General features: G+C 73.3%; 39 protein-coding genes, 8 tRNA genes, 1 pseudogene and 1 riboswitch. Of the genes and pseudogenes, 25 read left to right on the top strand and 23 right to left on the bottom strand.

What is annotated here, in order from left to right; all coding sequences use genetic code 11:
- Positions 1 to 180: 180 nt before the first annotated feature.
- Positions 181 to 1,089: a LysR substrate-binding domain-containing protein gene (locus tag ACIQE0_RS36690; RefSeq protein ID WP_402340122.1), complete on the bottom strand. Its 909-nt coding sequence runs from the start codon at positions 1,087 to 1,089 to the stop codon at positions 181 to 183.
- 101 nt (positions 1,090 to 1,190) lie between these two features.
- Here ACIQE0_RS36690 and ACIQE0_RS36685 point away from each other — a divergent pair, with 101 nt between their 5' ends.
- Entirely contained in the window at positions 1,191 to 2,426 is a 1,236-nt protein-coding gene (locus ACIQE0_RS36685) for an MFS transporter (RefSeq protein ID WP_402340119.1), read from the top strand.
- A gap of 110 nt (positions 2,427 to 2,536) precedes the next feature.
- Positions 2,537 to 3,436: a phosphoribosylaminoimidazolesuccinocarboxamide synthase gene (locus ACIQE0_RS36680; RefSeq protein ID WP_402340116.1), complete on the top strand. Its 900-nt coding sequence runs from the start codon at positions 2,537 to 2,539 to the stop codon at positions 3,434 to 3,436.
- A 72-nt stretch (positions 3,437 to 3,508) separates the two neighbouring features.
- Here ACIQE0_RS36680 and ACIQE0_RS36675 read toward each other — a convergent pair.
- The 4 genes from ACIQE0_RS36675 to ACIQE0_RS36660 all read right to left on the bottom strand — a co-directional run bounded on the left by ACIQE0_RS36675 (position 3,509) and on the right by ACIQE0_RS36660 (position 4,714).
- A tRNA-Gly gene (locus tag ACIQE0_RS36675) sits at positions 3,509 to 3,581 on the bottom strand.
- A gap of 474 nt (positions 3,582 to 4,055) precedes the next feature.
- Positions 4,056 to 4,128, bottom strand: a tRNA-Gly gene (locus tag ACIQE0_RS36670).
- Positions 4,129 to 4,202: 74 nt separating this feature from the next.
- Positions 4,203 to 4,274 (bottom strand) — tRNA-Gly (locus ACIQE0_RS36665).
- A 119-nt stretch (positions 4,275 to 4,393) separates the two neighbouring features.
- Entirely contained in the window at positions 4,394 to 4,714 is a 321-nt protein-coding gene (locus ACIQE0_RS36660; protein WP_366334799.1) for an Lsr2 family protein, read from the bottom strand.
- Positions 4,715 to 5,014: 300 nt separating this feature from the next.
- Here ACIQE0_RS36660 and purS point away from each other — a divergent pair, with 300 nt between their 5' ends.
- The 8 genes and pseudogenes from purS to purM all read left to right on the top strand — a co-directional run bounded on the left by purS (position 5,015) and on the right by purM (position 13,161).
- Complete coding sequence (gene purS / locus ACIQE0_RS36655; protein WP_366334797.1) at positions 5,015 to 5,278, top strand: phosphoribosylformylglycinamidine synthase subunit PurS; 264 nt, start codon at positions 5,015 to 5,017, stop codon at positions 5,276 to 5,278.
- On the top strand, positions 5,275 to 5,979 hold the full coding sequence (gene purQ / locus ACIQE0_RS36650) for a phosphoribosylformylglycinamidine synthase subunit PurQ (RefSeq protein ID WP_402340112.1): 705 nt from the start codon (positions 5,275 to 5,277) through the stop codon (positions 5,977 to 5,979). The genes purS and purQ overlap by 4 nt, the downstream gene beginning before the upstream one ends.
- Positions 5,976 to 8,228, top strand: a complete 2,253-nt coding sequence (gene purL / locus ACIQE0_RS36645) for a phosphoribosylformylglycinamidine synthase subunit PurL (protein ID WP_402340109.1) — start codon at positions 5,976 to 5,978, stop codon at positions 8,226 to 8,228. Before purQ ends, purL begins: the two co-directional genes overlap by 4 nt.
- A 185-nt stretch (positions 8,229 to 8,413) precedes the next feature.
- Positions 8,414 to 8,926 (top strand): annotated as a pseudogene (locus ACIQE0_RS36640) (ArsR/SmtB family transcription factor).
- 27 nt (positions 8,927 to 8,953) lie between these two features.
- Positions 8,954 to 9,163: a hypothetical protein gene (locus ACIQE0_RS36635; RefSeq protein ID WP_402340106.1), complete on the top strand. Its 210-nt coding sequence runs from the start codon at positions 8,954 to 8,956 to the stop codon at positions 9,161 to 9,163.
- 94 nt (positions 9,164 to 9,257) lie between these two features.
- A complete protein-coding gene (locus ACIQE0_RS36630) occupies positions 9,258 to 10,055 on the top strand; it encodes a sterol carrier family protein (RefSeq protein WP_402340103.1) in 798 nt (265 codons plus the stop codon).
- Between the two features lie 442 nt (positions 10,056 to 10,497).
- Positions 10,498 to 12,057: an amidophosphoribosyltransferase gene (gene purF / locus ACIQE0_RS36625; protein ID WP_366334787.1), complete on the top strand. Its 1,560-nt coding sequence runs from the start codon at positions 10,498 to 10,500 to the stop codon at positions 12,055 to 12,057.
- Between the two features lie 33 nt (positions 12,058 to 12,090).
- The gene (purM, locus tag ACIQE0_RS36620; RefSeq protein WP_402340099.1) at positions 12,091 to 13,161 is read left to right on the top strand and encodes a phosphoribosylformylglycinamidine cyclo-ligase; all 1,071 of its coding nucleotides are present in this window, start codon (positions 12,091 to 12,093) and stop codon (positions 13,159 to 13,161) included.
- Positions 13,162 to 13,280: 119 nt separating this feature from the next.
- Here the strand turns inward: purM and ACIQE0_RS36615 are convergent, their stop codons facing one another.
- Both ACIQE0_RS36615 and ACIQE0_RS36610 read right to left on the bottom strand, forming a co-directional pair.
- Positions 13,281 to 13,523 (bottom strand): DUF3073 domain-containing protein, encoded by a 243-nt coding sequence (locus tag ACIQE0_RS36615; protein ID WP_366334783.1) that lies wholly within the window; start codon positions 13,521 to 13,523, stop codon positions 13,281 to 13,283.
- 311 nt (positions 13,524 to 13,834) lie between these two features.
- Complete coding sequence (locus ACIQE0_RS36610) at positions 13,835 to 14,992, bottom strand: Leu/Phe/Val dehydrogenase (RefSeq protein WP_402340096.1); 1,158 nt, start codon at positions 14,990 to 14,992, stop codon at positions 13,835 to 13,837.
- A 191-nt stretch (positions 14,993 to 15,183) separates the two neighbouring features.
- Between ACIQE0_RS36610 and ACIQE0_RS36605 the strand changes: the two genes are divergently transcribed.
- Together ACIQE0_RS36605 and bldC are read left to right on the top strand one after the other, a co-directional pair.
- Positions 15,184 to 16,020, top strand: a complete 837-nt coding sequence (locus tag ACIQE0_RS36605) for a hypothetical protein (protein WP_402340093.1) — start codon at positions 15,184 to 15,186, stop codon at positions 16,018 to 16,020.
- Positions 16,021 to 16,521: 501 nt separating this feature from the next.
- The gene (gene bldC / locus ACIQE0_RS36600) at positions 16,522 to 16,728 is read left to right on the top strand and encodes a developmental transcriptional regulator BldC (RefSeq protein ID WP_003980577.1); all 207 of its coding nucleotides are present in this window, start codon (positions 16,522 to 16,524) and stop codon (positions 16,726 to 16,728) included.
- 525 nt (positions 16,729 to 17,253) lie between these two features.
- Here the strand turns inward: bldC and ACIQE0_RS36595 are convergent.
- The 6 genes from ACIQE0_RS36595 to ACIQE0_RS36570 all read right to left on the bottom strand — a co-directional run bounded on the left by ACIQE0_RS36595 (position 17,254) and on the right by ACIQE0_RS36570 (position 22,487).
- Complete coding sequence (locus ACIQE0_RS36595) at positions 17,254 to 17,490, bottom strand: DUF6274 family protein (RefSeq protein WP_366334777.1); 237 nt, start codon at positions 17,488 to 17,490, stop codon at positions 17,254 to 17,256.
- 223 nt (positions 17,491 to 17,713) lie between these two features.
- A tRNA-Asp gene (locus ACIQE0_RS36590) sits at positions 17,714 to 17,788 on the bottom strand.
- Between the two features lie 105 nt (positions 17,789 to 17,893).
- The gene (gene hrpA / locus ACIQE0_RS36585) at positions 17,894 to 21,934 is read right to left on the bottom strand and encodes an ATP-dependent RNA helicase HrpA (protein ID WP_402340089.1); all 4,041 of its coding nucleotides are present in this window, start codon (positions 21,932 to 21,934) and stop codon (positions 17,894 to 17,896) included.
- 281 nt (positions 21,935 to 22,215) lie between these two features.
- Positions 22,216 to 22,289: transfer RNA gene (locus ACIQE0_RS36580), tRNA-Phe, on the bottom strand.
- Positions 22,290 to 22,293: 4 nt separating this feature from the next.
- Positions 22,294 to 22,368 (bottom strand) — tRNA-Asp (locus ACIQE0_RS36575).
- A 46-nt stretch (positions 22,369 to 22,414) separates the two neighbouring features.
- A tRNA-Glu gene (locus ACIQE0_RS36570) sits at positions 22,415 to 22,487 on the bottom strand.
- Between the two features lie 972 nt (positions 22,488 to 23,459).
- Between ACIQE0_RS36570 and ACIQE0_RS36565 the strand changes: the two genes are divergently transcribed.
- The 7 genes from ACIQE0_RS36565 (at position 23,460) to ACIQE0_RS36535 (ending at position 32,061) form a co-directional block, all read left to right on the top strand.
- Positions 23,460 to 23,810 carry a metallopeptidase family protein gene (locus ACIQE0_RS36565; protein ID WP_366334773.1) on the top strand — a complete coding sequence of 117 codons (351 nt, stop codon included), beginning with the start codon at positions 23,460 to 23,462 and terminating at the stop codon, positions 23,808 to 23,810.
- A 264-nt stretch (positions 23,811 to 24,074) separates the two neighbouring features.
- Positions 24,075 to 24,740 (top strand): hypothetical protein, encoded by a 666-nt coding sequence (locus ACIQE0_RS36560; RefSeq protein ID WP_402340085.1) that lies wholly within the window; start codon positions 24,075 to 24,077, stop codon positions 24,738 to 24,740.
- Positions 24,741 to 24,966: 226 nt separating this feature from the next.
- Positions 24,967 to 27,177 (top strand): DEAD/DEAH box helicase, encoded by a 2,211-nt coding sequence (locus ACIQE0_RS36555; protein ID WP_402340082.1) that lies wholly within the window; start codon positions 24,967 to 24,969, stop codon positions 27,175 to 27,177.
- A 317-nt stretch (positions 27,178 to 27,494) separates the two neighbouring features.
- Positions 27,495 to 27,570 (top strand) — tRNA-Lys (locus ACIQE0_RS36550).
- Positions 27,571 to 27,988: 418 nt separating this feature from the next.
- Complete coding sequence (locus ACIQE0_RS36545; protein WP_402340079.1) at positions 27,989 to 29,509, top strand: MFS transporter; 1,521 nt, start codon at positions 27,989 to 27,991, stop codon at positions 29,507 to 29,509.
- A 153-nt stretch (positions 29,510 to 29,662) separates the two neighbouring features.
- Positions 29,663 to 30,565 (top strand): LysR family transcriptional regulator, encoded by a 903-nt coding sequence (locus ACIQE0_RS36540; RefSeq protein ID WP_402340076.1) that lies wholly within the window; start codon positions 29,663 to 29,665, stop codon positions 30,563 to 30,565.
- A gap of 356 nt (positions 30,566 to 30,921) precedes the next feature.
- On the top strand, positions 30,922 to 32,061 hold the full coding sequence (locus ACIQE0_RS36535; protein WP_366334763.1) for a PP2C family protein-serine/threonine phosphatase: 1,140 nt from the start codon (positions 30,922 to 30,924) through the stop codon (positions 32,059 to 32,061).
- A 157-nt stretch (positions 32,062 to 32,218) separates the two neighbouring features.
- Here ACIQE0_RS36535 and ACIQE0_RS36530 read toward each other — a convergent pair whose 3' ends face one another.
- Positions 32,219 to 33,352, bottom strand: a complete 1,134-nt coding sequence (locus ACIQE0_RS36530; RefSeq protein WP_402340073.1) for a DUF2332 domain-containing protein — start codon at positions 33,350 to 33,352, stop codon at positions 32,219 to 32,221.
- 404 nt (positions 33,353 to 33,756) lie between these two features.
- A riboswitch (cyclic di-AMP (ydaO/yuaA leader) is annotated at positions 33,757 to 33,922 on the top strand.
- An 11-nt stretch (positions 33,923 to 33,933) separates the two neighbouring features.
- Here ACIQE0_RS36530 and ACIQE0_RS36525 point away from each other — a divergent pair.
- A complete protein-coding gene (locus ACIQE0_RS36525) occupies positions 33,934 to 35,247 on the top strand; it encodes a M23 family metallopeptidase (RefSeq protein WP_402340070.1) in 1,314 nt (437 codons plus the stop codon).
- Positions 35,248 to 35,361: 114 nt separating this feature from the next.
- The gene (locus ACIQE0_RS36520; RefSeq protein WP_366334757.1) at positions 35,362 to 36,321 is read left to right on the top strand and encodes an aldo/keto reductase; all 960 of its coding nucleotides are present in this window, start codon (positions 35,362 to 35,364) and stop codon (positions 36,319 to 36,321) included.
- 111 nt (positions 36,322 to 36,432) lie between these two features.
- On the opposite strand, the gene ACIQE0_RS36515 is transcribed toward ACIQE0_RS36520, so the two are convergent.
- From ACIQE0_RS36515 to ACIQE0_RS36495, 5 genes are all read right to left on the bottom strand, one after another.
- Positions 36,433 to 36,735 carry a hypothetical protein gene (locus ACIQE0_RS36515; protein ID WP_366334755.1) on the bottom strand — a complete coding sequence of 101 codons (303 nt, stop codon included), beginning with the start codon at positions 36,733 to 36,735 and terminating at the stop codon, positions 36,433 to 36,435.
- Between the two features lie 143 nt (positions 36,736 to 36,878).
- A complete protein-coding gene (locus ACIQE0_RS36510; protein ID WP_366334753.1) occupies positions 36,879 to 38,234 on the bottom strand; it encodes a PrsW family intramembrane metalloprotease in 1,356 nt (451 codons plus the stop codon).
- A gap of 82 nt (positions 38,235 to 38,316) precedes the next feature.
- A complete protein-coding gene (trmB, locus tag ACIQE0_RS36505; protein ID WP_402340067.1) occupies positions 38,317 to 39,204 on the bottom strand; it encodes a tRNA (guanosine(46)-N7)-methyltransferase TrmB in 888 nt (295 codons plus the stop codon).
- Positions 39,205 to 39,323: 119 nt separating this feature from the next.
- Positions 39,324 to 40,571, bottom strand: coding sequence for an L-2-hydroxyglutarate oxidase (lhgO, locus tag ACIQE0_RS36500; protein WP_366334749.1), 1,248 nt, complete (start codon positions 40,569 to 40,571; stop codon positions 39,324 to 39,326).
- 175 nt (positions 40,572 to 40,746) lie between these two features.
- The gene (locus ACIQE0_RS36495) at positions 40,747 to 42,195 is read right to left on the bottom strand and encodes an MFS transporter (protein WP_366334747.1); all 1,449 of its coding nucleotides are present in this window, start codon (positions 42,193 to 42,195) and stop codon (positions 40,747 to 40,749) included.
- Between the two features lie 691 nt (positions 42,196 to 42,886).
- Here ACIQE0_RS36495 and ACIQE0_RS36490 point away from each other — a divergent pair.
- A complete protein-coding gene (locus ACIQE0_RS36490; RefSeq protein ID WP_402340063.1) occupies positions 42,887 to 44,962 on the top strand; it encodes an asparagine synthase-related protein in 2,076 nt (691 codons plus the stop codon).
- 43 nt (positions 44,963 to 45,005) lie between these two features.
- On the opposite strand, the gene ACIQE0_RS36485 is transcribed toward ACIQE0_RS36490, so the two are convergent.
- From ACIQE0_RS36485 to ACIQE0_RS36475, 3 genes are all read right to left on the bottom strand, one after another.
- Entirely contained in the window at positions 45,006 to 45,137 is a 132-nt protein-coding gene (locus ACIQE0_RS36485) for a hypothetical protein (RefSeq protein WP_402340060.1), read from the bottom strand.
- Between the two features lie 148 nt (positions 45,138 to 45,285).
- Positions 45,286 to 47,304 carry a sigma-70 family RNA polymerase sigma factor gene (locus tag ACIQE0_RS36480; RefSeq protein WP_402340058.1) on the bottom strand — a complete coding sequence of 673 codons (2,019 nt, stop codon included), beginning with the start codon at positions 47,302 to 47,304 and terminating at the stop codon, positions 45,286 to 45,288.
- A gap of 339 nt (positions 47,305 to 47,643) precedes the next feature.
- Positions 47,644 to 48,369: a helix-turn-helix domain-containing protein gene (locus ACIQE0_RS36475; RefSeq protein ID WP_366334741.1), complete on the bottom strand. Its 726-nt coding sequence runs from the start codon at positions 48,367 to 48,369 to the stop codon at positions 47,644 to 47,646.
- Between the two features lie 476 nt (positions 48,370 to 48,845).
- On the opposite strand from ACIQE0_RS36475, the gene ACIQE0_RS36470 reads away from it, so the two are divergent.
- Together ACIQE0_RS36470 and ACIQE0_RS36465 are read left to right on the top strand one after the other, a co-directional pair.
- Positions 48,846 to 50,234, top strand: coding sequence for an NAD(P)/FAD-dependent oxidoreductase (locus ACIQE0_RS36470; protein ID WP_402340055.1), 1,389 nt, complete (start codon positions 48,846 to 48,848; stop codon positions 50,232 to 50,234).
- 295 nt (positions 50,235 to 50,529) lie between these two features.
- Positions 50,530 to 52,296, top strand: a complete 1,767-nt coding sequence (locus ACIQE0_RS36465; RefSeq protein ID WP_402340052.1) for a SpoIIE family protein phosphatase — start codon at positions 50,530 to 50,532, stop codon at positions 52,294 to 52,296.
- A gap of 58 nt (positions 52,297 to 52,354) precedes the next feature.
- Here the strand turns inward: ACIQE0_RS36465 and ACIQE0_RS36460 are convergent, their stop codons facing one another.
- On the bottom strand, positions 52,355 to 53,641 hold the full coding sequence (locus ACIQE0_RS36460; RefSeq protein WP_366334890.1) for an MFS transporter: 1,287 nt from the start codon (positions 53,639 to 53,641) through the stop codon (positions 52,355 to 52,357).
- A 191-nt stretch (positions 53,642 to 53,832) separates the two neighbouring features.
- Between ACIQE0_RS36460 and ACIQE0_RS36455 the strand changes: the two genes are divergently transcribed.
- Positions 53,833 to 54,393 carry a MarR family transcriptional regulator gene (locus ACIQE0_RS36455; protein ID WP_366334735.1) on the top strand — a complete coding sequence of 187 codons (561 nt, stop codon included), beginning with the start codon at positions 53,833 to 53,835 and terminating at the stop codon, positions 54,391 to 54,393.
- Positions 54,394 to 54,685: the final 292 nt, after the last annotated feature.

Below are 54,685 nucleotides of genomic sequence, written 5' to 3'. Positions count from 1 at the left end.
CAATCCACACCGAACCCGGAAGGCCCTCACCCGTTCAAGATCCCACGGCCGAGACCTGGCTCACTGTCCACAACCTCCCCGGACAGAACAACTAGGGCGCTTCTGACAGGACCGCGGGGCCCGCGGACTCCGGCACCGCGGACCGATCCACGCCGACGCACCGGACCGGCCCGCCCCGCGCTACCGCGCCGCGTACGCCCCCAACTCCCGTGCCAGCGCCACCGTCAGCGCCCGGAAGATCCGCACCTCCGGATTGCGGTCCCCGGCCCGGGTCGCCAGCACGCTCTGCGCGCTCGGCGCGTCCAGCACCGGTACGAACACCGTCCCCGGCCACGGGTAGTAACGGGCGAACGACTTCAGCCCGGAGCCGGCACCGCGCCCGGCCGCCACGCTCGTCAGCACGTCGTGCGGATTCAGCGCGCAGTCCGGCGCCCGCCGCTCACCGTCCTGGAAGTAGAGGTAGTCGACGAACGGCCGCGGGGTGCGCGCCGGCAGCCGCAGGAACGGCAGGTCCAGGACGTCCGCGATCCGCACGCCCTCCCGCGCCGCGTCCGCCAGCGGCGAGCGGGCGGAGACCGCCACGATCCGCTGCTCGGTCGTCAGCACGTCCACCTCGATGCCCTCGGCCTGCACCCACGGCCGGACGAACGCCACGTCCACCCGGTCCTCGCGCAGCGCGCTGCAGTGCTCGGTGAAGTTCAGCTGCACCAACGACACCGGCACCTCGGGTCGGGCCCGGCGGAAGGCGTTCACCGCGGCCGGCGTCACCTCCGCCGATCCGTGGCTCATCACCCCGACCCGCAGGCCCCGCCCCGGCGCCGGCCGGCCCCGGACGGCCTCGGTCACGTCCTCCACCGCGGCGTTCGCGGCGGCCAGCAGCGTCCGGGCGTGCGACACCAGCCGCTGCCCGGCGACCGTCGGGACCACCGGCCCCGGGCCGCGGTCCAGCAGCCGCGATCCGAACTCCCGCTCCAGTTGCTGCACGTGCTGGGTGACCGCGGCCGGCGACAGGAACAGCCGCGCCGCGGCCCGCCCGAAGTGCTGCTCCTCGACCACCGCCAGGAACGAAGACAGCCGGCGCAGATCCATGCCCGCCACGATAGGCCGGGGCCCAGGCGTTCGCCCCGGGCCGTTCACAATTCCTGAACGCGGGCGGCGCCCCCGCCCGCCGCCGCCGTACAACGTCCCCCATGCCTCTGACACCCACCCCGGCGGCCCCGGCCCACGCAGCCGCCACCGCGGCTCCCGTGCCCCGCCACTGGCTCCGTGCCGGCTGGCTGATGACGGCCTCCGGATGGAGCGCCAACCAGTACTCCTCCCTCCTCGGCGCCTACCGCGCCGGCCTCGGCCTGACCGCCGCCACCACCACCGCCCTCTTCGCCGTCTACGTCCTCGGCCTGATCCCGGCCCTCCTCCTGGGCGGCCCGCTCGCCGACCGCCACGGCCGCCGGCGGGTCACCTTCACCGCCCTGGGCGTCTCGGCCCTGGCGACCTGCCTGCTGATGTGCGGCCCGGCCGCCCCCGCCCTGCTGTGGCCCGGCCGCTTCCTCACCGGCATCGGCGCCGGCACCCTGCTCACCGCCGGCAGCGTCTGGATCAAGGAGCTCTCCACCCCGCCGTACGGCACCGCCCCCAGCCCCGGCGCCGCCGCCCGCCGCTCCGGCCTCTTCCTCTCCGCGGGCTTCGCCACCGGCGGCCTGGCCGCCTCCCTGATAGCCCAGTGGGCCCCGTACCCGATGGTCCTGGCCTACGCCCCGCACCTGGTCCTCACCGCGGCCGCCGCACTGAGCGCCGCCCGCGCCCCCGAGACGGTCCCGCCCCGGACCCCGGACCCCGCGGCCGCAAAGCCCGCCGCCCCGGCCTACCGCACCCCCTTCCGCCGCCTGGTCCTCCCGGTGGCCCCCTGGGTGTTCGCCGGCCCCTCGATCGCCTTCGCCGTGCTCCCCGGCCTCGTCGACGGCCGCCTGCACGGCTGGCAGACCGTGTACGCCGGGATCATCACCGCCGTCACCCCCGGCGCCGGCCTCGCCGTCGCCCCGCTCGCCCGCCGCCTGAGCGCCCGGCACCGGCTCGCCACCGCCGCCACCGGCCTGCTCATCACCGCCGTCGGGCTGCTGACCGGCGCCCTCGCGGTGGCGCACGCCCAGCCCGCGGAGGCCCTGCTCGCCGCCGCGCTGCTCGGCGCCGGCTACGGCCTGTGCGTGGCCCACGGCCTGACCGAGGTCGCCGCCCTGGCGCCCCCGCACCACCTGGCCCGGCTCACCGCGCGCTTCTGGACCGTCTGCTACCTGGGCTTCTGCACCCCGTACGTGATCACCCTGCTCGGCGGCGCGTTCGCCCCGGCGGCGATCCTGACCGGCGTCGCCGCGGCGGCCCTGCTCACCCTCGCCACCGTCGTCCGCCTCGGAGCCCGGTCCTCCGCCTGATCCGCCGGCCGCGGGGCCGCCGCCCCTTCGGCGGCGACCCTGCGGCAGAGCCCCCGCCCCGCGTACGGGAGAATCACCGGGACTCCTGGATCAACCTACGCGGAGGCAGCGTGTCCGGATTCGTAGAAAAGCCCGAGCCCGTGCAGGTCCCGGGTCTCACCCACCTGCACACCGGCAAGGTGCGCGACCTCTACCAGAACGCCGCCGGCGACCTGGTCATGGTCGCCAGTGACCGCATCTCCGCCTTCGACTGGGTGCTCCCCACCGAGATCCCCGACAAGGGCCGGGTCCTCACCCAGCTGTCCCTGTGGTGGTTCGACCAGCTCTCGGACCTGGTCCCGCACCACGTCCTGTCCACCGAGGTCCCCGAGGGCGCCCCCGCCGACTGGGCCGGCCGCACCCTCGTCTGCCACTCCCTGGCCATGGTCCCCGTGGAGTGCGTCGCCCGCGGCTACCTCACCGGCTCCGGCCTCGCCGAGTACCGGCAGTCCCGCACGGTCTGCGGCCTGGCGCTCCCCGAGGGCCTGACCGACGGCTCCGAGCTGCCCGCGCCGATCTTCACCCCGGCCACCAAGGCCGCCGTCGGCGACCACGACGAGAACGTCTCCTACGAGGAGGTCGCCCGCGAGGTCGGCGCCGAGACCGCCGCCCAGCTCCGCCAGCTGACCCTCGCGGTCTACGGCCGGGCCCGCGACATCGCCCGCGAGCGCGGTCTGATCCTCGCCGACACCAAGTTCGAGTTCGGCTTCCGCGAGGAGCGGCTCACCCTGGCCGACGAGGTCCTCACCCCCGACTCCTCGCGCTTCTGGCCCGCCGACCAGTGGCAGCCCGGCCGCGCCCAGCCGTCCTTCGACAAGCAGTTCGTCCGCGACTGGCTGACCTCGCCCGCCGCGGACTGGGACCGCACCGGCGAGCTGCCGCCGCCGGCCCTCCCGCAGGAGATCGTCGACCGCACCCGCGCCAAGTACGTGGAAGCGTACGAGCGCCTCACCGGCCACTCCTGGTCCTGACGGCACCACCGGCGCCGATCGCGCCGGACACGACGAAGGCCCCGGTCGTGATCGACCGGGGCCTTTTCTCTGAGCGGACGACGAGGCTCGAACTCGCGACCTCAACCTTGGCAAGGTTGCGCTCTACCAACTGAGCTACGTCCGCATGCTCCGTGCGTGGGCTCCCGTTCCGGTTGCCGCTGCGCGGTGCGAGCCCCACTATAGCCAATTTCCCGGGCCGCGACGCACGCCGTGGCGCACTCCTCCCACCGCCTTTCCCCGAGCCGCCTCGCCCGGACGTTGCACCCCGCACGCCGCTCCCCGGCATCCGCCTCTCCGCGGCCGGGTCAACTCCCCTCCGTCACCGCACCGTTCAGGCCCTCGCGTCAGGCCGCCGCCCCGCCCCGGCCGTCGCTCTCCGGCGGCAGCGCCCGGCCCCCGCGTTGTGTCCACCACCACACCCGCGTCGTGCCGGCCCGTCCCCTGCCCGCTCCGGGATTTCCGCGGATAAGGCCCGCGGTGCCGGTCCCGGATCACCCCGGGACGGTCCGGCCAAGATGCCGCCCCCTCCCGGCTTTTCGCTCGAGAATGCGGCATACGACAAAGGCCCCGGTCGCGATCGACCGGGGCCTTTTCTCTGAGCGGACGACGAGGCTCGAACTCGCGACCTCAACCTTGGCAAGGTTGCGCTCTACCAACTGAGCTACGTCCGCAGGCATCCACTCGGCTTTCACCCAGTGGCGCGACAGCTACTCTACCTGATCCTTTGGACCGGTTGAACTGTCAGAGCGGGTGACAGGGATTGCACACTGCGCCTCCCCCTTGGAAAGGGGGCGCTCTACTACTGAGCTACACCCGCGTGACTCCTCGGGGCCCGGCCTTTCGGCCTCGCCCCTCGGCGTGCTCCAGACTCTAGCTGATCAGTAGGGGTGCTGTGCAAGTCGGCGGTGTGCGTACCCGCGGACGCCGGCAAGTCGGTTAGTGGTTGGCCGCGTTGAAGGCCTCGTAGACCTTCTTGGGGATCCGGCCGCGGGGCGGGACGTCCATCTGGTGGGAGCGGGCCCAGGCGCGCACCGCCGCCGGATCGGGGGTCACCGCGGTCCGGTGGAAGGCCTTGCCGGACTTGGCCCGCTTGCGGCCGGCCTCCACGTAGGGGGCGAGAGCGCCGCGCAGTTTCTTCGCATTGGTGGGATTGAGGTCGATCTCGTACGACTTCCCGTCCAAACCGAAGATGACCGTCTCTGCGGCTTCTCCTCCGTCGATGTCATCGGAGAGCGTTACTACTACGCGCTGCGCCACGGATATCGGTCCTTTCGTGGAGCGACCCCTTGTTGACGTGGGGTGATGCTCCAGATCCGGCTGATTGGGATCAATGCTTTTTCATTTGTACAGCGATGGGCATTGCATTGTGAAGCCCATTTAATTTCGTCAGCGTGTCCCGCCGCAATCCGGCCCCCCGTTCTTTTCGGAGATTTTCCCTGGCGGGCACTCCTGGTGAAACCGGTCCGCGATCGGGCAGGCCGGATATCTATGCGCGTAGATTTTCGAACACGGTACTGTGAGGGCACCGCCTTACGCACCACACCACCGGGAGTGCCAGTGGCACGCGTCGTAGTCGACGTCATGCTCAAGCCGGAGATCCTCGACCCGCAGGGGCAGGCGGTGCAGCGCGCACTGCCACGCCTGGGTTTCGAGGGGATCGCCGACGTCCGTCAGGGCAAGCGTTTCGAAATCGAGGTGGAGGGGCCGGTCGACGACGCCGCCCTCGCCCGTATCCATGAGATGGCCGAGACCTTCCTCGCCAACACCGTCATCGAGGACTTCACCGTGCGGGTCGACGAGGCTGTGCGGGCCGAGTCATGACTGCTCGCATCGGAGTCGTGACCTTCCCCGGCACGCTCGACGACCGCGACACCCAGCGCGCGGTCCGGGCGGCCGGAGCCGAGGCGGTGCCGCTGTGGCACCGTGACAAGGACCTCCACCAGGTCGACGCCGTGGTCCTGCCCGGCGGCTTCTCGTACGGCGACTACCTGCGGGCGGGAGCGATCTCCCGGTTCTCGCCGGTGATGGAGACCGTGATCGGGCAAGCCCGGGCCGGGATGCCGGTGTTGGGCATCTGCAACGGCTTCCAGGTCCTCACCGAGACCCATCTGCTGCCCGGCGCCATGCTGCGCAACAACCACCTGCACTTCATCTGCCGCGACCAGAAGCTGCGGGTGGAGAACGCCGGTACCGCCTGGACCACCGACTACGCCGCGGGCCAGGAGATCAGCATTCCGCTGAAGAACATCGACGGCCGCTATGTCGCCGACGAGCGGACGCTGGACATGCTCGAGGCCGAGGGCCGGGTGGCGTTCCGCTACGTCACCGACGGCCCGGTCGCCGACGGGTACGGAAACCCCAACGGTTCGCTCCGCGACATCGCCGGCGTCACCAACGAGGCGGGCAACGTCGTCGGCCTGATGCCGCACCCCGAGCACGCCGTCGAGCCGCTGATCGGCACCGGCCGCACCGACGGCCTCGGGTTCTTCACCTCGATCCTGAAGAAGCTGGTCAACGTATGAGCCTCGACACCGTCACGCACGCAGCGACGACCCCGGAGGCCGACCAGCCCTGGGCCGAACTCGGCCTCAAGGAGGACGAGTACGCGCGGATCCGCGAGATCCTCGGCCGGCGCCCCACCGGCGCCGAGCTCGCGATGTACTCGGTGATGTGGTCCGAGCACTGCTCCTACAAGAGCAGCAAGGTCCACCTCAAGCAGTTCGGTGAGAAGGCCCCCGAGAACGACGCGATGCTGGTCGGCATCGGGGAGAACGCCGGCGTCGTGGACGTCGGCCAGGGCTATGCGGTCACCTTCAAGGTCGAGTCGCACAACCACCCCTCGTACATCGAGCCCTACCAGGGCGCGGCCACCGGCGTCGGCGGCATCGTCCGCGACATCCTCGCCATGGGTGCCCGCCCGGTCGCCGTCATGGACCCGCTGCGGTTCGGCGCCGCCGACCACCCCGACACCAAGCGGGTGGTCCCCGGTGTCGTCGCCGGCATCGGCGGCTACGGCAACTGCCTGGGCCTGCCCAACATCGGCGGCGAGGTCGTCTTCGACCCCTGCTACCAGGGCAACCCGCTGGTCAACGCGCTGTGCGTCGGCGTGATGAAGCACGAGGACATCCACCTGGCGAAGGCGTCCGGGGCCGGCAACAAGGTCATCCTGTACGGCGCCCGGACCGGCGGCGACGGCATCGGCGGCGTCTCGGTGCTGGCGTCGGAGACCTTCGACTCCGAGGGCAAGCCGGCCAAGCGCCCCTCGGTCCAGGTCGGCGACCCGTTCCAGGAGAAGCTGCTCATCGAGTGCACCCTGGAGATCTTCCGGGAGAAGCTGGTCGCCGGTATCCAGGACCTCGGCGGCGCCGGGCTCTCCTGCGCCACCAGCGAGCTGGCCAGCGCCGGTTCCGGCGGTATGCGGGTCGAGCTGGACACCGTTCCGCTGCGCGACTCCTCGCTCTCGCCCGAGGAGATCCTCATGAGCGAGTCGCAGGAGCGGATGTGCGCGATCGTCGAGCCGGCCAAGGTCGACCGCTTCCTGGAGATCTGCGAGAAGTGGGACGTCATCGCCACCGTCATCGGTGAGGTGACGGACGGCGAGCGGCTGGAGATCTTCTGGCACGGCGAGCAGATCGTGGACGTCCCGCCGCGCTCGGTCGCCCACGAGGGCCCGACCTACCACCGGCCGTACGCCCGCCCGGAGTGGCAGGACGCCCTCCAGGCCGACGACGCGGCCAAGCTGGCGCGGCCGGCCGACGCCGCCGAACTCCGCGCCCAGATCCTGGAGCTGGTCGGCTCGCCCAACCAGGCGTCCAAGGCGTGGATCACCGACCAGTACGACCGCTTCGTCCAGGGCAACACCGTGCTGGCGCAGCCCGAGGACGCCGGCATGGTCCGGATCGACGAGGACACCAACCTCGGCGTCGCCCTCGCCACCGACGGCAACGGCCGCTACGCCAAGCTCGACCCGTACGCGGGTGCGCAGCTGGCGCTGGCCGAGGCGTACCGCAACGTCGCCGCCACCGGCGCCAAGCCGCTCGCGGTCTCCGACTGCCTGAACTTCGGCTCGCCCGAGGACCCGGCGGTGATGTGGCAGTTCGCCGAGGCCACCCGCGGGCTCGCGGACGCCTGCCAGGTGCTGGGCACCCCGGTCACCGGCGGCAACGTCTCGCTCTACAACCAGACCGGCGAGACGGCGATCCACCCGACCCCGGTGGTCGCGGTGCTCGGCGTCATCGACGACGTCACCCGCCGCACCCCGGTCGCGTTCGCGGAGGAGGGCCAGCTGCTCTACCTCCTCGGCGACACCCGCGAGGAGCTGGGCGGTTCGGCCTGGTCGCAGGTGGTCCACGGGCACCTCGGCGGGCTGCCGCCCAAGGTCGACCTGGAGCGCGAGCGGCTGCTGGCGGAGATCCTGATCTCGGCCTCCCGCGACGGCATGATCGACGCCGCGCACGACCTCTCCGACGGCGGCCTGGTGCAGGCGCTGGTGGAGTCGTGCCTGCGCGGCGGCAAGGGCGCCCGGCTGGTCGTGCCGGACGGCCTCGACCCGTTCGTCTTCCTCCTCTCCGAGTCGGCGGGCCGGGCGGTCGTCGCGGTGCCGCGCAGCGAGGAGCTCCGCTTCACCGACATGTGCGGTGCGCGGGGGCTGCCGGCCACCCGGATCGGTGTGGTCGACGGCGAGGAGCTCGCGGTCCAGGGCCAGTTCGAGATCCCGCTGAGCGAGCTGCGGACGGCCCACGAGGCGGCCCTCCCGGGGTTGGTCGCGTAACGGCATGCTCCAACGGGGCGGCCTGCGCGCCCCGTTGACCCTCCGTACCGGAACGGCCCGTCAGGCATCAGTGCCTGATGGGCCGTTCCGCCTTTTTCGGGCGCGCCGCTGCCGGTCGCCGCGTCTTCACGCTTGCCCGTAATTACGTAACTACGTAATCTGTGGCCGTGGATCTGGAACAGCGAGTGGCCGAGTTGGAGCGCCGGCTCGCCGTGCTGGAAGAGGCGGCCGGGGAGCGGGCCGACCGGCCCGCCGCGCCGCCGGCGCCGCAGCGGGACCCCGGTGACGCACTGTGGGCCCTGAACGGCCTGAAGGAGCAACTCGCCGGCCTGGGTGCGGCCAACGGGGGCGTGATGTTCACCGGAGCCGTGCGCACCCCGGCCGGGCTGCGCTACGACTGGCAGTAGGGGCTGCCCACCGAGGCCGTCATGGAGGGCGACTGGGCGCCGGCCGCCGAGGTGTTCGCGGCGCTCGGCCAGCCCGTGCGCCTGCGGCTGTTGCGCGAGGTCCTCCACGGGCGCTGCACCGCTGCCGAACTCACCGAGCTCGACGGCACCGGCACGACCGGCCAGATCTACCACCACCTACGGCAGTTGACCGCTGCCGGCTGGCTGCACACGGCCGCCCGCGGCCGGTACGAGGTACCGGTCGAGCGGGTCGTCCCGCTGCTGGTGATGGTGCTCGCCGCCGGGCGCTGACGCCCGGCCGACCTAGGGGAGGTCCACATGTCCGAGAACGACAACCGCTTGTTCTGGTCCGCCGCCGCCGCGCTCGCCGTCCTGGGCGCCGCCGTGTTCGCCGGTGCGCTCCAGCTCTACGTGGCCGACGAGATGACGTACGTGGAAGGGCTCTCGCACTTCGCCGGAGCGGTGTGGGGCCTGTCGCTGGTCGTCGGCGCCGCCGCGTGGCAGAGCCGCCGCCTCAGCAGCAACTGACGGCTTTCGGCCGCACCGGCGCGGCCGGCGGCACCGCGGCGGCGGAGCGGGAGATCCCGGGCCCGCTGTCAGTGGTGCCGCCTAGGCTGGCCGCATGTCTCCCGCCGCTCGCACGCCGCGCCCCCGCCGGTACGACCCGGCCAGGACCCGCGCCGCCGTCATGTCCCAGTACGCCCATGTCCGCCGGGCCGTGGGCGCCCTCACGCCCGATCAGCTGGCGCGGCCGACCCGGCTCGGCGACTGGACGGTGCGGGAGTTGGCCGCGCACCTGTCCATGGTGGTCGGCAGCGTGGCGCGCGCTCTTCAGCTGCCCGCCCCGCCCGAGCCGGAGGCCGCCCTCCTCGACTGGCCGTCGGCGACCGCGCAGTACGCCACCGGCATCGACGAGCGGGTGCGTGAACTGGCGGCTGGGAACGACCCGGTGGAGCTGCTGGAGCGCACCGCCGAGGAGTTCGACCGGCTGGTCCCGGCCGAGCCGGGGGACCGGGTTCTCGCCTGCCGCCCCGGCGCGATGCCGCTCGGCGACTTCCTGGTCACCCGCTGCGTCGAGCTCGTCGTGCACACCGACGATCTGGCCGACGCCCTCGGCACGGAGATCCCCTTCGACCGGCAGGCGCTGGCCGCCACCACCCGGCTGCTGGCCGACGCGCTGGCGGCCACGGCCCCCGGCGGATCGGTCGAGGTCCGGGTGCCGCCGTTCGCCGTCGTGCAGTGCGTCGAGGGCCCCCGGCACACCCGCGGCACCCCGCCCAACGTCGTCGAGACCGACCCGCTGACCTGGATACGGCTGGCCACCGGCCGCCTGGGCTGGGCCGCGGCGCTGGACGCGGCGGCGGTCACCGCCAGTGGTGAGCGGGCCGATATCGGTGGCCTGCTGCCCGTCATGAGCTGAGCGATCGGGCCCCGCGGAGGCGCCGGGAGCCGGGCGGCGGCGGGACGTCGCGCATCTCACACCGCCGGGACGTGGGACAGTCCGGACATCTGTCGCAGACCACCGGGAACGGACCGCGCCAAGAAGCGGCGCAGAGCGCGAAAGCGCAGCTCAGAAGCGGTGCGCCGGCATCGGACGTGAGGCGCGGGCGCGGTCGTCACTCACCGTGTCCAAGGGTGGCGCCGACCACCCGGCCGAGGCCGCCGCACCGCCGCCGCCCGAGCCCGGGCACTTGGCAACTCCCCAGGCGCGCCAAGGGCTGCGGGGCCCTGCGCGGGCGGAAATCCCCGGCCGCGCGGCCCGGGCCGGGCCCGGTATCCGCACCGCCCCGTTCATGTACTCCTCCAGGTCGCCTGCCATCCCCGGTTCGGATGAATCAGCGACCTGCCCTAGACTCTGGGACGTGCCACGTGGTGACGGACGACTCAACCACGACCTGCTCCCCGGCGAGAAGGGCCCCCAGGACGCTTGCGGCGTCTTCGGTGTCTGGGCTCCGGGTGAAGAGGTCGCCAAACTCACCTACTTCGGGCTGTACGCGCTGCAGCACCGTGGACAGGAGTCCGCGGGCATCGCGGTGAGCAACGGCTCCCAAATCCTCGTCTTCAAGGACATGGGCCTGGTTTCCCAGGTCTTCGACGAGACTTCCCTCGGTTCCCTCCAAGGCCATATCGCCGTGGGCCACGCCCGTTACTCCACCACCGGTGCCTCGGTGTGGGAGAACGCGCAGCCGACGTTCCGCGCCACCGCGCACGGATCGATCGCGCTCGGCCACAACGGCAATCTGGTCAACACCGCCGAACTGGCCCAGATGGTCGCCGCGCTGCCGCGCGACGGCGGTCGGGCCACCCAGGTCGCGGCCACCAACGACACCGACCTGGTGACCGCCCTGCTGGCCGGCCAGGTCGACGAGGACGGCAAGCCGCTGACCGTCGAGGAGGCCGCCCCGCGCGTCCTCCCGCACGTCAAGGGCGCCTTCTCGCTCTGCTTCATGGACGAGCACACGCTCTACGCCGCCCGCGACCCGCAGGGCATCCGCCCGCTGGTCCTCGGCCGCCTGGAGCGCGGCTGGGTGGTGGCCTCCGAGACCGCCGCCCTGGACATCGTCGGCGCCAGCTTCATCCGGGAGATCGAGCCCGGCGAACTGGTCGCCATCGACGAGGACGGCCTGCGCAGCTCGCGCTTCGCCGAGGCCCGCCCCAAGGGCTGCGTCTTCGAGTACGTCTACCTCGCGCGCCCCGACACCGACATCGCCGGGCGCAACGTCTACCTCTCCCGGGTGGAGATGGGCCGTCGGCTCGCCGCCGAGGCGCCCGCCGACGCCGACCTGGTCATAGCGACCCCGGAGTCCGGTACCCCGGCCGCCGTCGGGTACGCCGAGGCCAGCGGCATCCCCTACGGCTCCGGACTGGTCAAGAACTCCTACGTCGGCCGGACCTTCATCCAGCCCTCGCAGACCATCCGCCAGCTCGGCATCCGCCTCAAGCTCAACCCGCTCAAGGAAGTCATCCGCGGCAAGCGCCTGGTGGTCGTCGACGACTCGATCGTCCGCGGCAACACCCAGCGGGCCCTGGTCCGGATGCTGCGCGAGGCCGGCGCCGCCGAGATCCACATCCGGATCTCGTCCCCGCCGATCAAGTGGCCGTGCTTCTTCGGCATCGACTTCGCCACCCGCGCGGAGCTGATCGCCAACGGGCTGAGCGTCGAGGAGATCGGCAAGTCGCTGGGCGCCGATTCGCTGGCGTACATCTCGATCGACGGCATGATCGAGGCGACCACGATCGACAAGCCGAAGCTGTGCCGCGCCTGCTTCGACGGCGAGTACCCGATGGAGCTGCCGGACCCGGAGCTGCTCGGCAAGCACCTCCTGGAGTCCGAGGCCAAGGTCCCGACCGCGTCCGACGTGGACGGTGTCCGGACGCTCACCGCCGGGGTCGGCGGCGCCGACGCGCTGCGTCGCCCGTAGAGCTCGTACCCACCCAAACGAAAGTTCTCAGCCATGTCCGCTGAATCAACCGGTGCCAGCTACGCGAGCGCGGGTGTCGACATCGAAGCCGGCGACCGCGCCGTGGACCTCATGAAGAAGTGGGTGGCCAAGGCCACCCGCCCCGAGGTCGTCGGCGGGCTCGGCGGCTTCGCCGGCCTCTTCGACGCCTCTGCCCTCAAGCGCTACGAGCGTCCGCTGCTGGCCTCGGCCACCGACGGCGTCGGTACCAAGGTCGATGTCGCCCGCCAGATGGGCGTCTACGACACCATCGGCCACGACCTGGTCGCCATGGTCGTCGACGACCTGGTCGTCTGCGGTGCCGAGCCGCTGTTCATGACGGACTACATCTGCGTCGGCAAGGTCTACCCGGAGCGGGTCGCCGCGATCGTCAAGGGCATCGCCGAGGGCTGTGTACTGGCCGGCTGCGCGCTGGTGGGCGGCGAGACCGCCGAGCACCCGGGGCTGCTGGGCCCGGACGAGTTCGACGTCGCGGGCGCCGGCACCGGTGTCGTCGAGGCCGACCGGGTCCTGGGCGCCGATCGCATTCGTACGGGTGACGTGGTGATCGCGATGGCGTCCTCCGGGCTTCACTCCAACGGATACTCCCTGGTCCGCCACGTCCTCTTCGACCGGGCCGGCCTGGCCCTGGACCAGGAGGTCCCCGAGCTCGGCCGCACCCTCGGCGAGGAGCTGCTGGAGCCCACCAAGATCTACTCGCTGGACTGCCTGGCCCTGACCCGCACCAGCGAGGTGCACGCCTTCTCGCACATCACCGGCGGCGGTCTGGCCAGCAACCTGGCCCGGGTGATCCCGGACGGCCTGCACGCCACGGTCGACCGCTCCACCTGGACCCCGGGCGCCGTCTTCGACCTGGTCGGCACCGCCGGCTCGGTCGAGCGCCTGGAACTGGAGAAGACCCTCAACATGGGCGTCGGCATGATGGCCGTCGTCCCGCAGGAGTCCGCGGACGTCGCCCTGACCACCCTCGCCGACCGCGGCGTGGACGCCTGGATCAGCGGCGAGATCGTCGAGCGTGGCGATCACGCAGAGGCAGTGACCCTCACCGGTGACTACGCGAGCTGACACCGCCGACGCGCGGGACCGCCGGTCCGGTGGTCCCGCGCGCAGCACAGAACCCGGTCCGGGGGATTCCCTGGACCGGGTCCGTGATGGTGTTATGAGTCCCGTGAGCGCACAGAACGTCAGGCGCGACGACGCTGGTTCGAGGAGTGCCCCTCTTCCTCGTCGTCCTCGGTGTTGTACCGATCTGCGTACTGTGCGTACGGGTCGTCGTCCTCGTCCTCGAACGGCTCTCGGTTCGGAGGCTGCTGGTTCGACTGCGATGCAAGCTCGTCGGCCAGTCGCGAGAGATCCGTCCCACCGCTGCTGTACTTCAGCTGGCGGGCGACCTTTGTCTGCTTGGCCTTGGCCCGGCCGCGCCCCATGGGTCGACCCCCTCAGTGACGGGGCTCGTCGGCCCCAGAGTCTTGACACGCGTTCATGATTCAGAGCGGACTCTCGACAGAGAGACCGGCCCGTAGGGCTTTAACGGTACCTGCTTCCGCGGCCATACGGTACGTCGCCCGCATCACCCACCGCTCGGCACGACCGGCACGGCGCCCCGTCCACGCTGGTCAACTGCGATTTTAACCTGTCCTGTACGGCGACCCGCCGACAGGTGGTGAGGGATGTCTCCCTGAGCACCTGCGACGGGCCGCACAAGAGTGTGTTTCTGGCCACTTGGGCCGGGGTCAGGTCAGGCGCGACGCCCCTCCGCCATCCGCGCCTCGGCCAGCCGGTCGGCCGCCGCGGCCGGCGGAATGCCATCTGCCTTCGCACGAGCGAATATCGACAGCGTGGTGTCGAAGATCTTCGCGGCCTTGGCCTTGCACCGGTCGAAGTCGAATCCGTGCAGCTCGTCGGCGACCTGGATGACCCCGCCGGCGTTCACGACGTAGTCCGGGGCGTAGAGGATGCCGCGGTCCGAGAGGTCCTTCTCCACGCCGGGGTGCGCGAGTTGGTTGTTGGCCGCGCCGCACACCACCTTCGCGGTCAGCACCGGCACCGTCTCGTCGTTCAGCGCGCCGCCGAGCGCGCACGGGGCGTAGATGTCCAGGCCCTCGGTGCGGATCAGTGCGGCGGTGTCGGCGACGGCGGTCACCTGGGGGTGGCTGGTGCGGACCCGGTCCACCGACTCGGCGCGCACGTCGGTGATCACGACCTCGGCGCCGTCCTGGAGCAGGTGCTCGACGAGGTGGTGGCCCACCTTGCCGACGCCCGCGATGCCGACCTTGCGGCCGCGCAGCGTGGGGTCGCCCCACAGGTGCTGTGCCGAGGCCCGCATGCCCTGGAAGACGCCGTAGGCGGTCAGGACCGAGGAGTCGCCGGCGCCGCCGTTCTCCGGCGAGCGGCCGGTGGTCCACTTGTTGGTCCGGGCGACCACGTCCATGTCGGCGACGTAGGTGCCGACGTCGCAGGCGGTCACGTAGCGGCCCCCGAGGGACGCCACGAACCGGCCGTAGGCGAGCAGCAGTTCCTCGGTCTTGATCAGCGCGGGGTCGCCGATGATCACCGCCTTGCCACCGCCGTGGTCCAGTCCGGCCAGCGCGTTCTTGTAGGACATCCCGCGAGAGAGGTTCAGGGCGTCCGTCAGCGCCTCCTCCTCGGAGGCGTATGCATGGAAGCGGGTGCCGCCGAGGGCGGGGCCCAGGGCGGTGCTGTGGAGGGCGATCACGGCCTTCAGGCCGGTGGCCCGGTCCTGGCAGAGGACGACCTGCTCATGGCCGCCCTGCTCCGTGCGGAAGAGGGTGTGCAGGACGCCACCGGGCGCGGAGGCGGATGCCCCCGGTGCGAACGGGGCGGAAGGTACGGGAGAGGCGGCAGGACGTACGTCGGTCACTGTGGTGACTCCCATAGTCGCGAAGGACGCCCTCCTATGGGTGGGGAGGGCCGGTTGGGATGAGCGTAAGACCTGGAGGGCGGGTTGATCGGCCAGGTCTGGAAGATCACCCTCTCCCGGGGGACGGGCGTGGGACGATCTGCCGTATCCAGACCGGGCGGAGGCAGGCAACTCCGGGCGGTGGGCTTTCCTTTGGAGGAGCGGGCGTGGCCTTGGCGTCATCGGTGCGGGTCCCGTATGTGGCGTATCTACGGGTCTACGAGCCGCTGGCAGCGTTCCCCGAGCCGGAACGCTCCTACTGGGCGCGCTACGCCAAACGCGACGACACCCCCACCGCCGTGGACGAGCAGCGCCGGGCGCTGGCCGATCTGCTGCCGACCCCGCCGGTGCCGGTGCCGGTGCACGAGAGCGGGGACGCGTTCGTCGCCGTCGTGGACGACGTGACCTGCGTCTGCCCCTGGCGGACCCGGTTGCGCGGCTGGCAGGCGCTGGCGTCCCTGGAGGAGCTGCTGCCGGCGTCGGTGCTGGATGCCGCGCTGCCCCCGGTGGTGCGGCGGCAGGCGGCCACCGACTACGAGCGGTGGCGCGAGCGCAATCCGGACGCCCGGCCCTGGATCCGCGCGTCCACCTGGTACGTCCCGGTGCGCTGGTTCGTCCTCTTCGACGACGCCGAGCGCACGTACACGGAAGGTGACCCGGCCCCCGCGCTGCGTTACCGGACGCCGATGGTGCAGGCGCGCCGACGGGTCGCGCGCGGACTGCGTACGCTTCGGGATGCCCTGGAAGAGGGGCCGCTGATCGACGGCCTGGTAGATGTGGGGCGCTGGCTCGAAGACTTCCACCCGCGCTCGCTCGTGGAGCTGGACTACGGAGGGCTGGTGCACGCGGTGCCCGAGGGGCAGCTCGCCGAGGACCGTTCCGCCGCGGAGGTGGCGGAGGGGCTGGCGGCGCTGCGCGAGGGGGACGGTGAGCGGGCCGGTGCCGCGTACGAGAAGCTCTCCCTGCGGTGGCGCGCGTTCCGCGAGCGCCAGTTCTCCAGCTGAACGCCGGCGGCCCGGCGCGCAGTTGGCGGGCGCGGGGTCCTGCTGACGGGGCGTACGGGACGTAGGTCCCGATCCGGGCTATTGCCCCAAGCGTGACCTAAAGCACTGACTTCGGGTCTTGCTCCCAAGGTGCACCCTCGTGCCAAAATAGGACAAGGAGTCTGACTTGGGCCCCTTCCGTCCAACTAAGGGCGGATAGATCGGTATTGCGGTCCTTGAGGGGTCTCATGGCGGCTGGTCACGTTGTGACTGATCGTCACGGGGGTGTGACTGTCCGCTATGGCATGGTCCATCGGCATCCGCCAAGGTTGAACACCTGAGAGGGCAATTCCATCGGTTTGGCCGACGTGGCTGGACAGATGGTGTAGTTGTAGTGCCGAGGACAAGCCGTTCGTCCTATAACCGACTCGGCCCGCGTCTGCCATTTCGGGCAACGTGGGTCAAGGTGCAGAATTTAGAGGAAAGAACCGTGATGGTTCGGTTCTCCCGAGGAGGCCGCTCATGACCGCTCGCACCCCTGACGCCGAGCCGCTGCTTACCCCCGCCGAGGTCGCCACGATGTTCCGCGTGGACCCGAAGACGGTGACCCGCTGGGCCAAGGCAGGCAAGCTCACGTCCATCCGCACGCTCGGAGGGCACCGGCGTTATCGCGAGGCTGAGGTCCGCGCACTGCTCGCGGGCATCCCGCAGCAGCGCAGCGAGTCCTGAATAACCGCATAACCAGGCTGTTTTCGGGTCCCCCAACCCGAAAGCGCCCGCTTCGCACCACCTGCTCCACCAAAGCTCCATACGACGCGGCGCCTGCCCCAACAGGCCCACACCCGCCTCATCCGGGTACGTCATCGATCGCGCTGGACTCCGCCGGGTCCGGCGCGATCTCTTTTTGTGTGCGGCCGTTCCCGGGCCGTTCCCGGGCCGCTCGCGGCGCTTGGGCCGCCCCGGCGTCGACCGGCGCCGAGAGGCGCGCCACACCCCCTTCAGGGGCCCCCAAAGGGCTCACCAGACCGGACCCGGCGGTCTTCTTTCGGGGCGTCAGAAGAGCAGTGCAATTGCACATATTAAATTGACCCGTTGTAGACGGGCGGTAAGTTCCCCATCTCGTGAAACTTCTTCGGTGACTCCCGTCACATACCGCAGTTCTTGAAGGGGGAACCGTGCTGCGGTATTAGGCCGTTCCGCCGTTGCCTCCTCAACAGCCTTCCATCGCACGGCCGGTGGCGCAGGCGCCCTTGGTCACCGGACGGAGGGACTTTCGTCCTCTGTCGGCGGCTCACAGGCGACCTGGGAGGGCTCCGGGGCGGTCGGGGGCGTCGCGGGCCCTGAACGGGCGTCGTGCGGCTCCATGGCGAGCCTGAGCAGCTGGTGGCACACGGGGCACTGCCGGGTGAGATGGCGGTAGCCGTAGCGCAGGGCCGCCGACAGATGGGCGCGCAGCAGCGCCCTGGTCTCGTGCCGTACCGCGGTCGTCATCACACGCCACCTCCCGGCCCCATGCCCTGCTCTGTTGAGTACCGGCGGCGGGTGTCGCCGTCAAGACGGCCGGAGGTCCCGACCCGCGCGGACCAAGGACCTTCGGGCCATCGCGCCGGCGGCCCGAAGGGGGAGAGCGTGCCGGCCCGCACCGGAGAAGCCCCGGTGCGGGCCGTGAAAAGCACAACGGCCCGCACCGGAGAACGGTGCGGGCCGTGAAAGGCGGTCCTGACGGGATTTGAACCCGCGGCCTCCACCTTGACAGGGTGGCGAGCACTCCAAACTGCTCCACAGGACCTTGGTTTGCTTTCCGCTTGCGGCGGGCTGCGAAACAAGACTGTACAGCAGGTCAGGGGGTGCGGTCGAACTCGGTCCCGGCCGCCGCCCCTCCGCCCGGTCCGGCCTACGGCACCGCGGCGTCCACCGCCTTCATGATCCGCTTGTCGGAGACCGGGTACGCCGTCCCCAGGGCGTGCGCGAAGTAGCTCACCCGGAGCTCCTCGATCATCCAGCGGATCTCCCGGGCCGCGGCCGGCACCGGCCGCCCCTGGGGGAACTGCTCCAGCAGCCAGGCGTATTCGTCCTGCATCTCCTTGACCTTCGCCATCCGGCTGCGGTCCCGCTCGGCGTTGGTGGGCAGCTGGGTCAGGCGGCGGTCGGCGGCGACCAGGTAGCGCATCAGGTCCGGCAGCCGCTTGGCGCCGTGCGCGGTGACGAAGCCCGGCTTGATCAGCGCCGCCAGCTGCTCCTTGACGTCCGTCAGCGACGGCAGCAGGGAGGGGAACGCGGTCGCCTTCAGCCGGCGTTCGCACGCCTGCCAGGCGGCCAGCACCTCCTGGACCTGCCGGACGGTCGCCAGCGTCGCCTCGACGAGATCGGCCCGCACCGCGTCGAACAGCTTGCGGAAGGACTCCTCGTCCCAGGCCGGGCCGCCCCGGGCGGCGATCAGCCGGTCCGCGGCGGCGGTCACGCAGTCGTCGAAGAGCGCCGCGATGGAGCCGTGCGGATTGCGGGAGAGCGCCAGCTTCTGCTGGTTGTTCAGCTTGTCCTGGGCGAACTTGGCGGGGTTGGTGGGGATGTTGAGCAGGATGAGGCGGCGGGTGCCGGCCCACATGGCCGCCAGCTGCTCGGCCTCGGTGTCGAAGAGCCGCACCGCGACGCTGCTGCCCTCGTCGACCAGCGCCGGGTACGCCTTCACCGGCTGGCCGGCGCGACGGGTCTCGAAGGTGCGCGGCAGCGTGCCGAGCGTCCAGGACGTCAGGCCGGTGCGCTGTTCCGGGCCGGCCGGCGGGGCCTCGCCGCCGCCCCTGCGGTCCTTACCGGGCCGCTTCTCGGCCTGCTCGAAGGCCCGGGAGATGGCGGCCCGGGTCTTCGGCTTCAGCTGGAGCCGCAGCGCCTCCAGGTCCTTGGCCTCGGCGAGCTTGCGGCGCCGCTCGTCGACCACCCGGAAGGTGATCTTCAGGTGGTCCGGGATCTTGGCGAGGTCGAAGTCCGCGGCGTCCACCGGCACCCCCACCATCCGCTGGAGGCCGGCGGCCAGCGAGGACGTCAGGGCGCCCTGCAGCGGGACGGTGGAGTCCAGGAAGCGGGCGGCGAAGTTCGGCGCCGGGACGTAGTTGCGGCGGATGGGCTTGGGCAGCGAGCGGATCAGCTCGGTCGCCAACTGCTCGCGCAGGCCCGGGATCTGCCAGTCGAAGCCCTCGGCGGAGACCTGGTTGAGGACCTGGAGCGGGATGTGGACGGTCACGCCGTCCGCGTCCGCGCCCGGCTCGAACTGGTAGGTGACCTTGAACTTCAGCTTCCCCTGCCGCCAGGAGTCCGGATAGTCGTCCTTGGTGACGGCCTCGGCGGACTCGTTGATGAGCATCGAGTGCTCGAAGTTCAGCAGGTCCGGCTCGTCCTGGCGCTTCTTCTTCCACCAGGAGTCGAAGTGCGCCCCGGAGACCACGTCGGCGGGGATCCGCTGGTCGTAGAAGTCGAAGAGCGTCTCGTCGTCGACGAGGATGTCGCGGCGCCGGGCGCGGTGCTCCAACTCCTCCACCTCGCCGAGGAGTTTGCGGTTGTCATGGAAGAACTGGTGGTGGGTGCGCCAGTCGCCCTCCACCAGGGCGTGCCGGATGAACAGCTCGCGCGAGACCTCGGGATCGATCCGTCCGTAGTTGACCTTGCGCTGAGCGACGATCGGGACGCCGTAGAGCGTCACCCGCTCGTACGCCATCACCGCGGCCATCTTCTGTTCCCAGTGCGGCTCGCTGTAGTTCCGCTTCACCAGGTGATCGGCGAGCGGCTCGATCCACTCCGGCTCGATCCGGGCGTTCACCCGCGCCCATAGCCGGGAGGTCTCGACCAGCTCGGCGGACATCACCCAGCGTGGTGGCTTCTTGAAGAGGGCGGAGCCGGGGAAGACCGCGAACTTGGCGCTGCGGGCGCCCAGGTACTCGTTCTTGGTGTCGGTGTCCTTGAGTCCGATATGCGAAAGCAAACCGGAGAGCAACGACGTGTGGATGTGCTCCGGCGCCGCGTCCGTCTCGTTGAGGTGGACGCCCATGCTCTTGGCGACCGTCCGCAGCTGCGAGTAGATGTCCTGCCACTCGCGTATCCGCAGGTAGTTCAGGAACTCCGCGCGGCACATCCGGCGGAACGCGGACGAGGACAGCGCCTTCTGCTGCTCGCGGACGTAACTCCAGAGGTTGAGGAACGCCAGGAAGTCCGACGTCTCGTCCTTGAAGCGGGCGTGCTGCTGGTCGGCCTGCTGCTGCTTGTCCGACGGCCGTTCCCGCGGGTCCTGGATGGACAGCGCCGCCGCGATCACCATGACCTCGCGGACACAGCCGTTGCGGTCCGCCTCCAGCACCATCCGGGCCAGCCGCGGGTCGACCGGCAGCTGGGAGAGCTTGCGGCCCAGCGGGGTCAGCCGCTTGCGGGTGTCCTTCTGCGCGGTGTCCAGCGCGCCCAGCTCGCGCAGCAGGTCGACGCCGTCCTTGATGTTGCGGCGGTCCGGCGCGTCGATGAACGGGAACTTCTCGATGTCGCCGAGGCCGGCCGCGGTCATCTGGAGGATGACGGAGGCGAGGTTGGTGCGCAGGATCTCCGCGTCGGTGAACTCCGGGCGGGAGAGGAAGTCGTCCTCGGAGTACAGCCGGACGCAGATGCCGTCGCTGGTCCGGCCGCAGCGGCCCTTGCGCTGGTTGGCGCTGGCCTGCGAGACCGGCTCGATGGGCAGCCGCTGCACCTTCGTACGGAAGCTGTAGCGGGAGATCCGGGCCATGCCCGGGTCGATCACGTACTTGATGCCGGGGACGGTCAGCGAGGTCTCGGCCACGTTGGTGGCCAGCACGATCCGCCGGCCCGTATGGCGCTGGAAGACCCGGTGCTGCTCGGCGTGCGACAGGCGCGCGTACAGGGGCAGCACCTCGGTGCTGCGGAGGTTCTTCTTGGTGAGCGCGTCCGCGGTGTCGCGGATCTCCCGCTCACCGGAGAGGAAGACCAGGATGTCGCCGGGGCCCTCGGCCTGGAGCTCGTCCACCGCCTCGCAGATCGCGGTGATCTGGTCGCGGTCGGGATCGCTCCCGCCCTCCTCCAGCAGCGGCCGGTAGCGCACCTCGACCGGATACGTGCGGCCGGAGACCTCGACGATCGGGGCGGTGGGCCGCGCGTCGTCCCCGTCCTCGGCGGCGGCCACGGTGGTGAAGCTGCCGAAGTGCCGGGCGAACCGCTCGGGGTCGATCGTCGCGGAGGTGATGACCACCTTCAGGTCCGGGCGCCTGGGCAGCAGCTGCGCCAGATAGCCCAGGATGAAGTCGATGTTGAGGCTGCGCTCGTGCGCCTCGTCGATGATGAGCGTGTCGTACTGGCGCAGCTCCCGGTCCGTCTGGATCTCGGCGAGCAGGATGCCGTCCGTCATCAGCTTGACGAGGGTGTCGTCGCCGACCTGGTCGGTGAACCGGACCTTCCAGCCGACCGCCTCGCCCAGCGGCGTCTTCAGCTCCTCGGCCACCCGCTCGGCGACCGTACGGGCCGCGATCCGCCGCGGCTGGGTGTGCCCGATCAGACCCCGGACGCCGCGCCCCAGCTCCAGACAGATCTTGGGGATCTGGGTGGTCTTCCCGGAGCCGGTCTCGCCCGCGACGACCACCACCTGGTGGTCGCGGATGGCCGCCAGGATGTCGTCCTTCTTCTGGCTGACGGGGAGTTCGGCCGGATAACTCACCTCCGGCATCGCGGCGCGGCGCTGCGCCACCCGCAACTCCGCCTCGTCGACGTCGGCGGCGATCTCGGCGAGCACCGCCGCCCGCGCCTCGGGCTTGCGGATCCGGCGTGCGCCGTCGAGTCGGCGCCCCAGCCGCTGCTGGTCGCGCAGCATCAGCTCGGGGAGGCGCTTCAGCAGGGAGGGCAGCGTGGTCGCGGCGCTCTCGGAGGGGGCGGAGGCAGGCTGACTGGACATACGTCCCCCAGGATCTCACCTCGCGGAAAAGACTGGCGAACCATTTCACGGCGGTGCGGGCCCCGGCCCGGCCGCCGAGGCCCGGCGGAACACACCAACAGGGCGGGACCCGCCGACAAGAAGGCCCCCGAAGAGGACCCCGGAACGAAACCCGGGACGAGGACCGCGGGAGGCGACCTCCGAAAGGAGATCGTCGAAGGGGATCCCCGAAAGGAGATCGCCGACACAAAGGAGAAGGTCCCGGTTCGATTTCTCGAACCGGGACCTTCTCCCAATGGGTGTGGCTGGGGCCGGGGTCGAACCGGCGACCTTCCGCTTTTCAGGCGGACGCTCGTACCAACTGAGCTACCCAGCCGCAGCGGTCCTGACGGGATTTGAACCCGCGGCCTCCACCTTGACAGGGTGGCGAGCACTCCAAACTGCTCCACAGGACCTTGCATTGTGCGAGTGGCTTGCACCAGTCTCGCACACGGTGGTGCGTGCCCCCAACGGGATTCGAACCCGTGCTACCGCCTTGAAAGGGCGGCGTCCTGGGCCACTAGACGATGAGGGCTGATGGCCCGCCTTGGCGCCGTTGCCGGCTCCGTCGGGGACGTGAGAAGCATATGGGATGGGAGGACCGTTCGCCAAAACGGTTTACCCGGGCCCGTCGGAAGCCGTCCTGGACGGGCGGGAGGAGGGGGCGGCGCCCGGCGGTGCGGGCCGGCTCTCGCGGGGCGGATGGCGGCTGGCCTCGGCGCGGGTGAGCCCGGTCCGCCCAGGGTGATCTCGTCCCACGTTTGGAGCCGCTTGGTGGTGCGGGCCGGGTGGGGCGCCGACGCCTGGACGGGGGCGGGCCGCCGGTTCTGGACGGCGCGCAGAGCGTCGCCGCCCGTGGAGCCCCCGACTCTCAGCCGGCTCCCCCGGGGGAGCGTGCGGATCTCGCGGCGGGGGAGGTGGCCCGCGAGCGCCGGCGGCGCGAGGCCGTCCGCCTCGGCCGGGTTGTGGTCCGTGGTGTCGCCCGTGTCGGCGATCACGTCGATCCGGTACTGCCGCACCAGTGAGGCGATGAGGTGCCGGCCGGCCGGCGCGAGGCGGATGCCGGAGACCTGCGCCAAGTGCGCCAACTCCTTCTGGTGGACGTCGAATTCGGTGGCGAGGCTGCGGGCGGCGCCGCGTCGTCGGGCGGGGCGGAGGGGAGCAGTCCGAAGAGTCGCGGATCCAGGGCGGACCGCGGGTTCCAGGCGGCGCCGGAGGCGGTGAGCGGGGCGTGGGCCGGGCCGCCGGTGGTCGGGGCGCGCCGCGGGCGGCCGTACACGGCCAGGCCCAGGGACACAGGCCGGCGCGGCGCAGGGGCCCGCCGGGCCGGCGGCGCCGCGCAGCGCGTCGTGGGTGACCTGCTGCTGGAGGCCGGCGAACCGCTCGGGGTGGTCCGGGAGCGCGCGGCGCGCGCCATCGGCCCCGTATGCCCGGCCGTGCCGTCCGTCGGGCGGGGCGGCTCCGTCCGGGGCCCGTCGCGGGTGGACCGTTGGCGGACAATGGGGGCGTGCTGGAAATGACGCGCGAGGAGTTCGAGGAACTAGTCGCCGAGGCGCTGGACCGGATCCCGCCGGAGCTGACCCGGCTCATGGACAACGTGGCGGTCTTCGTCGAGGACGAGCCGCCGGCCGACGACCCCGATCTGCTCGGGCTCTACGAGGGGACCCCGCTCACCGACCGCGGCGAGTGGTACGCGGGGGTCCTGCCGGACCGGATCACCGTCTTCCGGGGGCCGACCCTGCGGATGTGCGACACGAGGGAAGACGTGGTCGCGGAGACGGAGGTGACGGTCGTTCACGAGATCGCGCACCACTTCGGGATCGACGACGCGCGGCTGCACGCGCTCGGCTACGGCTGACCGCGCCGCGGGCGCCGCGGCGGGCGGAGGCGGCGGGTGTGCCGGCCGTCGCGTGTCCTCGGGCGGGGGGCGGGAGTTGGGCAGGGCGTCCCTACGGATCCGGAGGTCCTGCCCGTGTGTCCGATGCCCCCTCGTCCGTCGTCCGCCGCCGATCCGTCGACGGCCGGGGCCGCCGCCTCGGGCGCGTACGACGCCCGGCCGGCCGTTCCCGCTCCCGGGGCGCGAGGGTCCGCGCCGTCGACTTCCGTGGCGGGTCGGCGCTCGATGACGCGCGTGGCCGCCGCGGCGCTGACGGTCTCCGCGCTGGCCGTCTCGCTGGCCGGCTGCATGAACGTTAGTGATCCTGCCGCGGACCCGGCACCGTCGGGCAGTGCCGCCCGGCACGGCGACGGGAAGGCCAAGCGCCCGGCCCCCGGTGGGCTGACCGCCGACGGGCGGGGCGACGGGACGCGCCGGACGGGGCACGGTGGCCCGGGGAGGCCGGCGGGCGGGGACAGCGGTTCCGCCGGCGACGAGGAGGCCGCCGAGCCGTCGCCGAGCGCGGCGCCGTCCTCGTCGCCGGCGGTCCCGGGGCGGTCCCCGCGGCCGGCCGAGCCGTCCGGTCCGGAGCCCGGCGCGGTGCCGGGCCGCGGCGGGTCCGCCGGCCCCGGGCGCCCCTCGGCCCCGCCGCACCCCTCGTTGCCCGTTTCCGGCCGGCCGTCGTCCCCGCCCGGTGCGCCGGCCCCCGGCGCGCCGAGCGTGCCGCCGACCCGGTCGTCGGGCGGCGCCGCGTCGTCGGGCGGCGGTGCGCAGGCGTCCGGCCCGTCGCCCCTCGGCCCGAAGCCGCCGCCGCCCGCGTCCTCTTCGTCCGCCGGGCACGCGTCCGCGCCGGGGACGGGGTCCGCCGTGCTGTCCTCGTCGGTGTCGCCTCAGATGGAGTGGGACGCCTGAGGGGACGGGCGGGGCCGGAGGCGGGCGGATCGGGGGTCATTTGCCTTTCGGGGGTCGGGGTGCGTATGGTGGTAGATCGTTTGATCCCATTTGCCCGGCGCCTGAAAACAGCGCGCCGTGTGGCGCGTTCTCTCCTTTGCCGTGGCTGACCGCATAGAGGCGGTCTTTGTGAAATCACACGGAGTTGTGGGCGCGTGCCGAGACTCCGGAAGGTTTCGCATTTCGCATGTCCATTTCCACTGAGCAGTCCATCCTGCCCGCGCACGACGAGCAGCCCGAGCAGGTGGCTCCCGAGGCGGTCGAGTCCGACGAGGCGACCGCGGCGCAGGACGCCGGCGCCGAGGCCGTCGAGCCCACCGTCTCCACCGTCGACGAGGACGCCGTCGACGGCGTCGAGGAGGGCGACGACGCCCCGACCGTGACCTTCGCGGACCTCGGGCTGCCCGAGGGCGTCGTCCGCAAGCTCGCCCAGAACGGTGTCACCACCCCCTTCCCGATCCAGGCCGCGACCATCCCGGACGCGCTGGCGGGCAAGGACATCCTCGGCCGCGGCCGCACCGGCTCCGGCAAGACGCTCTCCTTCGGTCTGCCGACCCTGGCCCGACTGGCCGGCGGCCGCACCGACAAGAAGAAGCCGCGCGCGGTCATCCTCACCCCGACCCGTGAGCTCGCGATGCAGGTCGCGGACGCCCTCCAGCCGTACGGTGACGTGCTCGGCCTGAAGATGAAGGTCGTCTGCGGCGGTACGTCCATGGGCAACCAGATCTACGCCCTGGAGCGCGGCGTCGACATCCTCGTCGCCACCCCGGGCCGACTGCGCGACATCATCAACCGCGGTGCCTGCTCCCTGGAGGACGTCCAGGTCGCGGTCCTCGACGAGGCCGACCAGATGTCCGACCTGGGCTTCCTGCCCGAGGTCACCGAGCTGCTGGACCAGGTGCCCGACGGCGGCCAGCGGATGCTGTTCTCGGCCACGATGGAGAACGAGATCTCCACGCTGGTCAAGCGCTACCTGACCAACCCGGTCAGCCACGAGGTCGACAGCGCCCAGGGCAACGTCACGACCATGACCCACCACGTCCTCGTCGTGAAGCCGAAGGACAAGGCGCCGGTCACCGCGGCGATCGCCGCCCGCAAGGGCCGCACCATCATCTTCGTCCGCACCCAGCTGGGCGCCGAGCGGGTCGCCGAGCAGCTGATCGAGGCCGGCGTCACGGCCGACGCGCTGCACGGCGGCATGACGCAGGGCGCCCGTACCCGGGTCCTCGCGGACTTCAAGGACGGCTACCTCAACGCGCTGGTCGCCACCGACGTCGCCGCCCGCGGCATCCACGTCGACGGCATCGACCTGGTCCTGAACGTCGACCCGGCCGGTGACCACAAGGACTACCTGCACCGCTCGGGCCGTACCGCCCGCGCCGGCCAGTCCGGCACCGTCGTCTCGCTGTCGCTGCCGCACCAGCGCCGGCAGATCTTCCGCCTGATGGAGGACGCGGGCGTGGACGCCTCGCGCCACATCGTCGGCGGCGCCGGTGCCTTCGACGAGGAGCTGGCCCGGATCACCGGTGCGCGTTCGCTCACCGAGGTCCAGGCCGACTCGGCGAACAACACCGCCAAGCAGGCCGAGCGCGAGGTCGGCGCCCTCACCAAGGAGCTGGAGCGGCTCCAGCGCCGCGCCACCGAGCTGCGCGAGGAGGCCGACCGGCTGACCGCGCGGGCCGCCCGCGAGCGCGGCGAGGACCCGGCGGAGGCGCTGGCGGCGGCCGCCGAGGCGGCCGCCGAGGCGGTGGCCGAGGCCGCGACGGTGCCGGCGCAGGCCGGTTCCGGCGAGCGCCGTTCCTACGAGCGCCGGGACGAGCGCCGCGACGAGCGTCGTGACGAGCGGCGCGGTGACCGCCGGGACGACCGGGGCAACTTCGAGCGTCGCGACCGGGACCGTCGGGACGACCGTGGCGGTCGTTCCTTCGAGCGTCGTGACGAGCGTCGGGATGACCGGGGTGGTTTTGGTCGGGACCGTGACCGGGACCGTCGGGACGACCGTGGTGGCCGTTCCTTCGAGCGTCGTGACGAGCGTCGGGATGACCGGGGTGGTTTTGGTCGGGACCGTGACCGGGACCGTCGGGACGACCGTGGCGGTCGTTCCTTCGAGCGTCGTGACGAGCGTCGGGACGACCGCGGTGGCTTCCACCGGGGCGGCGACCGCCCGAGCCGTCCGTTCAACCGTGACGACCGCTCCGGCGGCCGCCCGTCCTCCGGTTTCCGCTCCGGCGGCGACCGTCCGTTCAACCGCGACGACCGCTCCGGCGGCCGGCCGTCCTCCGGTTTCCGTTCCGGCGGCGACCGCCCCTACGGCCGGCGTGACGACCACCGCGGCTCCGGTAGCGCGTCCGGCTTCGGCCGCCGCGACGACAAGCCGCGCTGGAAGCGCAACGGCTGATCCGGCCGCGGCCGGATCAGGCCGGTAGCCCGCATGGTTCACGCAGGGCCCGTACCGCACGCAAGTGCCGTACGGGCCCTGTGCGTTGGGGCGCCGCTCGGGAGTCGCGGGCGGGGGCGCCGGCGTGCGCGTTGGCGCGTTGTGGGGCGCGTGGCGCACGCGGTGCGCGGTGGTGGGGAGCGCCTCGTACGGGCGCGCTGCGCGCCGCCGGCCGGGGCGATCGGGCCCCGCGCGGGGCGGTCGCGGCACGCCGGGGATCGGTCAGATCCGCAATGCCTTCGGGCTGCGGCAGATCCTCGGGCTATGCTGCTGGGTGCGGGCCATTAGCTCAATTGGCAGAGCAGTGGACTTTTAATCCATTGGTTCAGGGTTCGAGCCCCTGATGGCCCACCAGGTGGAGCACGCGGTGCTCCTGTCCGTACGAAGCTGTACGCGAGCGGCGCCCCGTCCCGGTATCACCGGGCGGGGCGCCGCTCGTTGCGTTGGGGGCGGCGGCAGGGGCGCGCCCCCGGGTGCTCCGTGGGCGGCCGCCGCGTCGATTCATGCGCTCCGCGTATGGGTCGGGCGGGCCGGCTATTTGTCCGGGCGGGATGCCGTATTTAGCGTCGTCGGTGAAATGGCGGGGGACGGCAAGGCGTTGCCCGTCGGTCCGAGGGCGGGAATGGTGCGTGAGCCTGTGCGTGCGGCGGATCGTGGAGAAGACGGGGGCGGGATATCCGTGCGAGCTGCCGGGGAAACCGTAGAGGGGGGAGAGGCGTCGGCCCGGTCCGCCGAAAAGAGCGGGACAGGGAAAGCGCGTGACAGGGAATCCGTGCGCCGGTGGTGGGCGTTCGCCGGACTGAGCATCATCAGTTTCCTCGGCTGTATCGACCTCACCGTCGTCAATACCGCGGCCCCCGCCATTCAGCGGGATATGGGGGCCACGGTCACCGAACTCCAGTTGGTCGTCAACATCTTCATCGTCGCGCTGTCGATGTTCATGGTGGCGATGGGGCGGCTCGCCGACCAGCACGGCCGGCGGCGGGTGCTCTACACCGGGACCGCGGTGTTCGGCGTCGCCTCCCTGGCGGCCGGGTGCGCGGGGGACGTCCGGACGCTGATCGTCTGCCGCTTCGTCCAGGGGGCCGCCTGCGCCGTGCTCTACACCAGCACCGGCGCACTGGTCTCCGACATCTTTCCGCCGGAGCGGCGCGGCAGGGCCATCGGGGCGCTCTACGGGGTCAACGGGCTCGGGCTGGCGGTCGGGCCGATGCTGGGCGGATTCCTCGTCGGTGCACTGAACTGGCGGTGGGTGTTCTGGATGAACGTGCCGCTGACGGTCGTCGGCCTGGCGGTGTGCTTTTCCGCGGTACGGGTATCGCGGACGCGGCCGGCCGGAACCGGAAAGATGGACTGGTCGGGACTGGCACTGATCAGCCTCGCACTTCCCGCGCTGGTTCTCGCGCTGACGCTGGGAGATTCCTGGGGCTGGACATCCGGCAGGATTCTCGGGCTGTTGGTGCTGGGAATCGCCGGTGTGGCGGTCTTCTGCGTGGTGGAGCGTAAAGCGGCGGCGCCCCTCATCGATTTCCGGCTGTTCGGGAACCGCATCTTCCTGGGGGCGCTCACCGCCGATTTCTCGTTGGCGTTCTTCTACTGCCTGGCGCTTTTCCTGATGCCGCTGTACCTGGATTCCGTACGGCACGACGGGGGCACCGCGAGCGGGCTGATGCTGCTGCCGTGCACGGCGGTGATGGCGGTGCTGTCGCCCGTGGCGGGGCGGCTGGTGGACCGCTTCCCGCCGCGGCTGCTGCTGTGCGGCGGGTTCGCGGCCTTCGCGCTGTCGGCGGCGGTGCAGGCGCAGTTCGGCCGGGACAGCGGGGTCGTCCTGGTGGCCGGGGCGTTCGCGCTGATGGGGATCGGCTGGGCGCTCGTGCTCGGCCCGGCCACCGTGGCCGCGCTGTCGGCCGTACCGGAGCGGCTGGCGGGGACGGCAGTGGGCTCGTCGTGGACCTTCCACAACCTGGGCGGGGCGATCGGGTTGGCGGTGGGGATGGCGGTCTACCGCTGGTCGGCGCGGGACGCGTTGGACGAGGCGCTGGCCGCGCGCCGGCTGCCGGGCGGGGAGTGGGTGGCGCGGGCGGTGGCCGACCCCGGGGCGGGGCGCGGGCTGCTGCGTGCGCACACCGGGTTGGACGGGCGCGGCGTCGAGGCGCTCTTCGGGGAGCTGTTCCTCCGGGGCAACCAGGCGGCGATGTGGCTGCTGTGCGGGGTGGCCGCCGGCGCGTTCCTGGCGATCTGGACCGGGATGCGGGTGCGGAGCGGGACGCGGCGCGGGGGAGGGGGCGGATGAGGCGGCCGGGACGGGAGCCGACGGTGCGGCGGTCCGGTGGCCTGCCGGGCCCGGACGGTGGCCGAACGGGGGTTGCACGAGGGCCCGTTGGGGCTGCGCGGCGATCCGGCGGGCCCGTTCGGGCCCGGCAGGCGGCCGCCTAGGATGCCGATCATGGCGATACCGGGCGTCGAACTGCACCACCTCCGTTGCTACCTGGCCCTCGCCGAGGAGCGGCACTTCACCCGGGCCGCGGACCGCCTCGGCCTCTCGCAGCCCACGGTGAGCCGCACCATCCGCCGCCTGGAGGAGCTGCTCGGCTACCGCCTCCTGGAGCGCACCACCCGGCAGGTCGCGCTGACCGCGTCCGGCGAGCGGCTGTACGGGGAACTCAGCGCACTGCTGCCCCGTTTGGAGGCGGCCCTCCTCCCGGCGCCGGACGCGCCCCTCTTCCGCATCGGATTCGTCTGGGGGTTTCCGGCCACGTGGCCGCAGGCCGCCATCGAGCGGTTCGAGGCGGAGACCGGTGTCGCCGCGCGGGTCTACCGGCGGGACGCGGCGCTGGCGGGGGTGGACAGCGGCGAGGTCGACATCGCGATCCTGCGGGGGGACGTGGCCGTGCCGGGCCTGACGGCGGTGACGCTGCTGCACGAGCGGCGGATAGCCGCGGTGTCGGTGCGTTCCCCGCTCGCGGCCCGGGACGAGGTCGGCTGGCGGGAGCTGGCCGGTATGCCGCTGGTGCTGAACGAGGCGGGCGGGACGACGGAGGCGTCGGACTGGCCGCCGGAGGCGCGGCCGGTCGTCGCCGCCCGGTGCGGGAACTTCGACGAGTGGCTGGAGGCGGTGGCCGGGAACCGGGGCGTCGGGGTCGTACCGGAGTCCATCGGGCGCCAACGGGTGCACCCGTTCATCTCCTTCGTGCCGATCCCCGACGCGCCCTTGATGCCGCTGCACATCGTCTTCCCGCGGCACGGCGGGCATCCGCTGACCCGGCGCTTCCTCGCCCATGCGCGGGCCACGGTCAACCAGTGCGAGGGCGGCGGCGGGGCCGGGGGGAACGTGCCGGAGGGCCCGTAGGGGGAGTGGGGCTCAAGCCCTTAGGGGGCGGGTCGGCCCCAGCCTGTGCCTACCCCGTTCGGCGCAGGAGGACTCGCCGCCCGGCACGGCGGCGGCAAGCCTTGAGGCAGCAGGCAGCAGGCAGCAGGCAGCAGGCAGCAGGCAGCAGGCAGCAGGCAGCAGGCAGTTGGCGGCCGGGCGTCGTGGCCGGAAGTCGGTGGTCGGCAGCCGAGGCAGCCGAGGCGGGCTCGGCGGGCGGGGCCGAGGACGGGACGGCGGCGGCGCCGGTCCGGTGGCCGGGGTGGGAACGGGCCGCGGGGCGCCGGGAACCGGGCCGGGCACCATCGGGCAGGCGGAGCGGGAAGAGGCCGGTGCGGATGCGTCGACGCGGCAGGAACCGCACGGACAACGGGACCCAGCAGACGGGCGACGACCAGGTCTCCCCGCTCGGCAGCCTCCTGGCGCGCTGGCTCCCCCCGGCCCTCATCGCCACCGGTGTGCTCTTCGACGCCCTCACGCCGCCCCGGTACACCGCGGCGCCGTTCCTCGCCGCCGCCCCCTTGGTCGCGGCCCCCCTGTACTCCCTGCGGGGCACCGTCGTCACGGCCCTGGCCGCCATCGCCGCCGAAGTCCTGGTCGCCACGTACCACGGCATCGAGGACCCCTACGAGTCGGTGACCGAGTCGATCACGGTGGTGGTCGTCGCCCTGCTGGCGCTCGGCATCAACCGGGTGGTGCGGATCGGCTACGCCAAGCTGGCCTCGGTACGGGACGTCGCGGAGGCCGCCCAGCGGGCCGTGCTGCCGGCTCCGCCCCCTCGGCTGGCGGGACTTGCGGTCGCCGCCCGTTACGTCGGCGCCCGGGCCGGCGCCCGTATCGGCGGCGACCTGCACGCCATCCAGGACACCCCGCACGGCGTGCGGATGATCGTCGGCGACGTACGGGGCAAGGGGCTGGAGGCGGTGGAGGCCGCGGTGGTCGTCGTCGGCGCCTTCCGGGAGGCGGCGGAGCAGGAGGCCACCTTGGAGGCGGTGGCGAGCCGACTGGAGCGGGCGCTCAGACGGGAGGGCGGGCGCCGCACCGGCCTGGACGCGTACGAGGGCTTCACCACGGCGGTCCTGGCGGAGGTCCCCGCCGGGAACCCCTCGGGCCTGCGCATCCTCAACCGCGGCCACCCGCCCCCTCTGCTCCTCACCCCCGAGGGCGGCCTACGGGAGCTGCCCCCGTCCGCCGCCGCGCTGCCGCTGGGGCTGAGCGACGTGGCGGGCTGGCCGGACCGCCCGGACGAGGTCTTCTTCCCGGCCGGCGCGATGCTGTTCCTGTTCACCGACGGGGTGACCGAGGCCCGCGACCGGGCCGGCGACTTCTACGACCCGTCCGTCCGGCTGCGCGGCAGCCACTTCAACGGCCCCGACGACCTGCTGGACGTGGTCATCGAGGACGTCGCCCGGTACACCGGCGGGGCACCCGCCGACGACATGGCGCTGCTGGCGGTCGAGCGGCCCCTGGAGACGTAGGGCGGGGTCGGCGGGTGTTCGGCAGGGCCGGGGGCGGGCGGGCTCGGCGGCGGGTTCGGTGCGGCGCTCAACGACGGCCGAGGGCGGGGCCGGCCCGCGCCGCCCGCCCTCGGCCCCCTGTGCGGCCGTCACGGCCCGCACGGGGCCGCTGGAGCGCCTACGGCCACGCGGACCGGAGCCAGTGCACGCTCTGGCCGTGCGGGCCCGTCAGGGCGACCGGGCGCTCGTCCACGGCGAGGGTCAGCAGCAGGCCGTCCTCGGGCCCCAGGGACCGGTGTTCCGGCGCGGTGATCCACGGCAGCACGCTGTGGTGCTCCTGGGAGATCCAGTGGCCCCCGCCGTTCCGTTCGGCGAGCAGCGACCGCACGAGGCGGGCGAACTCCTCGCGCCGGGCGGGCGGAAGGTAGTTCAGCACCGAGCTGTGGAAGACCACGAGCGTCGCCTCGGGCGGCGCCTGGGCGGCCAGCGCCGGCAGCTCGTCGACCAGGTCGCCGCGGACGAGGACGGGGCGGGGTGCGGTCCGCACCGCCTCGACGGCCGCCGTGAGCCGCGCCGCACGGGCCTCGTCGCCCGGCCAGACCAGGGCCCGCAGCCAGCGGAGGTCGTCCGCGTTCCCGACCGGGTCCAGCGGGTCCAGGTCGATGCCGCCGCGCCAGACGATCTCGGGCAGGTCGCCGGGCAGCGCCGCCGCACCGCCGTCGTCGCCGGGCACCGACCCGCTGGTGCGGCAGGTGAACGTGAGGGGGGACTCCGGTGCGCCCCCTTCGACGGCGGCGCTCCCGTGAGGGCCGCCCGTCCCGCGGCCCGCCTCCTGGACGTACCGGTAGCGGTACCGGTCCGGGTGCAGGCACAGCCCCGCCGACGTCCCGACCTCCAGGAGGGCCAGCGGCTGCGGCAGACGGGCCAGCAGCGGCAGCAGCGCGGCGCAGCGGGCCGGTTCGTTGGTCTGGGTGGAGCGCCGCACGATCACCGAGCGGACCTCATCCCAGTGCCGGACCGTCCACTCGCGCCAGCGCCCGTAGGCCACCGCGCCGCGCGGCCCCAACTCCGCGTGCGGGCCGTCGAGATAGCGCACCGCGGCGAGCAGCAGGTTCGGCTGCTGCTTGTTGCCGGCCGGCAGCGACCCCGAGAGCAGCTCGCAGAACTCGTCGTCCTGGCCGATCCGGGCGGTCAGCTCCTCGTGCGCGTCGGACCGCCCCCGCGCCTGTTGCCGGGAGAACTCCCGGTACCGATCCGCCACTTCCTGTGGGGTGTTGACGACGTTCCCGGTGTTCGTGACGTTGACGACCATGAGGCGACGTTACCGTCCTCACCCTCAGTGATCACGAGGCGTCCCTCCGCATAACAACTGACACACAATCATCGCGAGATCGTTTGGCGCGATGACGCCAACTCGCCCTGTTTGCGGCCGTACTGGGGGCAAAAGTCCACGCCAGGGCTCTTTGGGAGGGCGTGCGGAACCCCCGGGGATTCGTGGGAACGCTTGGATTTCCGCCGTCGTCTCTATTACTGTCCGATAACGGAGCGCGGTCGTCCCAGCCGTCGCAAGTGGCGGCGCCGCGCGCCGACGCCGAATCCCGTACGCACTTTTCCGCACCGCCAGAACGACCCTTGAGCCACCCCTGCACACGCCGGCCTCCCGCCCTGCCCGACCCGTGTCCACGACCCGCGTCGAGCCGCCCGGATCGACCGGTTTCGGGGAGCCTGCCGGATCCGCCTGGGATTGCCGGGAATTGAGTGGAGGGAACCGGGGAACCACCCTCTTGGGGTGAATCGGGCGCCTCCCGCCAGGCGGTGCCCGTAGGAGACCTTCCTGCTCCGAACCCGTCAGCTAACCCGGTAGGCGAGAAGGAAGGAAAGGAGTGCGCCCCCGTGGCGTCCAATAGGCCCGCCCCTCACGCTCCATCCGGCTACGGAGTCGGCGGCCCCGCCGACTTCGGCGGCCCGATCGGCTTCGCCGGCCCCGCCGGCCACGCCGCCCCCATTGGTCCCGGCGGCCCCGCCGAGCCCGGTGATCCCGTCGCGGAACCGGCCAGCGGGGCGCCGTTCGGCGCGGCGCAGCGCGGTGGAGTACCGCTCGACGGGGGGCAGCATCGTGCCGACCCGTCCCATGTCCCCTTCCCCTATGGAGAGTTGCCCGACGGGCGGCCGTCGGGTGACGGCTCGCTGCCCCCTGAGGGGACGCCCCAGGGGGCGTTGCCCGGAGGCGAGCCGGTCCACCGTCCCGAAGGGGACGGCGCCGGGGCGGAGTGGGTCTCGGGTGACGCGGTGGGCGTCGACGAGGAGACCTTCCGTTCCCTGCGCGGCAAGCACCGGGTGGCCAGGCAGCGCGGCAGCGGCCTGGCGCGCGGCGGTACGGCGCTGGGCGTCGGCGTGATCGCGGCGGTCGGCGCGAGCGGAGTGGCCGCCGCCGAGGGCCGGCCGCCGGTGCCGATCTCGATGCCGGACCCCGGCGGTGCGGCCGACGACGCCGCAGCGCACACCCCGGCGGCCGCCCCCCCGGCCACCACCGCGGACGCCTCCGCCCCCGCCGCCGCCCACCCCCGGCCCGGCGACACCACCCAGGGCACGGGCCCGGCCGAGGCGCTGCGCCACCGCATCCTCCAGCAGGGCGGCGGCCCGCAGGAGTCCGGAGCGCCCGAGGAGGAGGTAGCCGGCGGGCAGGCCGTCCAGGACGCGCCGGTGGGCCATGGCGCCGAGGAGCCGACCGCGACGGCGGAGAAGGCGACCGGCGAGGCGCCCGCGACGGCGGCCGCGGCCCCTGCGGCCGGCCAATCCGCCCACCGCGCAACGGACTTCGTCGCCCCGGTCGCCTCCGCCGCCCTCGCCACCGGCTTCGGGCAGATCAGCAACCGCTGGGCCGCGGACCACACCGGACAGGACTTCACGGCCCCAACGGGCACGCTGGTCAGGGCGGTTCACGACGGGACGCTCACCCAGGCCGGCTGGACGGGCGCGTACGGCTACCGCAGCGTCCTCACCCTCGACGACGGCACGGAGCTCTGGTTCTGCCATCTGTCCTCCCTGGTCAGGGCGTCGGGCCGGGTCCATGCGGGCGAGGTCATCGGCCGCGTCGGCGCCACCGGGCACGCCGCCACGCCGCACCTCCACCTGGAGGTCCGCCCCCACGGGGGCGCCCCGACCGACCCGGTGTCCTGGCTGCGCGACCGCGGGGTCGGCATCTGAGGACCAGGCCGGCCGCCCACCCCCCCGTGGGCGGCCGACCGCACCGCGGCGCGGAACGGGGAACAACTCCCCCCGAACGGGAAACAACTCCCCTTGCCCCGGCGTTGATAGGACATGAACGCACCACACGCCCAGAGCTCCACCGGCCACCCGCTCGGTTCGCTGACCGTCTCCCGGCTCTGCCTCGGGGGCAACGTCTTCGGCTGGACGGCCGACGAGGCCCAGTCCTTCGCCGTCCTCGACGCCTACGTGGCCGGCGGGGGGAACTTCATCGACACCGCCGACGTGTACTCGGCCTGGGTGCCCGGCAACAAGGGCGGTGAGTCCGAGACCGTCCTCGGCAACTGGCTCGCGTCCCGCGGCAACCGCGACGACGTCGTGATCGCCACCAAGGTCGGCGCCCACCCCGACCACAAGGGCCTGTCCGCCGCCACGATCAAGGCCGCCGTCGACCAGTCCCTGGCCCGGCTCCGCACGGACCGCATCGATCTCTACTACACCCACTACGACGACGAGTCGGTCGAGGTGGGCGAGTTCCTCACCGCCCTGGACGACCTCGTCAAGGCCGGCAAGGTCCGCGAGATCGGCGCGTCCAACATCTCCGCGCGGCGCCTGGAGGAGTCGCTGGACTTCTCCGCGCGCGAGGGCGTGGCCCGTTACGTGGCCCTCCAGCCCCACTACAACCTGGTCTCCCGGGACACCTACGAGGGCGAACTCGCCGAGGTGGCCGCCCGCAACGGCGTCGCCGCCGTCCCGTACTACGCCCTCGCCTCCGGCTTCCTGACCGGCAAGTACCGCCCGGGCGGCAGTGTGGACAGCGCCCGTTCGGAGAAGGCCGCCGGATACCTGGCGACCGACCGCGGCCGCCGCGTCCTCGCCGCCCTCGACACCGTCGCCGCGGCCCACGGCGCCGAGCCGTCCACCGTCGCCCTCGCCTGGCTCGCCGCGCAGCCCACCGTCGCGGCCCCCATCGCCAGCGCCCGCACCGTCGCCCAGCTCCCGGCCCTCCTGGCCGTCGACGGGCTGACCCTCACCGATGCCGAGGTCGCCCTCCTCACGGAGGCGTCGGCCTGACAGAAGCACCGGCCTGACGGAGGCACCGGCCCGACGCGGCCGAGGGGCCGGCCCGCACGGCCCGGCAGCTCGGCCCTGCGCTCCGGGGCCGTCGGCCGCGCGGAGCCGGCCTCAGCCGCGCCGGTCCGCCACCGCCCACGAGGCCAGCGCGACGCCGCCGGCCACCGCGAACACCGAGGGCCACGCCCCGATCTTCTTGGCCAACGGGTGCGACCCCGCGAACGCAGCCACATAGGCACCGCTCAGCGCGACGGCCGCCTTCGTACCGGCCTTCTGCTGCCAGCCCCAGGCCGCCACCGTTCCGGCGGCCGCCAGCGCCACCCCGCCCAACGGCCGCTTCTTGGTCCACCGGGCCACGCCGTAACCGCCCACCAGGCCCGTGGCCGCCACCAGGCTCGTCGGTACCCCAGCCATCGCAGATCCTCCCTTTCACGGACAACTTCCACGAGCCTACGCGCGGCCCCCGATCCGCGGGGAGGCACGGTCGCGTGGGGGTGGCAGCCGTCCTGTGACGGGTCTCGACCGCAGCGGGAGGGGAGTGCGGGGCCCGGGGGCGATCAGCGCGGGGCGCGGGGCGGTGCCGCGGCCGGGCGCGGTGTCTCCGGGGCCGGGCAGGGGGCCGGCGCGGTCGGGTCGGGGGCGTCCCGGGGCGGGGCGGGCGTCGCCGTTCTGCCCGCCCATGCCTGGAGGAGTGCCGGGCCCGCCAACGGCCGGTAGTGCCACAGGCGTTCCAGGAGTTCCCGCTCCCGGGCGGCGAAGTCCGCGGCCGGGCCCGCCAGATGGGCGCGGCGCCGGTGGAAGGAGAGCGCGGTGGCCAGGGCGCCGTAGGCGGTGACGGCGCGGGCGGCGGCCGGGCCGTGGGTGCGGCGCGCGAGGTCGCGGGCCAGCGCGCGGGTCTTCAGGGAGGACAGCGCGGTGGGCTCCGGCGCGGCCAGCCAGCCGGCGGCGGCGTACGGCGCGAGGTAGCTGCGGATCGAGCACAGCTCCTGCTGGCGGGCCCAGAGCGCCAGCCAGGTCAGGGTCAGCAGGACCGGGACCATGAAGACGCCGTAGACGGTGAGGAAGCCGGCGTCGCCGAGCGCGGAGGCGGCGTTCCACACGCCGTGCAGCAGGACCGCGGTGGCCAGGCCGAGGAGGACGAGCGCGGCGCGGGCGCCGCGGCGGCGGGGATAGCGGGTCGCGGCGATGCCGAAGGCCAGGCCGGTGAGGATCGTGAAGAGCGGATGCGCGAACGGCGAGACCACGATCCGCACGAAGAAGGTGCCGGCCGTCTGGGAGTCCAGGCCGGAGTGCCCCATGGACTGGTCCTCGCCGAAGGCGCTGCCCAGATAGAGGATGTTCTCGGTGAACGCGAAACCGGTGGCGGTGATGCCGGCGATCACGATGCCGTCCGTGATCCCGTCGAAGTCCCGGCGGCGGAAGCGGTAGAGGAGGGCGATGGCGGCGGCCTTCACCACCTCCTCGACGATCGGGGCGATCACCGTCGAGCCCCAGGCCTCGGCCTCGGTCGGGGACGCCGAGGCGAGGTTGTTGGCCAGCCAGTCGGTGGCGAAGCCGTTGGCCAGCACCGCGACCAGGGTGGCGGCGCACGCCCCCCAGGCGAAGGCGAACGCCAGGTTCCGCCAGGGCTCGGGCTCGATGCGGTCCAGCCAGCAGAAGGCCGCGATCAGCAGCGGCACCGGGAAGACGGCCAGCCCGACGCCGACCAGGAAGCCCTCGGTGCCGGTCTGGCGCCGGACGATGCCGAGGATGAGCACGCCGGACAGCGCGAGCAGCGCGGCCAACGCGACCGCCCGGACGGTCCGGCTGCGCCAGGGTGCGCCCCGGCGCCGGGGCCCGGGGCGGGCCTCGGCGGATGTGTACGGCGGCGGGCCGGCTGAGCGCTCGGGGAGCGGCGGCGGGGACGGGTACACCCATCGACCCTAACGAGGGGGGACGGTGCGGGCAGGTGAGTTTGCCGGTCCCGGGGGAGCGGCCCCCGAGGGGCCGCGGCCCTCAGGCCCGGCGGCGGAAGAGCAGGTCGCGGACGACGTGGCCCTTGTCCAGGCCCTGGCCCTCGAACTTGGTCAGCGGCCGGAAGTCCGGCCGGGGCGCGAAGTCCGGGTGGAGGTTCTGAAGCGTCGGCTCGGCGGAGAGGACCTCCAGCATCTGCTCCGCGTACGGCTCCCAGTCGGTCGCGCAGTGCACCAGGGCGCCGGGCGCGAGCCGGGTGGAGGCCAGCGCCACGAACTCCGGCTGGATCAGCCGGCGCTTGTGGTGGCGCTTCTTGGGCCAGGGGTCCGGGAAGTAGACGCGCAGGCCGGCCAGGGACGCCGGGGCGAGCATCTCGCGCAGCAGGATGATCGCGTCACCGTTGGCCACCCGGATGTTGGACAGGCCGTTCCGCTCCGCGAGACCGAGCAGATGGCCCTGGCCCGGGGTGTGCACATCGCAGCCGAGGATGCCGGTCTCCGGCGCCGCGGCGGCCATCTGCGCGGTGGCCTCGCCCATGCCGAAACCGATCTCCAGGACGACCGGCAGCCCGTCGAAGAACGCGTCGAGGTCGAGGCGGGAGAGCCCGTCGATGTCCACGCCCCACTTCGGCCAGAGCCGGCGCAGCCATTCGCCCTGGGAGGCCGTGACGCGGCTGCGGCGGGGCTGGAAGGACCGGATCCGCCGCTCGTGGTGCGAACCGGCGGGGTCGGCCGCCGGCCCCGTCCCGTCGGGGAACATCGGCTTGCCGCGCCGGGGCACGGCGGCCGAGGCGGCGGTGGCGCCCAGGGGGCGCGTCCCGTCCGTCCCGGCGGCCCGGGAGGCGGTCGCGGTGGCGGTCATCGCGGCGTCCGCGCCCGTGGCGGCGGCATCGGCGGCGATGGTTTCGGGGGTGGCGGGGTTCTCGGACACAGTGCGTCGATTCTACGGACGACGCCGCGAGGGGCGGGAATGTCGCTCGTCACGCCCTCGGTCCGGCGGCCCGGTGGGCCCCTGCCCCTCGGCGGCCCCGCCCGTCCCCGACGGCTCCGTCACCTCCCGAGGCCCGCGGCCCCCGCCTCGCCCGCCGGTATGCCCAGCAGCCGGGTCACCCGCCGGGCCACTTCCCGGCCGATCGGGAGGGAGGCGGTGGCGGCCGGGGACGGGGCGTTGAGGACGTGGATCATGCCGGGGGACTCGGTGAAGAGGAAGTCGTCGACGAGGGTGCCGTCGGGGAGGACGGCCTGGGCCCGCACACCGGCGGGCGAGGGGAGGAGGTCCTCGTCCCGGGCGTCGGGCAGCAGCCGGCGGACCGCGTCCGCGAAGGCCCGGCGGGACAGCGAGCGGTGCAGCTCGCCCGCGCCGTGGCGCCAGTGGCGGCGGGCGATCCGCCAGGAGCCGCGGAAGGCGAGCGTCCCGGCGAGCTCAGCGGGGCGGACGGTGCGCCAGTCGTAGCCCTCGCGGGCCAGCGCGGGGACGGCGTTCGGCCCGATGTGGACGGAGCCGTCGATGCCGCGGGTCAGATGCACGCCCAGGAACGGGAAGGCCGGGTCGGGGACCGGGTAGACCAGGCCGCGGACCAGGGCGGCGCGCTCCGGGGCGAGGGTGAAGTACTCCCCGCGGAACGGCACGATCCGCATGCCCGGCGCGTCGCCGGCCAGCCGGGCGATCCGGTCGCAGTGCAGTCCGGCGCAGTTGACCAGGGCGCGGGCGCGGTAGACCGCGCCGCCGGCGGTGCGGACCGCGACCCGGCCGGGGCGGCGGCCGATCGCGGTGACCTCCTCGCCGAGGACGACCCGCGCGCCGTCCTCCTGGGCGAGCCGCGCCAGCTCCCGGGCCACCGCGCCGAAGTCGCAGATGCCGGTGGTGCCCACGTGGATCGCGGCCAGACCGCGCACCGCGGGCTCGTGCTCGGCGATCTGTGCGGGGCCCAGCTCCCGCACCGGCAGGCCGTGCTCGCGGCCGCGCTGGATGAGGCCGTGCAGCCGGGGCAGTTCGCCGCGGTCGGTGGCGACGATCAACTTGCCGGTGACCTCGTGCGGAATGTCGTGCTCCGCGCAGAACCCGACCATCTCCGCCGCCCCCTGGAGGGCGAAGCGGGCCTTGAGCGAGCCCGGCGGGTAGTAGATCCCGCTGTGGATCACGCCGCTGTTCCGCCCGGTCTGGTGGCGGGCCGCGCCGGGCTCCTTCTCCAGGACCACGACGCGTATGCCGGGCGCGGCGCGCGTGAGGGCATGGGCCGTGGAGAGCCCCACGATCCCGGCACCGATCACCAGCACATCGCAGTCGTACGCCGCCACTGCACCTCCCCAACCGCATGACCGCCGGCCCGCCCGTCGCCGCGGGCCCGCGCGTCATCGCCGACGCCGTAGTCCATCATGACGGGCGGCACCGACAATCCGCAGTGAGCCGTCCTGACCTGCGACGGCGGGCCCGCGGCGGCGGTGCTCGCGCCGGCGCTCCCGCCCGCCGCCGCTACGCCGGCGCCGCCAGCAACGGCCGGGCCCGCTCGCGGAGTTCGACCACGCGGGGCTCGTCCCCGTACGGCTCCAGGCGGTGCAGCAGATCGCGGACGTACTCCGTGGTGCGGGCGGACGAGATGCGGCCGGCGACCTCGACGGCACGGGTGCCGGCGGCGCATGCCGCGTCCAGATTGCCGGACTCCAGTTCGGCGACCGCGGACACCACGAGGCGCAGCCCGTGCGAGCGGACGAACTCCTCCGTCGGCCGGGAGAGCGCCTGCTCGGTGAAGCGCCGCACCTGACGGGGCAGCCGCAGGTCCCGGTAGCACTCGGCGGCGTCGGCGGCGAAGCGCTCGTAGGAGTAGAAGTCCAACCAGGACGGGTCCGGGTCGCCGCTGCGGGAGCGCTCCAGCCAGCCCTCGGACGCCTTCAGCGCCACCTCGCAGGCGCGCGCCTCGCCGGCCTTGGCCTGGGCCCGCGCCTCCACCAGGCGGAAGAAGCTCATGGTGCGGGCGGTGGCCAGACCGCGGTTGCGCTCCAGGGCGGCCTGGGCCAGGTCGACGCCCTCGTCGGCGAAGCCCCGGTAGGTCGCCTGGAGGGACATCGACGCGAGCACATACCCGCCCAGGGGGACGTCGGCGGCGGCGCGGGCCAGCCGCAGCGCCTGGATGTAGTACCGCTGGGCGGCCTCCTGTTGGCCGGTGTCGAAGGCCATCCACCCTGCCAGGCGGGTGAGTTCGGATGTCGCCCCGAAGAGCGCGCGGCCCACCTCGTCGCTGTACGAGGCGAGCAGCAGCGGCGCCGCGTCCACCCGGAGGCACTCCGGCACCATGGACGAACGCCAGTCCCCGCCCCCGTACTTGGAGTCCCAGCGCCGGGCATCCTCGGCCGCCTCGCGCAGCTTGGTGACATCGCTGTGGCCGACGTGCTGCGGGACCCCGGCGTCGCCGGCGGCCGCGGCGTCCTTGTCCCGCGCCTCGGCCGTCTCCCGCGCCACCGAACTGTCGGTCGGCGATATCAGCCAGCGGGAGGTGGGGGTCGCGTACGCGCTCACGGCGAACGATCCGGCCAGGCTCTGCCAGATGCCGCCGCCGCTGCCCCGCCGTCCGGCGAGATCGAGCCGGTACAACTCGGTCGCTGAGCGCACCGCGGCGCCCACGTCACGGGGGAAGGCCAGCCCCACTTCGGGCGCCGGATCGGCGTCGGCCAGCCCGATCTCGTGCAGCGGCACCGGACGCCCGAGCTTGCTGCCGATCGCCGACGCGATGAGGTGGGGCGCGGCGCCCTGGGGCACCATCCCCTTGGAGACCCACCGGGCCACCGACGTCTTGTCGTAGCGAAGCGTCAGACCGCGTTGCGCACCAAGGTCGTTGACCCGGCGCGCCAGTCCGGCATTGCTGATCCCCGCGAGGGCGAGAACGGTGCCGAGCTTTTCGTTCGGCCCGCGTGTATCCCTGGACATGCGCACCCCTCGACACAGCGACAGCCGCCCCGTACCCGGGGCATGCGTCCACCCAGAGTAGTTCGCCGGATCCCGACCGTTAAGGGTCGGTGTCTTGGATGGCGAGATTCGTGTTCAAACGGGGGTGCGGGAATTGGCATGTGCTCCGGGTACGTGTGCCCATGCGCCCGTCCGTGCGCGCTGGCTCCCCAACGCCCCTGGCGCTTCGATGAGTTCTGCGTGGGTCGGCCCGCTGCACTGGATCCAGTGGGCTGGGGGATACCGCCACCTCATTCCCCGCGGGTGGCGGTCCGGTCCGGGAGGCGCAGCCCGCTTCCCGGACCGTCGCGGGGACCGGGAGCCACCCGGCAACCGCACCGCACGAAGGCCGGTCCGGGACGCCGCCCGCTCCCCAACTCGCGGGAACAGTACGGACTTTGGCCGAAAAGCGACGGGTGAGTCATTCACGCCGTCGACCGCTCCGGGGGCCACACGGGGGGCCACCCGGGGCCGTCGCCGCGCCTCCCGCCCGCCACCGGGGGCACCGCACCGCCCCCTCGGGGCGGGCCGTCGCGCGCCCACCTCCGGGACTTCGCCGACGCCTCCCGCCGGGCGCCGCCATGGCAGCATGGAGCGCACGACAGCTGGGGAATCCGCTGTGCTGGGTGGCCGCCGGCCACCTGGGCGGACGGGGAATCGGGTGGAGGCGGCGATGCGCTGGCTGGTGGGGTGGAGCAGTGCCGCGACCGCCCACGGGGAGCGCCGCGCCCTGCTGCCCGTGGGGGCCCATCTCCTGTGGGGCGACCCCGATCCCCTCTGGGCGGTGGGCGACTGGCGGCCCCATGAGGTGCGCGTCGTCCAGGCCGACCCGGAGACCCGGCTCGCCGTCCTCGGGGTCTGCGGCGCCACCGACGACCAGCTGAAGGTGGGCCTGTACGCCGCCCGCGGGGGCGCCCTGCGCCACCTCACCGCCTGGCCGGGCAGCTACACCGCCGTCGCCCAGGTGGGACGCCGGATCACCGTCACCGGAGACCTGGCCGGCGCCCGGCCCGTCTTCCACACCCGCTGGGCCGGCGGGACGGCGTACGCCACCGCCGCCCTGCCGCTCGCCGACCTCGTCGGGGCCGGCCTCGACGTCGGCCACCTGGCCGCGCTGCTGGCCTGCCCGGACGCCCCCGAGGCGCTCGGCACCGGCACCCCGTACGAGGGCGTCCGCCGGATACCGCCCGGCCACGCCCTGGTGCTGCGCAACGGCACCACCGAGAGCGCCTCCTACGAACCGCCCGCTTCGCTGGCCGTCGCCGCCCCCCAACTCGCCCCGGACCGCGCCGTGGACGGCGTCCGCGAGGCCCTGGTGGAGGCGGTGCGCGCCCGGCTGGCCGCGCCGCGCTTCGCCCCGCACCCGGACGGGCCCGACCGGCTCGACCCCGGACCGGTGCCCGGGATGGGCCCCGCGGAGCGGCGCGCGGCGCGCGGCGGACCGGCCCCCGGTATCGGCGCCGACCTCTCCGGGGGCAGCGCCTCCGGCACGCTCGCCCTCCTGGCCGCCGGCCTCCCCGGGCAGCCCGGAAGGATCAACGGCCACGGCGAGCGCCTGCTGGCGGTGACCTTCAACGACCGCGCCACCCAGGGCGGTCAGGACCACCACGAGGCAGAACTGGAGCGCGCCCGCGGGATCGCCGACGACCCCCGGCTGCACCACGTCGTCGTCGCGGCCGGCGAGGAGGCCCTCCCGTACACCGGCCTGGACACCCTCCCGCTCACGGACGAGCCCGGCCCCTCGCTGACCCTCGCCGGCCGCCACCGCAGCCGGCTGCTGTCCGGCGGCGCCGACCACTTCGTCGGGAACGGCGCCCGCCAGGTCCTCGACGCCCACCCGGCCCGCCTCGCCGACCTCCTCATGGACCGCCGCCGGCGCCATCTGCTGCGCCCGGTCACCGCACTGGCCAGGGCCGACGGCCCGTCCGCGCACTCCGTGCTGGTCCCGTTCACCGTCTACCGGGCCGCCCGGAAGCTCGCCCGCACCCCCTACGCCACGGGGATCGCCGAGGCCGCGCGCCGCCTACGGGAGCGGGAGTTCGCCGACGAGCCGGTGGCGGGCGGCGCGGTGGACGCCTCACTGGCCGCGCTCGCCTGGTGCCGTCCGGGGCCCGCGGCCCGCTGGCTGACGGGGGAGGCGCTGGCCGATGTGGCGGTGCGCCTCGGGGACGCGGCGCACCGCTCGCCCGCCGCCGGCCGTCCCGGCGACCGGCGGGCCCGGGCCGCGCTGGCCCGCCAGGCCGCCGACCACCGGGTCTTCGAGCAGGCCGCCGAGGTCCGCAGCCAGCGGCTGCACGCGCCCTTCCTGGACAACCAGGTGGTGCTCGCCTGCCGCGCCCTGCCGGACACCCTCCGGGTGCAGCCGGGCGCCAGGGCGGCCGTCCTGCGCTCGGTGCTGGCCGGCGCCGGCGTCCGGGACCTGCCGCCCGGCTGGGGCGTCGCCTCGCACCACCCCCACACCGCCGCGGTCCGCGCCGGGTTGCGCGCCGCGGCCGGCCGACTGCGCCAGCTCTTCGAGGCGCCGCTGCTCGCGGACGCGGGGCTGATAGAGGCGCGGGTGGTCCGCACGGCGCTCAGCGCCGCCGCCGAGGGCGCCCCGCTGCCCCTGGACGGGCTGGCCGACCTGGTCTCCACCGAGCTGTGGCTGCGCCGGCTGCTGGCCCGCCGCGGCTCGTGCTGGACGGGCGCGGAGGCACCGCGGCAGCGGGCCCTCGCCCAGGGCGTGGTCCCCCGCGCCCGGCTCTCCTGAGGCGTCCAACTCCCCCAAGGGGCCGTGGTGTTGCTCGTCTCGCCTACTGGCCGTCGGGGTCGTTCTCCGTGGGGGCGGACGGCCGGAGCACGGCCACGCCCCGATGCGCCCCGCCGAACGGCGCGCCCACCCGGCGCACGGTCTCCACCGGGCGCCGCGACAGCACGGCACACATCGGCGTACTTCCCCGCGCGACCGCTGCGACCGTCGCTACCGCCCGCCGTGCCTGCCCGTACCCGACGACCGGCGCGCGCCCGGACCGCGTCGCCCCCTGCCGCTCACGGGACCCGCGTCCCCGTCCGCCACGCCCACCCCGCACCGCCTCACCGGCAGCTGATCTGCGACCGCGCCCAATCCCCCAGCGCCAGCAGATCGCCCGCGGTCTCCGGCTCGACCACCAGGCGCAGCGTCGTGCGCCCGGCCAACGGGACGTGCACCGGAACCGCCGGGTCCCCGCCGCGCACCACGTCCGACCGCCACAGCCGGACCCCGTCCGCGTACACCGAGAAGCGCAGCGCACCCAGCCCCAGGCTGAGGTCGTCGACACCGGCCACCGCGTCGTACGCGGTGCACTGCCGGTTGAGGTCGATGACCACCGAGGACGACGCGTGCACACTCACCCCGTGGGAATAGGCCGTGCCGCCGATGCTCGGGTGGTTCCGCTTCCACAGCCAGCTGCTGTCGACGGCGCGGACCTCCGGTGCGGTGCCGTCACCCGCGAAGTCGTACCGCAGCGCGTTGACTTGGTACAGCGTCGGCTCCGGGAGAGGCGGTGTGGGCGTCGGGGTCGGCGTGGGAGTGGGGGTCGGTGTCGGCGTAGGCGTCGTTTCCGGTGGTGTGGGGGTCGGCGCGGGGGCGGACTTCGTGGGCGTGGGCGTCGGAGTCGGAGTAGAGGTCGGTGTGGGCGTCGGGGTCGGCGTGGGCGTCGGCGGAGCGGGCGTCGGGCCGGGCTCCGCGCCCGGTGCGCTCGCCGGCGGCCGCGGGGTGTGCGACGGCCGCGGCGCGGGCATCGGCGGCGAGGCCGTCGCCGGCCGCTGCGGCTGCGCCTGCGCCTGCGGCTTCGGAGCCGGCTGCGGCGCTCCGGACAGCGCGAACGCCAGCGCCGCGCCCGCCACGACCACCAGCCCGACCCCGACGACGACCTTCACCGGCGCGGCCAGGCCCTCGCCCACGGCGGCCCCGCCGGCGCCGGCCGAGGCGCCCGAGCCCCCCGCCGCGGCCCCGCCGCCGGCGGCCGCCCCGGAACCGGAGCCCGCGGCGGCCGCGGCCACCCCGGCACCCGCCACCGCTCCGGCCCCCGCGACGCCGGCCACCGCCGCGGCGCCCTTGACGGCGTACCCGGCCGCGAACCAGCCGATGACCGCGAGCGGCAGCACCGCCCCGATCCGCTGGTTGAGGTCCACGACCTCCAGCGCCGCCCCGCGGCACCGGGCGCACTCCTCCAGGTGCTTGCGCAGCCCCCGCTCGGCCCGCATCCGCAGCCCGCCCCGGGCGTACGCGCCGAGCTGGTCGGCGTAGCGCGCGCAGTTGCCGCCCGAGGTCAGCGACTGGCTCACATGCGCCTGGAGATACGCCTGCTTGAGGCCCTCCCGGGCCCGGTGCGCGAGGACGGCGGTGGCGTTGGCGGTCAGCCCGAGCAGCGGCGCGACCTGGCTCGGCGACTCGTCCTCGACGGTGGTGTGCCACAGCACCGTCTGATAGCGCTCCGGCAGGCTGCGGAACGCCTGTACCGCCATCGTCTGCTCGGCCTCGTGCATCGCCCGGACGTCCGCGCCCGGGTCCAGGGTGCCGTCGTCCAGGGAGGAGCCGGCCGCGGACACCGCGAACACCGCGAAGTCCTCGACCAGATGCTCCCGCCGGGCCGTTCGCGCCCAGGCCGCGGCGACCCGCCGGACGGTCGTCAGCAGATAGGCGCGCACCGCGGAATCCGGTCCCGCCCCGCCGCGCACCGCCTGGAGGGTGCGCGCGAACACCTCGCCGGTCAGGTCCTCGGCGGTGTGGACGTCCCGGCAGCAGCCGCGCGCGTACCGGCGCACCGCCTCGGCGTGCCGGCGGTACAGCTCCTCATAGGCACTGTCGTCGCCGGCGCGCAAGGCGGAGACCAACTGGGCGTCGGACGGCGGGAGTTCGGCGTCCGCGCCCTCGGCGGACGGCTCCCCGGCGGGCTCCGCCGGCTTCTCCTGCCGCCGGGAACTCCTGCGCTGCGCCGGCACGCTGGGCCCGGCGCTCTCCGCACCGGCCGCCGGCGGCGTCGCCCCCAGCGGACCGGGCTGATCCGGCACCTGATCCGACGGCGGTCCCGCGCTCGCGCCGCGCCGTTCGTCCCGCCCGTCAACGTCCATCGTCGAGGCCCCCGAACCCGCCATCACACCGCAACACCGCGCAAGCGTGCCACACCAGGGGCCTGTGCTTCACCGCTCGGGTGGGCAACCACTCATCCGGGGCGGCCGCACGGGCGTTCACCCGAACCGGGCCTTCCGCCGCCGCCGGAGCCACCGCACCGCAAGGGGCGCCGCCACCCCGCCCGGAGGCCCCGCATCCGGGACCCCCGTGCCAGGGAGCGGCCCCGCCGGAGCGGCCGGCGGCGCCGGTGGGCCCGGCACCGCGCCGTCTCGCCGCGCGTTCGTCCGCCGCGCACCGCCGTGCCGTGCGCACCCCGCCGCCGAGCCGGCCGTCCCGCATCACGAGGCGGGTCGTGACCGCAGCCCTTCCAGCAGGATCTCCAGCAGCCGCGCGGAGGCGGCCTGTTGCTGTCCGGGATCGGGCAGCGCGGGCGCGCCCGTGGCAATGACTAACAGCACGTCGGAGACCGTGACATCGGCCCGCAGCGCACCGGCCGCCCGGGCCCGCTCCACCAGCCGCCCGACGACCTCCAGCAGCGCCTGCCCGCCCGGCGTCTCGTCGGCCTCCGCGGCGATACGCGGTCCGTCCTCGCCCGGCGCCACCCGCTGCAGCGGCACCCGCGCGGCAGTGCCGCCGTCCGGCACCCGCTCCTCGCCCGGGCCCACCCGCAGGATGCCCGGCGGCAGCAGCCGCCCCGCCCCCGAGGCGACCGACGTCCGCAGGAACCGCGCCAGCGCCGACCACGGATCGTCCTCCTGCCCCAGCGCGGTCCGCGCCTGCTCGGTCAGCCGGGAGGTCTCCTCCTCGGCTATCCGCCGGACCAGGACGTCCTTGCTCGGGAAGCGGCGGTAGACCGTCCCGACGCCGACCCGGGCGCGCCGCGCCACGTCCTCCATCGGCGCGCCGTACCCCAGCTCGCCGAAGACCTCGCGGGCCGCGCGCAGCACGTGCTCCAGATTGCGCTGGGCGTCCACCCGCAGCGGTGTGCTCCGGCCGTTGGTCCCGGCCGCCGTGCCCGCTGCCCTGCTCACGGCGCCGTTGGCACCGTCGGAAGCGGTGGTCATCGTGACCGCCGCCGGCCATTGAGAGCCCTGAATATGCATAACTGATCCCCCGGTAATGACGTCTCCCCCCGGAGACTCCCCGCCCTGACGGTCGGGGTGACCCGACAAGAGGAGGCACCCCAACGAGATACGAACATAGTTGAGCCCGCGTCAAGATTGAAGGGGGTCCTCCGCCTGCCGCATCCCCCGATCGGCCCAACTGACCGGATCCGCTCCGAGCACCCCTTCTCCCGCCCCAGGCCAACCTCGTCCTGACCAGCGTACTTCGCACCGGTGGTACGGAATGCCCCGTTCCGCACCCCGGTCCAGTACCGGACATACTTTTCGACCGGCCTGTGGACAAAGCCGTTGCGGCAGTGCGTCATGGAACAGTGCTGTGCTGTCCGGGGGCGCAGCGCCCGACGGTGGCCGCGCCGCCGGCCCGGCCGCCCGTTCGGTGGCGCCCCGGCCTGGTCGACACCGCGAGGAGAACCTCTGTGAAGACTGTGTCTTCGGACGACGTGGCGCGCATTCTGGTGGTCGGCGGCGGCTACGTGGGGATGTACACCGCCCTGCGGCTGCAACGGACGCTCAAACAGGAACTGCGGCAGGGCACGGTCGAGATCGTCGTCGTCGACCCCGAGCCGTATATGACCTACCAGCCGTTCCTCCCGGAGGCCGCCGCCGGCTCGATCTCCCCGCGCCATGTCGTCGTCCCGCTGCGCCAGGTCCTGCCGCACTGCACGGTCGTCATCGGCGAGGTCACCGCCGTCCGGCACGACGAACGGAAGGCGACCATCGCCACCCTGGCCGCGGAGGAGAGCGGCGAGGACCACCTGGCCATCGGCTACGACGAACTGGTCCTCGCGCCGGGATCGGTCTCGCGCACCCTCCCCATCCCCGGCCTCGCCGACGTCGGCATCGGCTTCAAGACCGTCGAGGAGGCCATCGGCCTGCGCAACCACGTCCTGGGGCAGCTCGACATCGCCTCCTCCACCCGCGACCCCGAAGTCCGCGACGCGGCGCTGACCTTCGTCTTCGTCGGCGGCGGCTACGCCGGTGTGGAGGCGCTGGCCGAACTGGAGGACATGGCCCGCTACGCCGTCCGCTACTACCACAACGTCCGGTCCGAGGACATGAGGTGGATCCTGGTCGAGGCCACCGACCGGATCCTGCCCGAGGTCGGCGCCGCCATGGGCCGCTACACCGTCCGCGAGCTGCGCGCCCGCAACATCGACGTCCGGCTGGAGACCCGCCTGGACTCCTGCGAGCAGCGCCTGGTCCGGCTCAGCGACGGCTCCCGCTTCCCCGCCCGGACGGTGGTGTGGACCGCCGGCGTCAAGCCCCATCCCCTCGTGGCCGCCACCGGACTGCCGCTGACCGACCACGGCCGCCTCAAGTGCACCGCCGCACTCCAGGTGGACGGCGCGGAGCACGCCTGGGCGGCCGGGGACGCGGCGGGCGTCCCGGACCTGACGGCGCCGCTGCCCCCCACCCCCGACACCCCGCGCACCCTCTGCGCCCCCAACGCCCAGCACGCCGTCCGCCAGACCAAGGTGCTCGCCGAGAACCTCACCGCCACCCTGCGCGGCGGCAGGATCCGCAACTACCGGCACCGGTACGTCGGTTCGGTGGCCTCGCTCGGTCTGCACAAGGGCGTCGCGCACGTCTACGGCCGCAAACTGAAGGGCTATCCGGCGTGGTTCATGCACCGCGCCTACCACCTCAGCCGGGTGCCCACCGTCAACCGCAAGGCCAAGATCCTCGCCGAGTGGACCCTCGCCGGCCTGTTCAAGCGCGAGATCGTCTCCCTCGGCTCGCTGGAGAACCCGCGCGCCGAATTCGAACTCGCCGCGGGTACCGGCCGGCACAACGAGACCAGTTGACCGGCCGCCCCACCAGGGATGTTGACCGCCCGCCCGGCCGGCACCGACCGGCCCACCCGGAACCGGGAACTCCGCCCGGGCGCCCGGCGTCTGACGGATGACCGTCCGGTCGGCCACACTGGACGTGTGACCATGGGTGGGCTCGTATCTGCGAAGAGTGACAATCACGAGGATTCAGGACGTTTGCTGCATTCCATCAGCGGGTGCCGACAGCGCCCCCGGCCACGCCACGGGGCGACCCCCCACGCCGACGGCCCGTCCCCGCGCGACGACGCGAAGTAAGAGGTACCCGTCCGTGATCTTCACGCGCTGGAGCGCCAGATTCCCCGGCACGCAGCGGCGCACCGCCGCCCGGTCCGACCGCGCTGCCCCGCCCTCGGGACCCACGGCGCACGCCGCCGCGCCCGCATCCGGCGGCGACCGGCCCGCCGGCCCGCCCGGCACCGTCCCCGCCGCCCGCGCCGAGGGCCCCGCCGGCGAGGACATCCCACCGCACGCCGCCCCGCCCACGGTCGACGCGCTCTCCGTCCACGACATCCTCGGCACCATCCCCGCCCTGGTCGCCGTCGTCTACGGCCCCGAGCACCGCATCGCCTACGTCAACGGCGCCTACGCCGGCGTCTTCGGCCCCCGCCCCGCCGGCCGCACCGCCCGCGAAGCCCTCCCCGAACTCGCCGAACTGGGCCTGCTGCCCCTGATGGACCAGGTCCTCCGCAGCGGCAAACCGCGCACCGTCAAGTCCCGCAAGGTCCCCGCCGGCGCCGGCAGCGACCGCACCCGCGACGGCTACTACACCTTCACCTGCACCCCCATCGAGGTCGCCGCCAGCGGCCCGGCACCCGACCCGGAGGTCGCCTGCGTCGCCCCGCACAAGGGCGTCCTGGTCTTCGGCGCCGAGGTCACCGACCAGATCGAGTCCGCCGAGCGCCTCCGCGCCAGCGAGGCCCGCCAGCGCGCCGCCGCGGTCACCCTCCAACGCTCCCTGCTCCCGCAGGAACTGGAACAGCCCGACGACCTGCGCGTCGCCGCCACCTACCAACCCGGCGGCACCGACGCCGCGGTCGGCGGCGACTGGTACGACGTCATCACCCTCGGCGCCGGCCGCACCGCCCTGGTCATCGGCGACGTCATGGGCCGCGGGGTGCGCGCCGCCGCCGTCATGGGCCAGCTCCGCACCGCGGTCCGCGCCTACGCCCGCCTCGACCTCCCGCCCCACGAGGTCCTCCAGCTCCTCGACGGCCTGGCCGCCGAGATCGACGCCAGCCAGATCGCCACCTGCGTCTACGCCGTCCACGACCCCAACGAGGGCCGCCTGATCTACTCCTCGGCCGGCCATCTGCCGATGCTCGTCCGCGACGCCGACGGCACCGTCCGCCGCGCCGCCGAACCGACCGGCCCGCCCCTGGGCACCGGCGGCTGGGTGCACACCTCCGGCTCCGTCCCGCTCAGCCCCGGCAGCAGCGCCGTCCTCTATACCGACGGCCTCGTCGAACGCCGCGACAAGGACATCGACGAGGGCGTCGCCGCCCTGGAGCGCGCCTTCGCCGGCGCCACCGGAGGCCCCGACATCGTCTGCGACCGGCTGCTGCGCTCCCTGGGCATCACCGCCAGCCACGACGACGACGTCGCCATCCTCGTCATCCAGAACCCCGCCCGCACCGGGCACGACGCCGAGCTGTTCCACAACGCCGCGCTGGAACTCCACGGCGGCACCGAGGCGGCACCCCGCGCCCGTGCCTTCGCCTCCGGCGTCCTCGCCTCCTGGCGCTTCTCCACCGAACTCCACGACCTCGGCGTGCTGGCCGCCAGCGAACTGGTCGCCAACTCCCTCCAGCACGGCACCCCGCCGATGCGCCTGCGACTGCGCCGCACCGACCGCCGCCTGATCATCGAGGTCACCGACGGGGACGACCACCTGCCCCGCCGCCGCCGGGCCGAACCGATCGACGAGACCGGCCGCGGCATCTCCATCGTCGCCACCATCGCCTCGTCCTGGGGCTCCCGCCGGACCCCGGGCGGAGGCAAGGCGGTCTGGTGCGAATTCGCCCTCCCCAAGGTCTGACCGACGACCTCCGGGTGCGAGGCCACGCCACCGGCGGGCACCGCACCCGGAACGGGCCTCAGGCGGCCGCGGCCACCGCTTCGGCCTCCACCCGCTGCGCGGGCACCGTCGCCCGGTGCGGCTGGTCCTGCGCCGGGGTGAGCATCCGCCCCAGCCGCAGCGCCAGCACCGTGATCCCGAGCGTGCACGCGATCAGCATCGCGAGGTACGCGACGTACATCCCCTGCCCGACCATCAGCGCCCCGACGGCCGGCCCGATCGCCAGCGCCAGCTGCTTGACCAGCGCGAACGCCGAGTTGTACTGACCTATCAGCGAGGCCGGCGCCAGATCCGCCACCAGCGGCGCCACCGTCGGCGACAGCATCGACTCCCCGACACCGAACAGCGCGTACGTGGAGATCAGCAGCACCGTCGCCACCGCCTGCGTCCCGTGCACCAGCCCGGACAGCCCGGCGGCTATCCACGCCACCGTCCAGACGATGCCCACCAGCGCCATCACCCGGCTCCGGCGCCTCCGCTCGACCAGCCTGAGCACCACGAACTGCGCCGCCACGATCGCCGCGGTGTTGGCCGCCAGGGCGATGCCCAAGGTGGCCGGCTCGATCCGGGTGACCTCCGTGGCGTACGCCGCCAGCCCCGACTCGAACTGCCCGTAGCAGGCGAAGAACAGCACGAAGCCCAGCACGCACAGCCACACCATCCGCCGGTCGCGGAACAGCGCCCGCCAGGCACCCTCGGCCCGCGCCTCGGTCGGCACCTCGTCCTCGACCTTGGGTGCCCGCGGCAGCCGCACGGTCGCGATCGCCACGCCCAGCACCAGGAACATCACGGCCTCGATGGCGAAGAGCCGCACGAAGCTGGACGCCTGCGAGGCGTCCACCAACTGACCGCCGACCAGACCGCCGATGCCCAGTCCCAGGTTGTTGAGGAAGAACTGGGTGGCGAACGCCCGCGACCGGGTCACCGTCGTCGAGCACCACACGATCATCGTGGCGAGCGCCGGCTGGATCACCGCTATACCGGCACCCAGCGCCACCGCCGACGCGATGACCATCGGCTCGTTCGACGACAGCCCGATCCCCAGCGACCCGACGGCGGCCGAGACCGTGCCGACGATGGCCACCGGCAGCGGCCCCCGCCGGTCGATGGCCCGCCCGGTCACCGGCAGCACGACCAGCGCGGACACCGCCAGCATCGCCAGCACCACACCAGCCGTGCTCGCACCGAGGTGCCGCACATTCGCCACGTAGATGTACAGATACGGCACGGTGAAGCCGCTGCCGAACGCGCTCAGCGCGTTCCCCAGCTGGATCCGGCGCAGCGCGGCGCCCATCGCGGTGGTCACACTCACCTACCTAGGTCAGATCACAAAAAGACGGATACGTATCAGGAACCCCCCGAGCCGAGCCGAGACAACGTGCCGGACGTCCAAGACCGGACAGTCACACCCTCAAGACTTCGACCCTAAAGTTCGAAGCTAAAGAGTACATGACGAAGAACTTCAATGCCAAGGGCTTTCGTGTCATACTGCGGCGCATGCCAGAGCCCTCCGATACGGCCGCCGGCGGCACCGAGCCGAGCCTTGAGGAACAGATCGCGGCCTACCAGCGCGAGTTCCAGGACCTCGACCCCCAAGTGGAGAAGGTCGTCTCCGCACTGCAGCGCCTCAACCGTCGGATGAACGTCGCCTACGGCCGCCAGACCGCCACCCTCGGCCTGAGCAACGCCGAATGGGAGGTCCTCAAGGCCCTCGTCGTCTCCGGCGTGCCCTACCGCCTGGGTCCCGGCGAACTGGCCAAGCGCCTCGGCCTCACGCCGGCCGCCATGACCCACCGCATCGACCGCATGGCGAACGAGGGCCTGGTGACCCGCGAGCGCGACGAGACCAACCGCGTACGCGTCATCGTCGAGTTGACCCACGAGGGCCGCGAGAAGTGGCTGGAGGCCATGCGCATGGCCTCGGTCTTCGAGGAAGAGCTCCTCCAGGACCTCTCCGGCGACGAGCGCCGGATCCTGGGCGACGCCCTGACCCGTCTGCTGCGCCGCGTCGAGGACGCCCAACCGGACGCCGAAGGCCGCCTCAGCGACCTCGACTGACCCAGGTTGACACGGCCTCCCCCGATCCGTAGTGTTCTCCGAGTTGCCAAAGAGCCGGAACGGTTCTGTGGCAGCCATCCCGCCGCATCGCGGCATCTCACTACCGCACGGCCCCTCAACGGGATCGAATTCCGCACGCCGAAATTCATTCCGGGCGCCTGATTAGGCGTCATCGAGGAATTCCGCTAACGTAGTGAACACCCCGCCGACGGGGAATCGGATCGAAATTCGAACCGCTCGCATCTCACTGAGATGTGGACCGGAACGGAAAGAAGATCTGATAAAGTCGGAA

The sequence above is a fragment of the Streptomyces sp. NPDC093097 genome, from assembly GCF_044754325.1.
In the GTDB taxonomy this organism is placed as follows: Bacteria; Actinomycetota; Actinomycetes; order Streptomycetales; family Streptomycetaceae; genus Streptomyces.
Note: the sequence above shows the minus strand (reverse complement) of the source record. Positions and strands in the feature narration are given on the sequence as shown.

Bases quoted from the DNA above. Each gene is read 5' to 3' on its own strand.
- ACIQE0_RS36690 (WP_402340122.1), bottom strand. From the start codon at position 1,089: ATGGATCTGCGCCGGCTGTCTTCGTTCCTGGCGGTGGTCGAGGAGCAG.
- ACIQE0_RS36685 (WP_402340119.1), top strand. From the start codon at position 1,191: ATGCCTCTGACACCCACCCCGGCGGCCCCGGCCCACGCAGCCGCCACC.
- purQ (WP_402340112.1), top strand. From the start codon at position 5,275: ATGACTGCTCGCATCGGAGTCGTGACCTTCCCCGGCACGCTCGACGAC.
- purL (WP_402340109.1), top strand. From the start codon at position 5,976: ATGAGCCTCGACACCGTCACGCACGCAGCGACGACCCCGGAGGCCGAC.
- ACIQE0_RS36635 (WP_402340106.1), top strand. From the start codon at position 8,954: ATGTCCGAGAACGACAACCGCTTGTTCTGGTCCGCCGCCGCCGCGCTC.
- ACIQE0_RS36630 (WP_402340103.1), top strand. From the start codon at position 9,258: ATGTCTCCCGCCGCTCGCACGCCGCGCCCCCGCCGGTACGACCCGGCC.
- purM (WP_402340099.1), top strand. From the start codon at position 12,091: ATGTCCGCTGAATCAACCGGTGCCAGCTACGCGAGCGCGGGTGTCGAC.
- ACIQE0_RS36615 (WP_366334783.1), bottom strand. From the start codon at position 13,523: ATGGGGCGCGGCCGGGCCAAGGCCAAGCAGACAAAGGTCGCCCGCCAG.
- ACIQE0_RS36610 (WP_402340096.1), bottom strand. From the start codon at position 14,992: ATGGGAGTCACCACAGTGACCGACGTACGTCCTGCCGCCTCTCCCGTA.
- bldC (WP_003980577.1), top strand. From the start codon at position 16,522: ATGACCGCTCGCACCCCTGACGCCGAGCCGCTGCTTACCCCCGCCGAG.
- ACIQE0_RS36595 (WP_366334777.1), bottom strand. From the start codon at position 17,490: ATGACGACCGCGGTACGGCACGAGACCAGGGCGCTGCTGCGCGCCCAT.
- hrpA (WP_402340089.1), bottom strand. From the start codon at position 21,934: ATGTCCAGTCAGCCTGCCTCCGCCCCCTCCGAGAGCGCCGCGACCACG.
- ACIQE0_RS36560 (WP_402340085.1), top strand. From the start codon at position 24,075: ATGACGCGCGTGGCCGCCGCGGCGCTGACGGTCTCCGCGCTGGCCGTC.
- ACIQE0_RS36555 (WP_402340082.1), top strand. From the start codon at position 24,967: ATGTCCATTTCCACTGAGCAGTCCATCCTGCCCGCGCACGACGAGCAG.
- ACIQE0_RS36540 (WP_402340076.1), top strand. From the start codon at position 29,663: ATGGCGATACCGGGCGTCGAACTGCACCACCTCCGTTGCTACCTGGCC.
- ACIQE0_RS36535 (WP_366334763.1), top strand. From the start codon at position 30,922: ATGCGTCGACGCGGCAGGAACCGCACGGACAACGGGACCCAGCAGACG.
- ACIQE0_RS36530 (WP_402340073.1), bottom strand. From the start codon at position 33,352: ATGGTCGTCAACGTCACGAACACCGGGAACGTCGTCAACACCCCACAG.
- ACIQE0_RS36520 (WP_366334757.1), top strand. From the start codon at position 35,362: ATGAACGCACCACACGCCCAGAGCTCCACCGGCCACCCGCTCGGTTCG.
- ACIQE0_RS36515 (WP_366334755.1), bottom strand. From the start codon at position 36,735: ATGGCTGGGGTACCGACGAGCCTGGTGGCGGCCACGGGCCTGGTGGGC.
- ACIQE0_RS36495 (WP_366334747.1), bottom strand. From the start codon at position 42,195: ATGTCCAGGGATACACGCGGGCCGAACGAAAAGCTCGGCACCGTTCTC.
- ACIQE0_RS36490 (WP_402340063.1), top strand. From the start codon at position 42,887: ATGCGCTGGCTGGTGGGGTGGAGCAGTGCCGCGACCGCCCACGGGGAG.
- ACIQE0_RS36485 (WP_402340060.1), bottom strand. From the start codon at position 45,137: ATGTGTGCCGTGCTGTCGCGGCGCCCGGTGGAGACCGTGCGCCGGGTG.
- ACIQE0_RS36480 (WP_402340058.1), bottom strand. From the start codon at position 47,304: ATGGACGTTGACGGGCGGGACGAACGGCGCGGCGCGAGCGCGGGACCG.
- ACIQE0_RS36475 (WP_366334741.1), bottom strand. From the start codon at position 48,369: ATGACCACCGCTTCCGACGGTGCCAACGGCGCCGTGAGCAGGGCAGCG.
- ACIQE0_RS36455 (WP_366334735.1), top strand. From the start codon at position 53,833: ATGCCAGAGCCCTCCGATACGGCCGCCGGCGGCACCGAGCCGAGCCTT.